This window comes from Streptomyces sp. NPDC043685 (genome assembly GCF_056436585.1).
Genome location: NZ_JBWKCH010000008.1, coordinates 397,333 through 453,705, shown reverse-complemented (window position 1 = coordinate 453,705; position 56,373 = coordinate 397,333). Strand labels below are relative to the sequence as shown.

General features: G+C 72.6%; 53 protein-coding genes and 2 riboswitches (1 of these 55 only partly in view). Of the genes, 32 read left to right on the top strand and 21 right to left on the bottom strand.

Going from position 1 to position 56,373, the window contains the following annotated elements; genetic code table 11:
- The 3 genes from qcrB to AC0665_RS27485 form a co-directional block, all read left to right on the top strand.
- Positions 1-749, top strand: partial view of a cytochrome bc1 complex cytochrome b subunit gene (gene qcrB / locus AC0665_RS27495; RefSeq protein WP_363120017.1) — the end only. The gene continues 874 nt to the left of window position 1, outside the view; 749 of the gene's 1,623 nt are visible here — the last part of the coding sequence; its start codon lies off the left edge, out of view; the stop codon is at positions 747-749.
- 134 nt (positions 750-883) lie between these two features.
- Positions 884-1,948, top strand: a complete 1,065-nt coding sequence (trpD, locus tag AC0665_RS27490) for an anthranilate phosphoribosyltransferase (protein ID WP_468411394.1) — start codon at positions 884-886, stop codon at positions 1,946-1,948.
- Positions 1,949-2,023: 75 nt separating this feature from the next.
- Positions 2,024-2,140: riboswitch (SAM riboswitch) on the top strand.
- 180 nt (positions 2,141-2,320) lie between these two features.
- Positions 2,321-3,688, top strand: a complete 1,368-nt coding sequence (locus tag AC0665_RS27485) for an aminotransferase class V-fold PLP-dependent enzyme (RefSeq protein WP_478607425.1) — start codon at positions 2,321-2,323, stop codon at positions 3,686-3,688.
- A gap of 47 nt (positions 3,689-3,735) precedes the next feature.
- Here AC0665_RS27485 and AC0665_RS27480 read toward each other — a convergent pair whose 3' ends face one another.
- Positions 3,736-4,017, bottom strand: a complete 282-nt coding sequence (locus AC0665_RS27480) for an Lrp/AsnC ligand binding domain-containing protein (RefSeq protein WP_366051275.1) — start codon at positions 4,015-4,017, stop codon at positions 3,736-3,738.
- Complete coding sequence (locus tag AC0665_RS27475) at positions 4,014-4,766, bottom strand: rhomboid family intramembrane serine protease (protein ID WP_468411390.1); 753 nt, start codon at positions 4,764-4,766, stop codon at positions 4,014-4,016. The genes AC0665_RS27480 and AC0665_RS27475 overlap by 4 nt, the downstream gene beginning before the upstream one ends.
- A gap of 159 nt (positions 4,767-4,925) precedes the next feature.
- Here AC0665_RS27475 and AC0665_RS27470 point away from each other — a divergent pair, with 159 nt between their 5' ends.
- The 5 genes from AC0665_RS27470 (at position 4,926) to AC0665_RS27450 (ending at position 10,278) form a co-directional block, all read left to right on the top strand.
- Positions 4,926-5,165 carry a hypothetical protein gene (locus tag AC0665_RS27470; RefSeq protein ID WP_114251597.1) on the top strand — a complete coding sequence of 80 codons (240 nt, stop codon included), beginning with the start codon at positions 4,926-4,928 and terminating at the stop codon, positions 5,163-5,165.
- Positions 5,166-5,202: 37 nt separating this feature from the next.
- Positions 5,203-6,552: an NYN domain-containing protein gene (locus AC0665_RS27465; RefSeq protein WP_363120022.1), complete on the top strand. Its 1,350-nt coding sequence runs from the start codon at positions 5,203-5,205 to the stop codon at positions 6,550-6,552.
- A 245-nt stretch (positions 6,553-6,797) separates the two neighbouring features.
- Positions 6,798-7,838, top strand: coding sequence for a C40 family peptidase (locus tag AC0665_RS27460; protein ID WP_468411386.1), 1,041 nt, complete (start codon positions 6,798-6,800; stop codon positions 7,836-7,838).
- A gap of 209 nt (positions 7,839-8,047) precedes the next feature.
- Positions 8,048-9,061, top strand: coding sequence for a C40 family peptidase (locus tag AC0665_RS27455; protein ID WP_363120024.1), 1,014 nt, complete (start codon positions 8,048-8,050; stop codon positions 9,059-9,061).
- A 32-nt stretch (positions 9,062-9,093) separates the two neighbouring features.
- The gene (locus AC0665_RS27450; protein ID WP_478705972.1) at positions 9,094-10,278 is read left to right on the top strand and encodes a hypothetical protein; all 1,185 of its coding nucleotides are present in this window, start codon (positions 9,094-9,096) and stop codon (positions 10,276-10,278) included.
- Between the two features lie 69 nt (positions 10,279-10,347).
- On the opposite strand, the gene AC0665_RS27445 is transcribed toward AC0665_RS27450, so the two are convergent.
- Positions 10,348-11,583, bottom strand: a complete 1,236-nt coding sequence (locus tag AC0665_RS27445) for a glycosyltransferase 87 family protein (protein ID WP_478509884.1) — start codon at positions 11,581-11,583, stop codon at positions 10,348-10,350.
- Positions 11,584-11,701: 118 nt separating this feature from the next.
- On the opposite strand from AC0665_RS27445, the gene AC0665_RS27440 reads away from it, so the two are divergent.
- Complete coding sequence (locus AC0665_RS27440) at positions 11,702-12,844, top strand: glycosyltransferase family 4 protein (protein ID WP_478705971.1); 1,143 nt, start codon at positions 11,702-11,704, stop codon at positions 12,842-12,844.
- 140 nt (positions 12,845-12,984) lie between these two features.
- Positions 12,985-14,607 carry a GMC oxidoreductase gene (locus AC0665_RS27435; protein ID WP_478705976.1) on the top strand — a complete coding sequence of 541 codons (1,623 nt, stop codon included), beginning with the start codon at positions 12,985-12,987 and terminating at the stop codon, positions 14,605-14,607.
- A 42-nt stretch (positions 14,608-14,649) separates the two neighbouring features.
- Here AC0665_RS27435 and AC0665_RS27430 read toward each other — a convergent pair whose 3' ends face one another.
- Positions 14,650-16,446: an AMP-dependent synthetase/ligase gene (locus AC0665_RS27430; RefSeq protein WP_478705970.1), complete on the bottom strand. Its 1,797-nt coding sequence runs from the start codon at positions 16,444-16,446 to the stop codon at positions 14,650-14,652.
- A 296-nt stretch (positions 16,447-16,742) separates the two neighbouring features.
- On the opposite strand from AC0665_RS27430, the gene AC0665_RS27425 reads away from it, so the two are divergent.
- From AC0665_RS27425 to AC0665_RS27400, 6 genes are all read left to right on the top strand, one after another.
- A complete protein-coding gene (locus AC0665_RS27425; protein ID WP_468411375.1) occupies positions 16,743-17,540 on the top strand; it encodes a metallophosphoesterase family protein in 798 nt (265 codons plus the stop codon).
- 108 nt (positions 17,541-17,648) lie between these two features.
- Positions 17,649-18,086 (top strand): SRPBCC family protein, encoded by a 438-nt coding sequence (locus AC0665_RS27420; protein WP_468411373.1) that lies wholly within the window; start codon positions 17,649-17,651, stop codon positions 18,084-18,086.
- A gap of 123 nt (positions 18,087-18,209) precedes the next feature.
- Positions 18,210-19,376 carry an ArsA family ATPase gene (locus AC0665_RS27415; protein WP_478607411.1) on the top strand — a complete coding sequence of 389 codons (1,167 nt, stop codon included), beginning with the start codon at positions 18,210-18,212 and terminating at the stop codon, positions 19,374-19,376.
- A gap of 98 nt (positions 19,377-19,474) precedes the next feature.
- Complete coding sequence (locus AC0665_RS27410; protein ID WP_478607409.1) at positions 19,475-19,975, top strand: DUF5304 domain-containing protein; 501 nt, start codon at positions 19,475-19,477, stop codon at positions 19,973-19,975.
- Positions 19,976-20,108: 133 nt separating this feature from the next.
- Entirely contained in the window at positions 20,109-21,062 is a 954-nt protein-coding gene (locus AC0665_RS27405; protein WP_468411368.1) for an ROK family glucokinase, read from the top strand.
- Positions 21,063-21,173: 111 nt separating this feature from the next.
- Complete coding sequence (locus AC0665_RS27400) at positions 21,174-21,920, top strand: endonuclease/exonuclease/phosphatase family protein (RefSeq protein WP_478705969.1); 747 nt, start codon at positions 21,174-21,176, stop codon at positions 21,918-21,920.
- Here the strand turns inward: AC0665_RS27400 and AC0665_RS27395 are convergent.
- Together AC0665_RS27395 and AC0665_RS27390 are read right to left on the bottom strand one after the other, a co-directional pair.
- Positions 21,917-22,564: a hypothetical protein gene (locus tag AC0665_RS27395; protein WP_478509888.1), complete on the bottom strand. Its 648-nt coding sequence runs from the start codon at positions 22,562-22,564 to the stop codon at positions 21,917-21,919. The two genes, AC0665_RS27400 and AC0665_RS27395, sit on opposite strands and share 4 nt — an antisense overlap.
- Complete coding sequence (locus AC0665_RS27390) at positions 22,557-23,354, bottom strand: alpha/beta hydrolase (protein WP_478509889.1); 798 nt, start codon at positions 23,352-23,354, stop codon at positions 22,557-22,559. The genes AC0665_RS27395 and AC0665_RS27390 overlap by 8 nt, the downstream gene beginning before the upstream one ends.
- A 203-nt stretch (positions 23,355-23,557) precedes the next feature.
- Between AC0665_RS27390 and AC0665_RS27385 the strand changes: the two genes are divergently transcribed.
- From AC0665_RS27385 to AC0665_RS27370, 4 genes are read left to right on the top strand one after another with little or no spacing between them, the layout of a single operon-like run.
- On the top strand, positions 23,558-24,337 hold the full coding sequence (locus AC0665_RS27385; RefSeq protein ID WP_363120228.1) for a lysophospholipid acyltransferase family protein: 780 nt from the start codon (positions 23,558-23,560) through the stop codon (positions 24,335-24,337).
- Positions 24,338-24,365: 28 nt separating this feature from the next.
- A complete protein-coding gene (macS, locus tag AC0665_RS27380) occupies positions 24,366-25,592 on the top strand; it encodes a MacS family sensor histidine kinase (RefSeq protein ID WP_468637342.1) in 1,227 nt (408 codons plus the stop codon).
- Complete coding sequence (locus AC0665_RS27375) at positions 25,589-26,278, top strand: response regulator (RefSeq protein WP_468411359.1); 690 nt, start codon at positions 25,589-25,591, stop codon at positions 26,276-26,278. The genes macS and AC0665_RS27375 overlap by 4 nt, the downstream gene beginning before the upstream one ends.
- 53 nt (positions 26,279-26,331) lie before the next feature.
- Positions 26,332-27,360 (top strand): 6-phosphofructokinase, encoded by a 1,029-nt coding sequence (locus tag AC0665_RS27370; protein WP_468637345.1) that lies wholly within the window; start codon positions 26,332-26,334, stop codon positions 27,358-27,360.
- A 49-nt stretch (positions 27,361-27,409) separates the two neighbouring features.
- Here the strand turns inward: AC0665_RS27370 and AC0665_RS27365 are convergent, their stop codons facing one another.
- Together AC0665_RS27365 and AC0665_RS27360 are read right to left on the bottom strand one after the other, a co-directional pair.
- Positions 27,410-29,275, bottom strand: a complete 1,866-nt coding sequence (locus tag AC0665_RS27365; RefSeq protein WP_478705968.1) for an anthranilate synthase family protein — start codon at positions 29,273-29,275, stop codon at positions 27,410-27,412.
- A gap of 95 nt (positions 29,276-29,370) precedes the next feature.
- On the bottom strand, positions 29,371-29,427 hold the full coding sequence (locus tag AC0665_RS27360) for a trp operon leader peptide (protein ID WP_078602827.1): 57 nt from the start codon (positions 29,425-29,427) through the stop codon (positions 29,371-29,373).
- A 96-nt stretch (positions 29,428-29,523) separates the two neighbouring features.
- Here AC0665_RS27360 and AC0665_RS27355 point away from each other — a divergent pair, with 96 nt between their 5' ends.
- Positions 29,524-30,876 (top strand): class II 3-deoxy-7-phosphoheptulonate synthase, encoded by a 1,353-nt coding sequence (locus tag AC0665_RS27355; RefSeq protein ID WP_478705967.1) that lies wholly within the window; start codon positions 29,524-29,526, stop codon positions 30,874-30,876.
- A 148-nt stretch (positions 30,877-31,024) separates the two neighbouring features.
- Positions 31,025-31,258 carry a (2Fe-2S)-binding protein gene (locus AC0665_RS27350; RefSeq protein WP_234750469.1) on the top strand — a complete coding sequence of 78 codons (234 nt, stop codon included), beginning with the start codon at positions 31,025-31,027 and terminating at the stop codon, positions 31,256-31,258.
- A 231-nt stretch (positions 31,259-31,489) separates the two neighbouring features.
- Here the strand turns inward: AC0665_RS27350 and bfr are convergent, their stop codons facing one another.
- On the bottom strand, positions 31,490-31,966 hold the full coding sequence (gene bfr, locus AC0665_RS27345) for a bacterioferritin (RefSeq protein ID WP_363120044.1): 477 nt from the start codon (positions 31,964-31,966) through the stop codon (positions 31,490-31,492).
- A 175-nt stretch (positions 31,967-32,141) separates the two neighbouring features.
- On the opposite strand from bfr, the gene AC0665_RS27340 reads away from it, so the two are divergent.
- Positions 32,142-32,792, top strand: coding sequence for a sulfite oxidase-like oxidoreductase (locus AC0665_RS27340; protein WP_363120045.1), 651 nt, complete (start codon positions 32,142-32,144; stop codon positions 32,790-32,792).
- A gap of 4 nt (positions 32,793-32,796) precedes the next feature.
- Here the strand turns inward: AC0665_RS27340 and AC0665_RS27335 are convergent, their stop codons facing one another.
- The 5 genes from AC0665_RS27335 to thiO form a co-directional block, all read right to left on the bottom strand.
- On the bottom strand, positions 32,797-33,675 hold the full coding sequence (locus AC0665_RS27335; protein WP_478607399.1) for a deoxyribonuclease IV: 879 nt from the start codon (positions 33,673-33,675) through the stop codon (positions 32,797-32,799).
- A 59-nt stretch (positions 33,676-33,734) separates the two neighbouring features.
- Positions 33,735-35,663 (bottom strand): Stk1 family PASTA domain-containing Ser/Thr kinase, encoded by a 1,929-nt coding sequence (pknB, locus tag AC0665_RS27330; protein ID WP_478705966.1) that lies wholly within the window; start codon positions 35,661-35,663, stop codon positions 33,735-33,737.
- Positions 35,664-35,750: 87 nt separating this feature from the next.
- Positions 35,751-36,548, bottom strand: a complete 798-nt coding sequence (locus AC0665_RS27325; protein ID WP_478607393.1) for a thiazole synthase — start codon at positions 36,546-36,548, stop codon at positions 35,751-35,753.
- Positions 36,549-36,550: 2 nt separating this feature from the next.
- Complete coding sequence (gene thiS / locus AC0665_RS27320; RefSeq protein WP_468411346.1) at positions 36,551-36,751, bottom strand: sulfur carrier protein ThiS; 201 nt, start codon at positions 36,749-36,751, stop codon at positions 36,551-36,553.
- Positions 36,748-37,920: a glycine oxidase ThiO gene (thiO, locus tag AC0665_RS27315; RefSeq protein WP_468411344.1), complete on the bottom strand. Its 1,173-nt coding sequence runs from the start codon at positions 37,918-37,920 to the stop codon at positions 36,748-36,750. The genes thiS and thiO overlap by 4 nt, the downstream gene beginning before the upstream one ends.
- A riboswitch (TPP riboswitch) is annotated at positions 37,918-38,029 on the bottom strand. (Overlaps the previous gene by 3 nt.)
- A 52-nt stretch (positions 38,030-38,081) precedes the next feature.
- On the opposite strand from thiO, the gene AC0665_RS27310 reads away from it, so the two are divergent.
- The 6 genes from AC0665_RS27310 to AC0665_RS27285 all read left to right on the top strand — a co-directional run bounded on the left by AC0665_RS27310 (position 38,082) and on the right by AC0665_RS27285 (position 43,125).
- Positions 38,082-38,432, top strand: coding sequence for an avidin-fold protein (locus AC0665_RS27310; RefSeq protein WP_478607391.1), 351 nt, complete (start codon positions 38,082-38,084; stop codon positions 38,430-38,432).
- Between the two features lie 32 nt (positions 38,433-38,464).
- Positions 38,465-39,706 (top strand): NAD(P)/FAD-dependent oxidoreductase, encoded by a 1,242-nt coding sequence (locus AC0665_RS27305; protein WP_478705965.1) that lies wholly within the window; start codon positions 38,465-38,467, stop codon positions 39,704-39,706.
- A 111-nt stretch (positions 39,707-39,817) separates the two neighbouring features.
- Positions 39,818-40,183 (top strand): Rv2175c family DNA-binding protein, encoded by a 366-nt coding sequence (locus AC0665_RS27300; RefSeq protein ID WP_086855209.1) that lies wholly within the window; start codon positions 39,818-39,820, stop codon positions 40,181-40,183.
- A 280-nt stretch (positions 40,184-40,463) separates the two neighbouring features.
- Positions 40,464-41,126, top strand: coding sequence for a thiamine phosphate synthase (thiE, locus tag AC0665_RS27295; protein ID WP_478705964.1), 663 nt, complete (start codon positions 40,464-40,466; stop codon positions 41,124-41,126).
- A 95-nt stretch (positions 41,127-41,221) separates the two neighbouring features.
- A complete protein-coding gene (gene metF / locus AC0665_RS27290; RefSeq protein ID WP_366051258.1) occupies positions 41,222-42,145 on the top strand; it encodes a methylenetetrahydrofolate reductase [NAD(P)H] in 924 nt (307 codons plus the stop codon).
- 56 nt (positions 42,146-42,201) lie between these two features.
- Complete coding sequence (locus AC0665_RS27285) at positions 42,202-43,125, top strand: SCO2102 family sporulation regulator (RefSeq protein WP_478705963.1); 924 nt, start codon at positions 42,202-42,204, stop codon at positions 43,123-43,125.
- Between the two features lie 28 nt (positions 43,126-43,153).
- Here the strand turns inward: AC0665_RS27285 and AC0665_RS27280 are convergent, their stop codons facing one another.
- From AC0665_RS27280 to AC0665_RS27265, 4 genes are all read right to left on the bottom strand, one after another.
- Positions 43,154-44,662: a phytoene desaturase family protein gene (locus tag AC0665_RS27280; RefSeq protein ID WP_478705962.1), complete on the bottom strand. Its 1,509-nt coding sequence runs from the start codon at positions 44,660-44,662 to the stop codon at positions 43,154-43,156.
- Positions 44,663-45,125: 463 nt separating this feature from the next.
- Complete coding sequence (locus tag AC0665_RS27275; RefSeq protein ID WP_363120057.1) at positions 45,126-45,755, bottom strand: TetR/AcrR family transcriptional regulator; 630 nt, start codon at positions 45,753-45,755, stop codon at positions 45,126-45,128.
- 47 nt (positions 45,756-45,802) lie between these two features.
- Positions 45,803-47,887: a YhgE/Pip family protein gene (locus AC0665_RS27270; protein ID WP_468411332.1), complete on the bottom strand. Its 2,085-nt coding sequence runs from the start codon at positions 47,885-47,887 to the stop codon at positions 45,803-45,805.
- Complete coding sequence (locus AC0665_RS27265; protein WP_478705961.1) at positions 47,859-48,671, bottom strand: ATP-binding cassette domain-containing protein; 813 nt, start codon at positions 48,669-48,671, stop codon at positions 47,859-47,861. Before AC0665_RS27265 ends, AC0665_RS27270 begins: the two co-directional genes overlap by 29 nt.
- A gap of 167 nt (positions 48,672-48,838) precedes the next feature.
- Here AC0665_RS27265 and AC0665_RS27260 point away from each other — a divergent pair, with 167 nt between their 5' ends.
- The 3 genes from AC0665_RS27260 to AC0665_RS27250 all read left to right on the top strand — a co-directional run bounded on the left by AC0665_RS27260 (position 48,839) and on the right by AC0665_RS27250 (position 51,081).
- A complete protein-coding gene (locus tag AC0665_RS27260) occupies positions 48,839-49,399 on the top strand; it encodes an SAV_6107 family HEPN domain-containing protein (protein WP_363120060.1) in 561 nt (186 codons plus the stop codon).
- A gap of 198 nt (positions 49,400-49,597) precedes the next feature.
- Entirely contained in the window at positions 49,598-50,404 is an 807-nt protein-coding gene (locus AC0665_RS27255) for a methyltransferase (RefSeq protein WP_468637374.1), read from the top strand.
- 278 nt (positions 50,405-50,682) lie between these two features.
- Positions 50,683-51,081, top strand: coding sequence for a DUF3040 domain-containing protein (locus AC0665_RS27250; protein ID WP_363120062.1), 399 nt, complete (start codon positions 50,683-50,685; stop codon positions 51,079-51,081).
- A 229-nt stretch (positions 51,082-51,310) separates the two neighbouring features.
- Here the strand turns inward: AC0665_RS27250 and AC0665_RS27245 are convergent, their stop codons facing one another.
- From AC0665_RS27245 to AC0665_RS27235, 3 genes are read right to left on the bottom strand one after another with little or no spacing between them, the layout of a single operon-like run.
- Positions 51,311-53,704 (bottom strand): transglutaminase TgpA family protein, encoded by a 2,394-nt coding sequence (locus tag AC0665_RS27245; RefSeq protein ID WP_478705960.1) that lies wholly within the window; start codon positions 53,702-53,704, stop codon positions 51,311-51,313.
- The gene (locus tag AC0665_RS27240; RefSeq protein ID WP_468411323.1) at positions 53,704-55,065 is read right to left on the bottom strand and encodes a DUF58 domain-containing protein; all 1,362 of its coding nucleotides are present in this window, start codon (positions 55,063-55,065) and stop codon (positions 53,704-53,706) included. Before AC0665_RS27240 ends, AC0665_RS27245 begins: the two co-directional genes overlap by 1 nt.
- Entirely contained in the window at positions 55,065-56,105 is a 1,041-nt protein-coding gene (locus tag AC0665_RS27235) for an AAA family ATPase (RefSeq protein ID WP_478509900.1), read from the bottom strand. Before AC0665_RS27235 ends, AC0665_RS27240 begins: the two co-directional genes overlap by 1 nt.
- Between the last annotated feature and the right edge of the window lie 268 nt (positions 56,106-56,373).

Here is a 56,373-nt window from a genome sequence, read left to right as displayed (position 1 = left end):
CCTACCGTCCCGACCAGGTGTCGACCGGTGCCCAGCCCGACTGGTACATGGGCTTCGCCGAGGGTCTGGTCCGCGCCATGCCGGGCTGGGAGATCAACCTCTGGGGCCACACGCTCGTCCTGGGCGTGTTCATCCCGCTGGTCCTCTTCGGCCTGTTCCTCGCGATCATCGCCCTGTACCCGTTCATCGAGTCGTGGGTCACCGGGGACAAGCGCGAGCACCACATCCTGGACCGCCCGCGCAACGCCCCGACGCGTACCGCCGTCGGTGTCGCGTGGGTCACCGGCTACATCATCATGCTGATCGGCGGTGGCAACGACATCGTCGCCACGCACTTCCACCTGTCGATCAACGCGGTCACCTGGTTCGTCCGGATCGGCTTCTTCCTCGGACCGGTCATCGCCTTCGTCGTCACCAAGCGGATCTGCCTCGGCCTCCAGCGCCGGGACAAGGAGAAGGTGCTGCACGGCCGCGAGTCGGGCATCATCAAGCGCCTGCCGCACGGTGAGTTCATCGAGGTGCACGAGCCGCTCAGCCAGGAGCAGATGTACACGCTCACCGCGCACGAGCAGTACAAGCCGGCCGAGATCGGCCCGACGGTCGACGAGAACGGTGTCGAGCGCAAGGTGAAGGGCTCCGAGAAGCTGCGCGCCAAGCTCAGCGACGCCTACTACGGCGAGGGCGCTCAGATCCCGAAGCCCACCGTCGAGGAGTACCGGGAGATCACGAGCGGCCACGGCCACCACTGATCACTGCTTCGCCACGCCACTGAAGGGCCCCGTCCGGTGTTCGGACGGGGCCCTTCGCGTGCCCGGGCCTGGATAGGGTGGACCCGTTGAGACTCTCGTCCCGCAGTGCGGGACGCCTGACCCTGGAGCGGCTTATGAGCGCTGTGACCCCCGCTGGAGGCGACACCGCGGCGGGCCGCTCCTGGCCCCTGCTGCTGAACGGCCTGCTGGACGGCAGGCACCTGAGCGCGGACGACACCGCCTGGGCGATGGACCGGATCATGCGCGGCGAGGCGACCGAGGCGCAGATCGCCGGGTTCGTCGTCGCCCTGCGCGCCAAGGGCGAGACCGTCGAGGAGATCAACGGCCTGGTCCGCACGATGTACGAGCACGCCAACGTGATCGAGGTGCCCGGGGCGACGGTCGACATCGTCGGCACCGGCGGTGACGGCGCGAAGACGGTCAACATCTCCACGATGTCCTCGATCGTCGTCGCGGGCACCGGCGCGAAGGTCGTCAAGCACGGCAACCGGGCCGCGTCCTCGGCGTCCGGGGCCTCCGACGTGCTGGAGAAGCTCGGGGTCAACCTGGAACTGCCGCTGCACCGGGTCGCGGAGGTCGCCGAGGAGGCCGGCATCACGTTCTGCTTCGCGGTGAAGTTCCACCCGGCGCTGCGGCACGCGGGCGCGGCACGCGGCCAGTTGGGCATCCGCACGGTGTTCAACGCCCTCGGCCCGCTGACCAACCCGGCCCGGGTCCGCGCCCAGGCCGTCGGTGTGGCGGATCCCCGCATGGCGCCGATCGTCGCGGGCGTCTTCGCCGAGCGCGGCAACTCGTCCCTGGTCTTCCGGGGTGACGACGGCCTCGACGAGCTCACCACCACGGCCACGTCCCGGGTGTGGATCGTGCGCGGGGGCAAGGTGACCGAGGAGGCCTTCGACCCGCGTGACGTGGGCCTCGACCTGGTCCCCGTGGAGGCCCTGCGCGGCGCGGACGCCTCCTACAACGCGGAGGTCGCGCGGCGGCTGCTGGACGGGGAGACCGGGCCGGTGCGGGACGCGGTGGTGCTGAACTCGGCGGCGGCGCTGGTGGCCCTGGAGCCCACACAGGCCCCGCTGGCCGAGCAGATCCGCGCCGGGATGGTGAAGGCGGCCGAGTCGATCGACTCGGGCGCGGCGAAGCGCACCCTGGAGCGCTGGGTGGCCGCGAGCAACAAGTAGCGGATTTCCGTACGGCGTCCCGCGATCCGGACTCGGGTTGCGGGACGCCGATCTCTTCGCGTACGTTCCTGAGCAGGTCATGAGTGACAGTCATGAGGCCCCGGCCGACTGTCCGGCAACCCTCCGTCCGTGGCGGGGTGCCCCGGGTGAAGACCAGGCCGCAGGCAGCGAGGTCTGCGGCAAGCGCGGACCCCTCGCACGCTTTTGAGAAGTGTGGGACCAGGGGTCCTGGTCGTCGAGGAGTTCTCCCGTGAATCAGCGAATGCGATAGGGCCGCAGAGCCCCGCCTCCGCATCCCTCTTTCCTTCATCCCCCGCTGGTAGCCGTACCGGCTCGCGGGCGGATTCCACCTGCCTTCACGGGAGTTCACCCATGTCCGTCTCCACCGTTGCCGCCGCCCCGTCCGTCTGTGCCCCGCTGCCCGTTCTGGGCCGGGACGTCACCGTGCCGCTCGTGACCGGCGGCGAGGTCACCTACGCCGCCCTCGACTACGCCGCCAGCGCCCCGGCGCTCCAGCGGGTCTGGGACGACGTCGCCGCCTACGCGCCGTACTACGGCAGCGTGCACCGCGGCGCGGGGTACCTCTCGCAGCTGTCGACCGACCTGTTCGAGAACGCCCGCCGGACCGTCGCGGAGTTCCTGGACTGCCGGGAAGACGACCAGGTGGTCTTCACCCGCTCCACCACCGACTCGCTCAACCTCCTCGCCGCCGCGCTCCCCGCCGACTGCCAGGTCTTCGTCTTCGAGACCGAGCACCACGCCTCCCTGCTGCCCTGGCGCGACGCCCGCGTCACCTTCCTCGACGCGCCGCGCAGCCCCGGTGCGGCCGTCGAGAGCCTGGAACGCGCCCTGGCTGGCCGGGACCCCCACGGGCCGGCCCTGGTCTGCGTCACCGGCGCCTCCAACGTCACCGGCGAGCTGTGGCCGGTGCGGGAACTCGCCGCGGCCGCGCACGCCCACGGTGCGCGGATCGTGCTGGACGCCGCCCAGCTGGCCCCCCACCACCCGGTGTCCGTCGCCGGCCTGGACGTCGACTGGGTCGCCTTCTCCGGGCACAAGCTGTACGCGCCCTTCGGCTCGGGCGTGCTGGCCGGGCGGTCCGACTGGCTGCGCACGGCCGAGCCGTACCTCGCGGGCGGCGGCGCCAGCCGCAAGGTCACCCGGCGCGAGGACGGGGGAGTGGACGTGGAGTGGCACGACAGCGCCGCCCGCCACGAGGCCGGTTCGCCCAACGTCATCGGCGCCTACGCCCTCGCCTCGGCCTGCAAGGCGCTGACCGAGGCCGGCTTCGACACCCTGGTGGCCCGTGAGCAGCACCTGGTCCGCGCGGTCCGGGAGGGTCTCGCCGACGTGCCCCAGGTGCGGTTCCTGTCCCTCTTCGGGGACGACGCGCCGCGGGTCGGGGTGCTCTCCTTCGTCGTCGAGGGCTGGAACAGCTCCCACTTCGCCGCCGCCCTGTCCGCGGAGTACGGCATCGGCGTGCGCGACGGGCTGTTCTGCGCCCACCCGCTGGTGCGCACGCTGCTCGGCGGCGACCCGCAGTCGCAGGGGGAGTGCGGGTCGCCGGAGGCCGCGCCCGGGGAGAAGTCGCTGAACGCCATCCGGGTCAGCTTCGGCGCGGGCACGCCGGACGAGCACGTGGAGCGGTTCGTGCGGGCGGTCAGGGAGCTGGTGGCGGACGGGGCGAAGTGGACCTACCGCACCGAGGACGGCCGCTGCGTGCCGGACACCTCCGCCTGAGCCGGCAGACGGCCGCCCTGGACGATCAACCGCGGCAGGGCGGCCTCTCAGTTGTCCAGGCCGATCGAGAACGCCGCTTCCAGGTCGTGCTGGGAGTACGTGCGGAACGCCACGTGCGTGTCCGTCCCCTCCACCCCGCTGATCTTGCTGATCCGGCCCGGGATGACCTCCGCCAGGTCCTCGTGCTCCTTGACCCGGACCATCGCGATCAGGTCGTAGGTGCCCGTGACGGAGAAGACCTCGCTGACGCTGTCCAGCGCCGCGATCGACTCGGCGATCTCGGGGATCCGGTCCACGCTGGTCTTGATGAGGACGATCGCGGTGATCACGGCTGGTTCTCTCCCTCGGGGGCCGGAGCAGGGGCGGCCTTCACTCTAGTGGGGCCGGTCGGGCGGCCGTAGCGGACCGACGCGTAGCCGAAGCCCAGACCGAATCCGATCAGGTGGGCGAGGTAGGCCACCCCCGGCCCGTCCGAGGCCCGCCCCGCCGCCAGCCACTGCAGCGCCGCCCAGAACGGCAGCACGACCCAGGCCGGGAAGCGCACCGGCAGGAAGAAGAGGAACGGCAGGAGACTGGTGACCCGGGCGCGCGGGAACAGGTACAGGAACGCACCGAGGACCGCCGAGATCGCCCCGGAGGCGCCGACCAGGGACTGCTCGGAGTCCGCGTTGGCCACGGCGTAGCCCAGCAGGGCCAGGTAGCCGCAGCCGACGTAGAACAGGGTGAACTGCACGCGGCCCATCCGTTCCTCGGTCATGGCGCCGAAGACGTAGAGGAAGAGCATGTTGCCGAGCAGGTGCACCCAGCTGCCGTGGACGAAGAGCGCCGTCGCGGGGGTGAGGGCCGATCCCGTGGACCCTTCGAACAGTTCCGCGGGGATCACCCCCCACCGCCGGAAGTAGGCCCGCTGCACGGCGAGCAGCTCGTCGCCGGCGCCGTACGCCGGGTTCAGGCCCGAGGCGGGTCCGGCCAGGAAGGACAGACAGCACAGGGCGATCAGGGTGTACGTGACCGGCGCCGACGACCGCGCGACCGATCTGCCGGCCCGGACGAGCGGCGCACTCCACTTGCGGATCATGAATACAGAGCATGACGTAACCGGACGCAACCACCCAGACCGCCTCGCCGCCGTGGACGCGCAGGCGGCGAGGACCCGCCAGGCCGTAGGGTTACGGACCACACGCACCGGGGATGCCGGTCGCGTCACGGACACTAGAAGGAAAGAGAACAGGTCACGATGACGGTTCCCCTGCCGACCGCCGGGACGCGGTGGCGCTGCACCCTCTGCGGCAACCTCACGAGGTTCGACGTGACCCGCTCGTCGAAGGTCGTCGAGTACGTCCACCTCGACCTGGCCGGAGAGCCGAAGGTCGAGGAGCGCGAGGTGCTCAGTGAGACCATCGAGTCGGTGCGCTGCCGCTGGTGCAACGCGGTGGACCAGGTGGAACTCGTGGACAGGCCGGGTGCCGGCTCCTGACAGGGACCGGCCCCGCACAGGCATAGGGGTGTGACGGATGGTGGAGACCACGGGCGGGGGGCCGGGTGACGGCGCCGCCGAGGTGCTCGACCGTCCCCTGCCCGACGGCGTGCGCCGCAGGGTCGTGCAGATCGTCTCCGACGGCTTCGGTTCGCTGACGGTCGGCGAGCTGCCCGCGCAGCTCAGGCAGTACGCCAGGTTCGCCCCGAACCGCAGGGCCAAGTTCGCCGGCAACGCGATGGCCGCGGCGCTGGAGACCGATCCGCTGTTCCGGCAGCGCATCGGGGAGAAGCTGAGAGAGGCCCAGCCGGAGCTGACCGGCGCTCTCGACTCAGGCTCCCCGCCCCCGGCCGCGGACCCGCTCGACGTGGCGGCCGCGGCCTACGTACTGCGACCCCTCGACTGGGTGAAACTGGTGACCGCCGCCGGTGAGGAGGCCCAGCGGGCCGACGCCGAGCGCGCCGACGAGGAGAGCCGGGCCGAGCTGGAGCGGCTGCGCGACGAGCTCGACCGAGCCCGTGACCACACCCGGGCCGAGACCGAGCGGCTGCGCGCGGAGCTGGATTCGGCCAAGAAGGAGACCGAGTCGCTGCACCGCAAGCTGCGCGCCGCCCTCAGTGACGTCAAGCGCGGCGAGGCGGCCCTGCGCAAGGCGCACGGCGAGATCGAGGCCGTCCGCGCCGAGGGGCACGCCCAGGTGTCCGCCGCCGAGAGCGAGACGCGGCGGCTGAAGTCCCGGCTGAGCGAGACCGAGGCCGCCCTGGAGGCCGCGCGCCGGGCCGCCCGCGAGGGCCGCAGCGTCGAGGACATGCGGGTACGGCTGCTGCTGGACACCCTGCTGGACGCGACCCAGGGCCTGCGCCGCGAACTGGCGCTGCCTCCGGTGTCGGTGCGGCCGGCCGAGACCGTCGACGCCGTCGAGCCGGGCCGGATGACCCCCAAGGACATCGCCGCCCGCGCCCTGTCGGAGAACGACCCGCAGGTCCTCGACCAGCTGCTGGCGCTGCCGCAGGCCCATCTGGTCGTCGACGGCTATAACGTCACCAAGACGGGCTATCCGCAGATGCCGCTGGAGAAGCAGCGCCTGCGGCTGCTCGGGCAGCTCTCCCAACTGGCCGCGCAGAGCGGCGCGGAGGTGACCTGCGTCTTCGACGGCGCCGAACTGGCCGCGCCGGTGCTGCTCGCACCACCGCGGGGGGTGCGCGTGCTGTTCTCGAAGCCGGGCGTCACCGCCGACGAGCTCATCCGCCAGCTGGTGCGGGCCGAACCACCGGGCCGCCCGGTCATCGTGGCGTCCACCGACCGCGAGGTCGCCGACGGCGTGGCCCGGGCCGGTGCCCGCCCGGTGGCCTCCGCGATGCTGCTGAAGCGGCTTTCACGGGCCTAGGGGCCGTACGCACCATGCGTAACGTCCGGGCGTGATGCCCGAATTGACGGTGCCTGTGGGCCACGGTGTGTCAAGTGAGTCTCACCGCCTGTGAGTCCCGGGGAAAAGTTGGCCTACCGTGACGCGATTTTTCATCTGAGGATTTGAACTGATCACAGGAAGGTCACTAGGGTCAGCCCCAACCTCCGCTCGGGTGATCACTCATCGGGAGAGACGGCGGAGGGGCCAGAAGGAGCTTTTCACCCGTGGCGTCCCACCGTCGTCCGAAGCAGCCGAGCCGCGCACGTGTGACCGTGCTGACCACAGCCGCCGCCGCTGCCGTCGCCTTCAGCTCGCAGGCCGCCAACGCGGCCCCCAGTGAGAAGCCGAGCAAGGACGAGGTCAAGGCCAAGGTCGACAAGCTCTACGAAGAGGCGGAGCAGGCCACCGAGAAGTACAACGGGGCCAAGGAGAAGCAGGAGAAGCTCCAGAAGGAGATCTCCACCATCCAGGACAACGTGGCCCGCGGCCAGGAGGAGCTCAACGAGCTCCGCGACAGCCTGGGCCTCGCCGCCGCGTCGCAGTACCGCACCGGCTCCATCGACCCCTCCGTCCAGCTGTTCCTCTCCGCGAACCCCGAGGACTACCTCGACAAGGCCTCCACGCTCGACCAGTTGAGCAGCCAGCAGGTCGAGGCGCTGAAGAAGGTCCAGGAGAAGCAGCGCGAACTCGCCCAGGAGCGCGCCGAGGCCTCGGAGAAGCTCAAGGACCTCGCCTCCACCCGGACCGAACTGGGCAAGAAGAAGAAGGAAGTCCAGGGCAAGCTCTCCTCCGCGCAGAAGCTGCTCAACAGCCTCACCGCCGCCGAGAAGGCCGAACTCGCCGCCGAGCAGAGCCGCGCCAGCCGCACCAGCGAGCGCGACGCCCTCGACGTGGACGTCCCGCCCGGCTCGGGCCGCGCCGCCGCCGCCTTCGCCTTCGCCCAGAGCCAGCTCGGCAAGCCCTACGTCTACGGCGCCACCGGCATGAGCTCCTTCGACTGCTCCGGTCTCACCTCCCGGGCCTACGCCTCCGCCGGCATCCAGATCCCGCGCACCTCGGAGGCCCAGTCCCAGATCGGCACCAAGATCTACTCGGTCAGCCAGCTCAAGGTCGGCGACCTGGTCTTCTTCTTCAACGACCTGCACCACGTCGGCCTCTACGCCGGCAACGGGCAGATCATCCACGCCCCGCGCACCGGCACCGTCGTCCGCTACGAGTCGATGAACACCATCGGCGGCCCGTTCATGTTCGGCGTCCGGGTCTGACGACCGGCTCCCGGAGCCTTCGAGACGAGGACCGTGTCCGCCGTTAGGGCGAATCACCACAGATCCGAGTGAGCCCACGCCCCGCCCTTGACCTGCGTCAGCGGCGGGGCGCACCGCTGCACACCCACGGATGGTCGTTGGCGGCCCCCGGCCACGGGGCTACTGTCTGCCGCGTTCTTAGTCCGCCAGCGGAAGGAGAGCGGCTTCCCGTGGGGTCCCATCGCCGCCTTGCACCGTCCGGGTCCGACCGGGGCGCCAGCGCCGCGGTCGGCCTGCTGTCCGTCGCGGCCGCCGCCCTGGGCGCCGTACCGGCCGGCGCCGCACCGTACGACGACACCCGGGCCACGGTGGACCGGCTCTACGAGCAGGCCGAGAAGGCGACCGAGGCCTACAACGAGGCCGACGAGCGCGCCGACGCGCTGCGCGAGGAGGTCGGCACCGCCCGGGACCGGATCGCCCGTGGGCAGCAGCGCGTCAACTCGATGCGCGAGTCACTCGGTTCGCTCGCCGGTGCCCAGTACCGCTCGGGCGGCATCGACCCGTCCCTCGCCCTGCTGTTCTCCGACGACCCGGAGGACTACCTCGACAAGGCCTCCCGGCTCGACCGCCTCACCGCCCATCAGGCCGGCGAGCTGAGGGAACTCCGGCACGCCATGCGCGAACTCGCCCAGGACCGCGAGGAGGCCGCCGGCAAGCTCCGCGAGCTGGAGAAGAGCCGCAAGGCCGTCGCCGCGCACAAGAAGAGCGTCGAGCGGAAGCTCGCCGCGGCGCAGCGGCTGCTCAACTCCCTCCCGGACGCCGAGCGCGACGCCTACGGCCGCGCCTCCCGCTCCGGCCGCACCGGCATGCCCGACCTCGGCGGCGCCACCGCCGCCTCGGGCCGTGGGTCCGCCGCCGTGGCCGCCGCCCGCAGCGCGCTCGGCAAGCCCTACGTCTGGGGGGCGAACGGACCCTCCGGCTTCGACTGCTCGGGCCTGATGCAGTGGTCGTACGCGCAGGCCGGGGTCTCCCTGCCGCGCACCTCGCAGGCCCAGCGGTACGCCGGCCGGCAGGTCCCGCTGTCCGAGGCGCGCCCCGGTGACCTGGTCGTCTACCGGGGCGACGCCAGCCATGTCGGGATGTACATGGGCAACGGCCAGGTCATCCACGCGCCCTACCCCGGCGCGCCCGTGCGCTACGACCCGGTCGGGATGATGCCCGTCTCGTCGGTCACCAGGGTCTGACCCGCGCGGCCCGGCGCCCGTACGATCGGGACGTGGCTGGTCGAAGGTCGGGATCCGGGGTGGTGGCGCTCGTCCTGCTGCTCGTCGCCCTGGTCGGGTGCGGCGGGCGCCCGGCGGCCGACAGCGCCACGGCCGACGTCCAGCGGCTCCTGGACCGCCGGGCCGCCGCGGTCCTCGACCGTGACCAGCGGGCCTACGAACGCACGGGCCGGGGCACGGACTTCGCCAGACTGCGCGCGGTGCCCGTGGCCGCCTGGTCGTACCGGGTGACCGGACTGCGCCGCACCGGCGACACCGCCACCGCCGAGGCCGAACTGCGCTACCGCGTCGCCGGCTACGACCCGGCGCCGGTGACCGCGGGACGCACCCTGCGGCTGAGCCGGGACGCGGCCGGGCGGTGGTCCGTGGACACCGACCGGCCCGCGAGGAAGTCCGCGCAGCAGCTGTGGGACCAGGGGACGGTGCAGCTCGTCCGGGGGCGGCACAGTCTCGTGCTCGGCGTCGGGCAGTCCGGGCGGTCGCTGCGCGACTTCGCGGACCTGGCCGACCGCGCGGTGCCCGCCGTGTCGGACGCGTGGGGCACCCGCTGGAGCCGGCGGGTCGTGGTGCTCGTGCCCACCTCGATCGAGGGGATGGCGGGGCTGCTCGGCTCGCCCGCCTCCTCCTACCGCGGGATCGCCGCCGTCACCACCGGCGAGACGGGCGCGCGGGGCCGGGCGCCGGCGGACCGGATCATCGTCAACCCGGACGCGTTCGCGCTCCTCGGCGGCCTCGGCGAGCAGGTCGTCGTCACCCACGAGACCACCCACGTCGCCACCCGTGCCCACACCACCGCCGCGACTCCCCTGTGGCTGTCCGAGGGATACGCCGACTGGGTCGGTTACCGCGCGGCCGGCCGCATCCCCGCCGAGGCCGCTCCCGAGCTGTCACGGGCGGTCGCCGACGGCCGGATCCCCACCGCGCTCCCGGACGACGATGACTTCGGCTTCACCGGCGACGCGGGCCGCCTGGCCCGCGCCTACGAGAGCGGCTGGACGGCCTGCCGCCTGATCGCCGACCGCTGGGGCGAGCCCCGGCTGCGCGCGTTCTACCGGGCCGTCGGCGCTCACGGGAAGCGGGCCGGGGCGGTGGAGGACGCGATGCGGACGGTGCTGGGGACGACGCAGGAGGCCTTCACCAGGGAGTGGCGGAAGTCCCTGGAGGACCAGCTCGGATGACCCGGCGCGGCCGGGGAGCGGCCGACGCGGTCCGGACCACCCGTACGCCCCCACGGGCCGGGCCGCCGCTCAGGAGGAAACGGGCGTCTCGTCGCTTCGGGTGGGCCGAGCGGACGCGGGTGCGGGGAGCGTGCCGGGGACCGTCGCCCGCCACAGGGCACGGGCCGCGGTCAGCGCGGCGGCCACCAGCAGGCCGTTGCGCAGGAACAGCAGGGTCAGGCCGAGGCCGTCACTGGCCACCACGCTGCCGAAGTAGTACGGGAACTCCAGCACCGTCACGAAGCTCGCCACCAGGACGAGGGCGACCGGCAGCCGCATCCGGCTCCCGGGGAAGTACAGGCACACCGCCGCAAGACCGACCAGCCACACCATGTACTGCGGGCTGATCACGCGGCTGGTGGTGGTGAACATCAGCACCGCCACGAAGGCCGCGTCGGCGAGCGTGTGCTCCTCGAAGCGCCGGGCCAGCAGCCGCCACAGCACCAGCCAGCCGAAGGCCGCCCCGGTGAGGAACAGCGCGCCCGTGCTCACCTCGCTCACATACGGTCCCAGGAACTCGATGGAGCCGTAGTTCAGCTTCACCTCGCCCTGCCAGCCGAAGTGCCGGGCGACGTGGAAGACCAGCGCGCCCAGCGACTCCACCTCGGTGCCCCGGTCCCGCTGGAAGGTCAGAAACGCGAACGCACCCGGCATGGCCAGGGCGAACACGCCCGTCACCGCCACCCCCGTCACCAGGGCCGACACCCAGGCACCGCGGCGGCGGGCGGCCAGCAGCAGCATCGCGGGCCAGACCTTGAGCAGGGCGCCGAACGCGGCCAGGGCCCCCATCGCCCTCGGGTGCCGGGCGCCCGCGAGCAGCGCGGCCATCGCCACGGCCGTGACCATCACGTCGTAGCGGGCGTACACCGTCGGACCGAGCAGGGGCACGCCGGTCACCCACACCCAGGCGCCGCGCAGCGACCGGCCCGGGCGGCGCCCCGCGTACGTCATGAGGGCCAGCACGGCCGCGTCGGTGACGCAGACCAGTACGAAGAACGCGGTCGCGTAGTCCAGGAACGGCAGCAGGCCGGGGGAGAGGATCGCCAGCGCGGCGGCGGGCGGGTACTGCCAGGTGACGTCGTGCAGAGGGAACGTTCCGCTGCTCAGGACGTCGTACCAGCCCCGGTAGATCACGTGCACGTCGCTCGTGACGTCCGGGCCGGGGAAGACGTACACCTTCAGGACGAACAGCAGCAGCACCAGCCTCGTGAGACACCAGACCACCGGCAGCCATGCCAGGGACCGCCCCGCGCCCGTCGTCTTCACGTGATCCCTGCCCGTTCGCCTGCCGTGTCGAGGGGGCCATGATGGGCCCGCCGCCTGTGAGCGTGCCATACCCGCCGCGACGCGGGGCTGTGAGGGGCGGTTCGGTAGGGTCGGCGGCGTGCGCAAGACCCTGATCGTGACCAACGACTTCCCGCCCCGCCCCGGTGGCATCCAGGCGTTCCTGCACAACATGGCGCTGCGCCTGGACCCGCAGCGGCTGGTCGTCTACGCCTCCACCTGGAAGCGGAGCCGGGAGGGGCTCGAGGCGACCCGTGCCTTCGACGCGGAGCAGCCCTTCACCGTCGTACGCGACCGCACGACCATGCTGCTGCCGACGCCGGGCGCCACCCGGCGGGCCGTCGGGCTGCTGCGGGAGCACGGCTGCACCTCCGTCTGGTTCGGGGCGGCGGCCCCGCTCGGCCTGATGGCCCCGGCGCTGCGCAAGGCGGGCGCCGAGCGGCTGGTCGCCACCACGCACGGGCACGAGGCCGGCTGGGCCCAGCTGCCCGCCGCCCGGCAGTTGCTGCGGCGGATCGGCGACGCCACGGACACGATCACCTACCTCGGCGAGTACACCCGCTCGCGCATCGCCCCCGCCCTGACGCCCGAGGCCGCCGCACGCATGGTCCAGCTGCCGCCCGGCGTGGACGAGAAGACCTTCCACCCCGCCTCGGGCGGCGAGGAGGTGCGGGCCCGGCTGGGCCTGACGGACCGCCCGGTGGTGGTCTGCGTCTCCCGGCTGGTGCGGCGCAAGGGGCAGGACACCCTGATCCGGGCCCTGCCCCGCATCCTGGCCGCCGAGCCCGACACCGTCCTGCTGATCGTCGGCGGCGGCCCCTACGAGAACGACCTGCGCAGGCTGGCGCGCGAGACGGGGGTCGCCTCCGCCGTCCGGTTCACCGGCGCCGTGCCCTGGTCGGAGCTGCCCGCCCACTACGGCGCCGGTGACGTCTTCGCGATGCCCTGCCGCACCCGCCGCGGCGGCCTGGACGTCGAGGGCCTCGGCATCGTCTACCTGGAGGCCTCCGCGACGGGGCTCCCGGTCGTCGCCGGAGACTCGGGGGGCGCCCCGGACGCGGTCCTGGACGGCGAGACGGGCTGGGTGGTGTGCGGCGGCTCCCCGGCGGAGGCGGCCGACCGCGTCATCACCCTGCTGGGAGACCCCGAGCTGCGCCGCAGGATGGGGGAGCGGGGCAGGGAGTGGGTCGAGGAGAAGTGGCGCTGGGATTCGCTCGCCGAGCGGCTTGAGGACTTGCTGTAGTGCAGTTCGCCTTCCTGGGGGCGCGGGGAACTGCGCGATCGACCACGAACGTCGCGCACCCGCCCACCAACGATCAAGCCCCGCCCCACTAGGCGGAACCCGCAAATCCGCCGATGCTGCGCAACATGACAGCAAACCTGATGCAGCGTCAGCTGACAAGACGTCAAATCCTGGGCATGGCAGCCCTGCAAACCGCCGCCGCCCTCGGCTTCACCCGCGTCGGCCTCGAAAGCGCCCGGGCCGCCCAGCCCGACGCGGTCGGCACCGCCCCGGCGATCGTCGTCGGCTCGGGCTACGGCGGCGCGGTGGCAGCCCTGCGCCTCGCCCAGGCCGGCATCCGCACCCTCGTCCTGGAGATGGGCCGCCTCTGGAACACCCCCGGCCCCGACGGCAAGGTCTTCTGCACCACCAGCGCACCCGACAGCCGCTCCATGTGGTTCCGCACCCGCACCGAGGCCCCCCTCGGCAGCTTCCTCTGGCTGGACGTCGTCAACCGCGACATCGGCCGTTACCCGGGCGTCCTGGACCGCGTGCACTTCGACCACATGTCCGTCTACGTCGGCCGCGGCGTCGGCGGCGGCTCCCTGGTCAACGGCAGCATGGCGGTCACCCCGCCCCGGCCGTACTTCGCCGAGCAGTTCCCGACGGTGGACGCCGACGAGATGTACGGCACGTACTTCCCGCGTGCTCGCGCCGCCCTGGGCGTGAACACGATCGACCCCGCCTGGTTCGAGTCGACCGAGTGGTACCGCTTCACCCGCGTCTCCCGCAAGCACGCCGAGAAGACCGGTCTGCGGACCACCTTCGTGCCGAGCGTCTACGACTTCGGCCACATGGAGCGCGAGGCGGCCGGCAGCGCCCCGAAGTCGGCGCTCGGCGGCGAGGTCATCTACGGCAACAACCACGGCAAGCGCAGCCTCGACAAGACCTACCTCGCCGCCGCGCTCGGCACCGGCAACGTCACCGTCCACACCCTGGAGAAGGTACGCGCGATCAGCCGCGCACCGGACGGGACCTACGTGCTGACCGCCGACCGCGTCGACGAGACCGGCCGGGTCGTGGAGACCAGGGAGTACGGCTGCACGTACCTCTTCCTCGGCGGCGGCAGCCTCGGCACCACCGAACTGCTGCTGCGCGCCCGGGAGACGGGCACGCTGCCCGCCCTCGACGCCAGTGTCGGCGCCGGCTGGGGCACCAACGGCAATGTGATGCTCGGCCGGGCCAACCACCTGTGGGACACGGTCGGCGCGAACCAGTCGACCATGCCGGTCATGGGCATCGACGACTGGGCGAACACCGCCAACCCGGTGTTCGCCGAGATCGCCCCGCTGCCGACGGGCCTGGAGCACTGGGTGAGCCTCTACCTGGCGATCACCAGGAACCGGGAGCGGGCCTCCTTCTCCTACGACGCCGCCTCGGACCGACTGGCCCTGGGCTGGACGGCCGCCCACAGCGCCGTCTCCGTCGCCATGGCCAAGAAGCTGTTCGACCGCGTCAACGCGGCCAACGCGACGATCTACCGGTACGACCTGTTCGGCTCGAGGAACAAGGCCTTCGCCGACGACTTCACCTACCACCCGCTGGGCGGCTGCGTGCTGGGCAAGGCGACCGACGACTACGGCCGCGTGAAGGGATACTCCCGCCTCTACGTCACGGACGGCTCGCTGGTGCCCGGGTCGCTCGGGGTGAACCCCTTCGTCACCATCACGGCGCTCGCCGAACGCACGATGGCGCGGGTCCTCGCCGAGGACACCGCGCCATAGCCGACCGGTCAGGGGCACACCACGTGGAGGCCGCCCCGGGGGTCACTTCGCGTAGATCGCCTCGATCTCGTGCGCGTAGTCCTTCGCCACCACGTTCCGCTTCAGCTTCAGCGACGGCGTCAGGTGGCCCGACTCCTCCGTGAACTGGGAGGACAGAATGCGGAACTTCCGCACCGATTCCGCCTTCGACACCGCGGCGTTGCCGTCGTCGACCGCCGCCTGGACCGCGGCCAGCAGGTCCGGGTCCTCGCACAGCGACGCCGCGGTGGACCCCGCCGGCTTGCCGTGGTCGGAGCACCAACGGCCCAGGAACTCCTCGTCGATGGTGACCAGCGCGCCCACGAACGGCCGCCCGTCGCCCACCACCATGCACTCCGCGACCAGCGCGTGCGCCCGGATGCGGTCCTCGATCACGGCCGGGGCGACGTTCTTGCCGCCCGCGGTGACGATGATCTCCTTCTTGCGGCCGGTGATCCGGAGGTAGCCGTCCTCGTCGAGCGTGCCGATGTCACCGGTGTGGAACCAGCCGTCGGCCAGCGCCTCGGCGGTCGCGCCGGGGTTGTTCCAGTACTCCTTGAACAGGTGCTCGCCGTGCAGCAGCACCTCGCCGTCGTCGGCGATCCGCACCACCGAGCCGGGCAGCGGCTGGCCGACCGTGCCGATCTTCTGCCGGTCCCAGGGGTTGAACGCCGTGGCCGCGCAGGACTCGGTCAGGCCGTAGCCCTCCAGGACCGTGAAGCCGATGCCGCGGAAGAAGTGGCCGAGGCGCTCGCCGAGCGGGGCGCCGCCGGAGATGGCGTACTCGCCCCGGCCGCCGAGGACCGCGCGGAGCTTGCTGTAGACGAGCTTGTCGAACGTCTTGTACTTGATCCGCAGGCCGAGGGACGGGCCGGAGGGGGTGTCCAGCGCCTTGCTGTAGGCGATCGCGGTGTCGGCGGCCTTGTCGAAGATCTTGCCCTTTCCGTCGGCCTGGGCCTTGGCGCGCGCCGAGTTGTAGACCTTCTCGAAGACACGCGGCACGCCCAGGATCAGCGTCGGGCGGAACGCGGCCAGCTCGTCGGTGAGGTTCTTGATGTCCGGGACGCAGCCGAGCTTGATCGGCGCCATCATGGGCGCGATCTGCACCAGCCGGCCGAAGACGTGCGCGAGCGGCAGGAAGAGCAGCACCGAGCACTCGCCCGTGCGGAAGAGCGGACGCAGCCGCTCGACGATGTTGCCGCACTCCGCGAAGAAACTGCGGTGGGTGAGCACACAGCCCTTGGGGCGGCCGGTGGTGCCGGAGGTGTAGACGATGGTCGCCGGGTCGTCGGCCTTGGCGAACGAGCCGCGCTCCTCGACCGTCTCGTCGGTGACGTCCTGGCCGAGCCGGCCCAGCTCGTCGACGCCGCCGCCGTCGATCTGCCACAGGTGCTTGAGCTCCGGCAGCCGGTCGCGCACCGACTCGATCGCGGCCGCGTGCGCCTCCGACTCCACCACACAGGCGGTCGCGCCCGAGTCGCCGAGGATCCACTGCACCTGCTCCGGCGAGCTGGTCTCGTACACCGGCACGGTCACCGCGCCCGCGCTCCAGATCGCGAAGTCCAGCAGCGTCCACTCGTAGCGGGTGCGGGACATCAGACCCACCCGGTCGCCCGGCTGGATCCCGGCGGCGATCAGCCCCTTCGCGGCCGAGTGCACCTCGGCGAGGAACGCGGTGGCGGTGACGTCCTGCCAGCTGCCGCCGACCTTGCGGGCGATGACGGCGACGTCCGGGTGCTGCGCGGCGTTTCTGCGGACGATGTCGGTCAGATTTCCGTCCGCAGGGACCTCGTACAAAGCCGGAAGGCTGAACTCGCGCAAGACTGCTGCTCCTCATAGGGCGCCGGCGCCACGACGGTGTGTGCTGCGACGGTGCGGTCCAAGGCTCGGGGAGGTACTCAGGCATTCACTCGTTGAAATGCAGAGCACGACTGGACTGCCCGGACGTTACCCGCCGGTATGGCTTCTCCGACAGGGGGACCCGTCGAGATGTTCGCTGCGTCACACAGTTGGGTATTCCTTTGCGCACAGTAGTCCACGCGCTAACTGACTGGCCAGTAACCGCAGGTAGGGCCGCCACTGTTCACGTGTGCCGCACACGCTTACGCTTGATCGTCATGGCACCCACACCAGTCGGAAACCACCGGACGCGCGTACACGTGGTCAGCGACGTGCACGGCAACGCCCGCGACCTGGCCAGGGCCGGGGAGGGCGCCGACGCGCTGGTGTGCCTGGGCGACCTCGTCCTCTTCCTGGACTACGCAGACCACTCGCGCGGCATCTTCCCCGACCTGTTCGGTGCGGAGAACGCCGACCGCATCGTCGCGCTGCGCACCGCCCGCCGCTTCGAGGAGGCCCGGGTGTTCGGGGCCGAGCTGTGGGCCGGCCTCCAGGGTGACCGCGCCACGGTGATCGAGGAGGCGGTGCGCAAGCAGTACGCCGAGCTGTTCGCCGCCTTCCCCTCTCCTACGTACGCCACCTACGGCAACGTCGACATGCCGCCGCTGTGGCGGGAGTACGCGGGCCCCGGCACGACCGTCCTGGACGGCGAGCGCGTGGAGATCGGCGGCCGGGTCTTCGGTTTCGTCGGCGGCGGCCTGCGCACCCCGATGCGAACGCCCTACGAGATCAGCGACGAGGAGTACGCGGCGAAGATCGAGGCCGTCGGCGAGGTCGACGTGCTCTGCACGCACATCCCGCCCGAGGTCCCCGAGCTGGTCTACGACACCGTGGCCCGCCGCTTCGAGCGCGGCAGCCGCGCCCTGCTGGACGCCATCCGCCGCACCAGGCCCCGCTACTCCCTCTTCGGGCACGTGCACCAGCCGCTGGTGAAGAGGATGCGCATCGGGGCGACCGAGTGCGTGAACGTGGGGCACTTCGCGTCAACCGGAACGCCCTGGGCACTGGAGTGGTGAGGACGTCCCAGGTCGGGTGAGATCCGGGGGTCCCGTGCGCGGTAGCCTTCACGCTGCACGCACCTGCGCACGACCTCATACCGGCCCGCATCTGGAGGAGCCACGGCGATGGCGGAACACACCAGCTCGAGCATCACCATCGAGGCGGCCCCGGCCGACGTCATGGCGGTCATCGCCGATTTCGCCCGCTACCCGGACTGGACCGGTGAGGTGAAGGAGGCCGAAGTCCTCAAGACGGACGCCCAGGGCCGCGCCGAGCAGGTCCGCCTCGTCATGGACGCGGGCGCGATCAAGGACGACCAGGTCCTCGGCTACACCTGGACCGGCGAGAACGAGGTGTCCTGGACGCTGGTGAAGTCCCAGATGCTGCGGTCCCTGGACGGCTCGTACATCCTCAAGCCCGCCGGGGCGGGGAGTACGGAGGTCACGTACCTGCTGACCGTGGACGTCAAGATCCCGATGCTCGGGATGATCAAGCGGAAGGCCGAGAAGGTCATCATCGACCGGGCGCTGGCGGGGCTGAAGAAGCGCGTGGAATCGGCCTGACCCCGCCGCGGGGCTCGCGGTGAGGCACGTCCCGGGCGCGGACGCGTGGATGGTCGCGCCCACGCGGCGGAGCGGCAGCGCGGCCCCGCGCCCCTGAGGGCGTCTCGGTTACCGTTCCTTCCCATGCGCACCCTCCTGATCACGGGCCCCGGCGGCAGCGGTCGTACCACCCTCGCGGCCGCGACCGCCCTGGCCGCGGCGGCCGAGGGCACCCGCACCCTCGTCCTCGGCACCGACCGCACGGACACCCTCGGTGCCGCCCTGGGGGTGCGGACCGGCCCGGCCCCCGTCCAGGCGGCCCCGAACCTCACCGCCTGGCGCCCCGACGCCGCCCAGGACTTCCGCAGGGACCTCACCGCCCTCCAGGACCGCGCCTCCTCCGCCCTCGACCTCCTCGGCGCCTCCCGCCTCGACCCCGAGGAGCTCACGCCCCTGCCCGGCGCGGAGGAACTCGCCCTCCTGCGCGCCCTGCGCGACGCCGCGCTGTCCGAGCGGTACGACACGCTCGTCGTCGACCTCCCCCCGGCCCCGCAGGCCCTCGCCCTGCTCGCCCTGCCCGAGGAACTCCGCCGCTACCTGCGTCGGCTGCTCCCGCCCGGACGCCAGGCCGCCCGGGCCCTGCGCCCCGTCCTCGGCCGTCTCGCCGGCGTCCCCATGCCCGCCGACTGGCTCTACGAGACGGCGGCCCGCTGGGACCTGGAACTGGCCGCCGCCGAGGCGGTCGTCGCCGACCCCGGCACCGCCGTCCGCCTGGTCGCCGAGCCCGGCCCGGCCGGTGCCGAGGCACTGCGCACCACCGGCCTCGGCCTCGCCCTGCGCGGCCTGCGCACCGACGTCCTGATCGCCAACCGGGTGCTGCCCGAGGCCTCCCCGGACACCTGGCTCGCCGGGCCGGTCGCCCAGCAGCGCAAGACGCTGGAGGAGTGGCGGGAGTCGTACGACGTCCGCACCGTGGCCCACCTCGGACACGACCCGCGCGGCACCGACGACCTCACCGCCCTCGCCGTGCCAGGGGCGCGGCAGACGGCCACCGGTGCCGACTGGCCGGTGACCGACCGGCTCGCCGAGGACGGCGTGCTGGTCTGGCGGATCCCGCTGCCCGGCGCCATACGCGAGGAACTCGACCTCGTCCGGCGCGGCGACGAACTCCTCGTCACGGCGGGACGATTCCGCCGGATCGTCCCGCTGCCCTCCGCGCTGCGCCGCTGCACCGTCGACGGGGCCGCCCTGCGCGACGGCGAACTGCGCATCCGCTTCGCGCCCGACCCCCAGCAGTGGCCGCGGCCGTGACACGGCGGGGGGGCGGGGAAGAGGGCCGGACCGACCCGTGAACGTGCCCCGTCCGTTCGGGTAACGTCGTAGGGACGAACCGCAGTCAGGAGTCCGTCATGAGCGAAGAGCTCCCCCCGCCCGGCGCCGCCCGCGACGAGGCCGCGGACGAGGTGCGGACGAGCGACGCCGACGCCTGGGCGACCGCGTGCGCCGAGGACCTGGAGTCGGAGAAGGCCCGCCGCCGCACCCGGTACGGCACGCCCCCGGGCTCCGCGGCCGAGGAACTGAAGAAGCTCGTCGACGCCGTCGCGGACAAGCTGTCGGGGGCGGGGTCCCCGCTGCTCGGCGCGGTCGCGGGACCCGCCGCCCAGCAGGTCGTCCGGCAGGTCGTGCAGCAGGCCAAGGACGCCGTCGAACCCGTCATCGAACGCAATCCGGACGTCTTCGACCACCTGGCGGCGGCCGGGAACGAATTGCTCGCCGCCTACCGCTCCGCCGTCCAGGCCCAGGAGCGGCGCTGGACCAGCCGCGACGACCAGGACGACCCCCGTGACCAGGGCGAACGCCGGGACGGCGGCGACGACGCCGGTCCCGGGGAGCGCATCGACCTGGACTGAGCCCCCGGTTCCGCCCGGGCGGCGGCTCGTGAGCGGCCCCCGGGGGTGCCCGGTGTGCGGACGACGGCGAACCCGACGGCAGGGCCTCGGGTACCGTTGGCCGTAGCGGGGCTCGACCGAAACTGAGGGATTCATGGGACTCACCATCGGCGTCGACATCGGCGGCACGAAGATCGCGGCCGGCGTGGTCGATGAGGAAGGCAACATCCTCTCGACCCACAAGGTGCCGACCCCGGGCACGGCTGAGGGCATCGTGGACGCCATCGCCTCGGCGGTGGACGGCGCACGCGTCGGTCACGACATCGTCGGCGTGGGCATCGGTGCCGCCGGTTACGTGAACCGGCAGCGCTCCGAGGTCTACTTCGCGCCCAACATCCACTGGCGCAACGAGCCGCTCAAGGACAAGGTCGAGGCCCGCGTGGGCCTCCCCGTGGTCGTGGAGAACGACGCGAACGCCGCGGCGTGGGGCGAGTACAAGTTCGGTGCCGGCAAGGGCCACCGCAACGTCATCTGCATCACGCTGGGCACCGGCCTCGGCGGCGGCATCATCATCGGCAACAAGCTGCGCCGCGGGCACTTCGGCGTGGCCGCCGAGTTCGGCCACATCCGCATGGTGCCCGACGGCCTGCTGTGCGGCTGCGGCTCGCAGGGCTGCTGGGAGCAGTACGCCTCGGGCCGGGCGCTCGTGAGGTACGCCAAGCAGCGCGCCAACGCCACCCCGGAGAACGCCGAGATCCTGCTCGGCCTCGGCAACGGCACGCCCGACGGCATCGAGGGCAAGCACATCTCCATGGCCGCCCGCCAGGGCGACCGGGTGGCCGTCGACTCCTACCGCGAACTGGCCCGCTGGGTCGGCGCGGGCCTCGCCGACCTGGCCTCCCTCTTCGACCCGTCGGCGTTCATCGTCGGCGGCGGTCTCTCCGACGAGGGCGAACTGGTCCTGGGCCCGATCCGCAAGTCGTACAAGCGCTGGCTGGTCGGCGGCAACTGGCGCCCGGTCGCCGAGGTCCGCGCGGCGGAACTGGGCAACAAGGCGGGCCTCGTCGGCGCGGCGGACCTCGCGAGGGAACCCGACCCGGTCATCTAGACGCCATCAGGGGACGCGCTTCAGGGGCGCGGGGATGTGCGCGAGGGGCCACGCGGCACCGGCACTCGCGCACATCCCCGCGCCCCGCCGCGCCGGGCGTAGATTGATCACATGCCGCTGCTCCCCAACTCCCGTACGGAACCCGACGGTTCCGCGGTCATCAGGGTCCTCAGCTACAACATCCGCTCCCTGCGCGACGACACCGACGCCCTGGCCCGTGTCATCAAGGCCTGCGCACCCGACCTCGTCCTCATCCAGGAAGCCCCCCGCTTCTTCCGCTGGCGCAAGAAGCTCGCCCGTCTGGCCCTGGCCTGCGACCTGGTGACCGTCACCGGCGGCGCCACCACCACGGGACCGGCGATCCTCAGCTCGCTCCGGGTGGGTGTCGAACGCACGGAGGACGTCCTGCTGCCGCCCACTCCCGGCCTGCACCGCCGAGGCTTCGCCACCGCGGTCGTCCGCGTCGCCGGCGCCCGCCTCGGTGTACTGAGCTGCCATCTGTCCCTGCAGAAGGACGAGCGCCACGAGCAGTCCGGCATGCTCCTGGACCGGCTCTCAGGCCTGGGCGTGGAGCACGCGATCGCCGGCGGCGACCTCAACGAACGCCCCGACGGGCCGGCCTTCCGCCGGCTGGCCGGTGCCCTGACCGACTGCCGGGCCGCGGCCCCCTGGGGCGGCGAGCACACCTGGACGCCCACCGACCCCCACCAGCGCATCGACGCGATCTTCACGACGAAGGGCATCGAGGTACTGGGCTGCGGTGTGCCCCGCGGGCACCCGGGCGTGTCCGACGCGGACCTGAGGGCGGCCACGGACCACCTCCCGGTCCTGGCCGCCCTCAAAGTCCCGGCGAACTAGACGACCGCGCCCCGCCCGGGGTCGTCGTCCTCCTCGTCGTCCGTGCGCATGCGCGTCACGAGCGTCGCGAACCCGCCGAGGAAGCCGCCGATGCTCAGGGTGGCCAGCCACCACGTCATGTCCCAGCCGAGCAGCACGGCCAGCAGGAGCAGCACCGGCCCGCCGAGGACACCGAGCCAGGCGAACTTGGTGGTGGGGTCGGCGGTGGGCAGCGGAGGCGGCTCCGGAGGCACGAAGTGGCCCTCGTCGTCCTCGTCGAAGTCGTCCTCGGCGGGCTCGGTCACGGAGTAGTCGCGCGGGCCGACGCCGGGAGCGAAGGAGACGGACCCGCCCAGGGGCTTGACGGGCTTCGCGGGCGGCGCGGACTGCTCCGCGGGCTCTTCGGCCTCCTCCGGCTCGGCCGGCTTCACGGTGTCCCCGGACTTCACGGCCGTATCACCCCGCGCGCCGTCCATCACGCCGTCGTTGGTCCCCGTCGCCGGCAGCGCCAGGTCCTCGATCGGTTTGAAGGGCTTGGCGCCCGGCGGGTCCGGTGGTTCCTCGCCGTATCCGGCGACGATCGCCGCCCAGGCGGCCTCCTCGTCGAGCGGGACGCCCTTCTCGTCCGGCTCCCGGCCCTCGCGGTCGGAGTCGTGCTCAGCCACCTGCGGTCGTCCCTTCCTTGCCGAGACCGGGCTCCTTGCCGAGACCGGACGCGATGCGGCCGATGAACGCGAGGCTCTCCTCGTGGATCCGGTCCGCGTCATGGTCCAACGTGGCGACGTGGTAGCTCTGTTCCAGGAGGACCTCTTTCACATCCGTCGACGAGATGCGGCTGAGGATCCGGGCGGAGTCGACGGGCGGCACGACATGGTCCTGCGGGCTGCGCATGAGCAGCACCGGCTGGGTGACCTGCGGCAGCTCGCGGTCGGTGGCCTGGAAGAACTGCCGCAGCGAATGCGCCGCGTGCAGCGGCACCCGGTCGTAGCCGAGCTCCTTGCCGTCCGGCTTGGCGATGTCGCTGGCGATGCCCTTCGTCGCCGGGACCAGGTGGCGGACCACCGGGAGGGCGTGTGCGGCCAGGCCGTGCACCTTGTTGGCGGGGTTGACGACCAGGACACCGCGCACGGCGTCGCCGTGCTTCGCGGCCAGCCGCAGGGCCAGCGCGCCGCCCATCGACAGACCGGCCACGAAGACCGTCTCGTGGCGCTCGCACAGCAGGCGCAGCTCGCGGTCCACCTCCGCGTACCAGTCCTGCCAGCCGGTGATCCGCAGGTCCTCCCAGCGCGTGCCGTGCCCGGGCAGCAGCGGCAGGGAGACGGTCAGGCCGTGCTCGGCGAGGTGCTCCGCCCAGGGGCGCAGCGACTGCGGTGATCCGGTGAAGCCGTGGCAGAGGAGGACGGCGACCTCCCCGCCCTCGTGGTGGAACGGCTCGGCTCCGGCAAGGACCGGCACCTTCGGCCTCCTGGTCGTGAGAAGGGACTGGCACGATCACGGACTGTCACGGAACGTCATGAAAAGGGGCGCACGCCGTTCGCGGGACCTTCACCGTACGCGACCGCACTGACACCGACCAGGGCCGTCGGCGCCTTTGACGGCGCTCCGGGTTAAGGTCTGATCGTCACACCACAGGAGGCACTCGGTTGTTGTACGGCGCGATGAAGGTCACCATCGGGGGTCCGCTGAAGCTCGCCTTCAGGCCCTGGGTGGAGGGCCTGGAGAACGTACCCGCCGAGGGTGCCGCGATTCTGGCGAGCAATCACCTGTCGTTCTCCGACTCGTTCTTCCTGCCCGCCGTCCTCGACCGCAAGGTCACCTTCATCGCGAAGGCGGAGTACTTCACCACGCCCGGCGTGAAGGGCCGGCTGACGGCCGCCTTCTTCAAGGGCGTCGGGCAGCTCCCGGTGGACCGCTCCGGTGCGCGCGGCGCGGGTGAGGCCGCCATCAAGAGCGGCATAGAGGTCCTGGAGCGCGGCGAGCTGTTCGGGATCTACCCGGAGGGCACGCGCTCGCCCGACGGGCGTCTCTACCGGGGCAAGCCGGGGGGCCTGGCGCGCGTGGCGCTGGCGACCGGCGCGCCCGTCCTGCCCGTCGCCATGATCGACACGGAGAAGATCCAGCCGCCCGGGAAGGTCGTGCCCAAGCTGATGCGGCCCGGCATCCGGATCGGCAAGCCCCTGGACTTCAGCCGCTACCAGGGCATGGAGCACGACCGGTTCGTGCTGCGCGCGGTGACCGACGAGGTCATGTACGAGATCATGAAGCTCTCCGGCCAGGAGTACGTCGACATGTACGCGACGGCCATGAAGCGGCAGCTCACCGACGCGGCGAAGGCGGAGAAGGAAGCCGAAAAGGCGGCCAGGGCCGCTCTCGCGCGTGCGGAGAAGGAACAGGCGGAGAAGGAAAAGCAGGCGGAGCAGCGGCGGACCGAGCCCTAGCCGGGGCGTCGGCCGGGGGGCGGGGGAGATGGCCAAGCGCGAGCGTGTCATGAGGATGTCGGTCGAGCAGCCGCTGTGGCGTGCGCTCACCGCCTACCGGGTGCTCACGATGCTGTACGCGGTCGGCCTGTTCGCCACGGCTTACGACGAGTTCCCGCGCCCCTGGATCGCCGTCGCCTACTACGCCGTGCTGGCCGGATGGACCCTGGCCACACTGCCCCGGGTCGCGAGCGCCGCCCGCTGCACCAAGCGGTTCCTCGCCGCCGACCTCACCGTCGCCGTCGTCGGCATCCTGCTCACGCCCGTCGCCGACGCGCACGAGCGGGTCCAGGCGGGCGGCCCGACGCTGCCGTCGATATGGACCGCCGGTGCCGTCCTGGCCTTCGCCATCAAGGGCGGCTGGCGCTGGGCGGCCCTCGCCTCCGGCCTGGTGGCCGTGGCCAACCTCGTCGAGCGCGGCAGCCCGGCCCGTGACACCGTCCACAACGTCATCCTGGTCTGCATCGCCTCCGTCGCCATCGGCTACGTCGTCGAGGTGGCCCGCGCCTCCGAGCGCACCCTCGCCCGCGCTCTGGAGATCGAGGCCGCCACCCGCGAGCGCGAGCGGCTCGCCCGGGACATCCACGACAGCGTGCTCCAGGTGCTGGCCATGGTGCAGCGCCGCGGCGCGGTGATCGGGGGCGAGGCGGCCGAGCTGGGCCGGATGGCCGGCGAGCAGGAGGTCGCGCTGCGCACGCTGGTCTCCGGCGGACTGGTGCCCGTCTCCAGGGTCTCTGAGGACGCCGCCGACGGCGCGCTCGTCCGGGCCGTCGACGAGGAACCGGAGCCGAGCGGCCCCGTCGACCTGCGCGCCCTGCTCGCGCCGTACGCGGGGGCCCGGGTCAGTCTCGCCGAGCCCGGCGCGCCCGTGCCGCTGGCACCCGCCGCCGCACGGGAGGTGGCCGCCGCGGTCGGGGCCGCCCTGGACAACGTCCGCCGGCACGCCGGTCAGGACGCGCGCGCGTGGATCCTGGTCGAGGACGAGCCGGGCGAGGTGATCGTCACCGTGCGGGACGACGGACCCGGCATCCCGGAGGGCCGGCTCGTCCAGGCCGAGGGCGAGGGGCGGCTCGGCGTCGCCCTGTCGATCCGCGGCCGGCTGCGCGACCTCGGCGGCAGCGCGGAGCTGATCTCGGTGCCCGGCCAGGGCACGGAGGTCGAGCTGAAGGTACCGAAGGACGTGAAGGAACCACGGGGGAAGGCGGAGCAGCGATGACGGAGACCACCGAGGAACGGCGGGACCCGATCCGGGTCATGGTCGTCGACGACCACCCCATGTGGCGCGACGCCGTCGCCCGGGACCTGGCCGAGTCCGGCTTCGAGGTGGTCGCCACCGCCGGCGACGGCGACCAGGCCGTACGCCGCGCCAAGGCCGCCACGCCCGACGTCCTGGTGCTCGACCTGAACCTGCCCGCCAAGCCCGGCGTGCAGGTCTGCAAGGAGGTCGTCGCCGCCAACCCCGCGCTGCGGGTCCTGGTGCTGTCCGCCAGCGGCGAGCACGCCGACGTCCTGGAGGCCGTGAAGTCCGGCGCGACCGGCTACCTGCTGAAGTCCGCCTCCACCGAGGAACTGCGGGACGCGGTCCGCCGCACCGCCGTCGGCGACCCGGTCTTCACCCCCGGCCTCGCCGGACTGGTCCTCGGCGAGTACCGCCGCCTGGCCTCCGAACCCGCCCCGGCCCCCGACACCGGCGAACCCAAGGCGCCCCGGCTCACCGACCGCGAGACCGAGGTGCTGCGCCTGGTCGCCAAGGGTCTGAGCTACAAGCAGATCGCCGAACGCCTGGTCATCTCCCACCGCACGGTGCAGAACCACGTCCAGAACACCCTCGGCAAGCTCCAGCTGCACAACCGCGTGGAACTCGTGCGGTACGCGATCGAGCGCGGCCTCGACGACGAGTGAGGCGCACGTCACACTGACCCTTCGTCAGGCACCTGCGGCGAAGGGACTGTTCCATGCGCGTCGGAGTACTGACCGGTGGCGGCGACTGCCCCGGCCTCAACGCCGTCATCCGGGCCGTCGTCCGCAAGGGCGTGCAGGAGTACGGCTATGACTTCACCGGCTTCCGGGACGGCTGGCGAGGGCCCCTGGAAGGCGACACCGTCCGTCTCGACATCCCCGCCGTGCGCGGCATCCTGCCCCGCGGCGGCACCATCCTCGGCTCCTCGCGGACCAACCCGCTGAAGGTGGAGCACGGCATCCGCCGGATCAAGGAGAACCTCGCCGGGCTGGAGGTGGAGGCGCTCATCGCCATCGGCGGCGAGGACACCCTGGGCGTGGCCGCCCGCCTGTCCGACGAGCACGGCGTGCCCTGCGTGGGCGTCCCGAAGACCATCGACAACGACCTGTCCGCCACGGACTACACCTTCGGCTTCGACACCGCCGTCGGCATCGCGACCGAGGCCATCGACCGGCTGCACACCACCGCCGAGTCCCACATGCGGGTCCTGGTCGTGGAGGTGATGGGCCGGCACGCCGGCTGGATCGCCCTCCACTCGGGCCTGGCCGGCGGCGCCAACGTCATCCTCATCCCCGAGCAGCGCTTCGACGTCGAGCAGGTGTGCTCCTGGGTGACCTCGCGCTTCCGGGCGTCGTACGCGCCGATCGTGGTCGTCGCCGAGGGGGCGATGCCGAAGGACGGCGACATGGTGCTCAAGGACCAGTCGCTGGACTCCTTCGGGCACGTGCGGCTGTCCGGGGTCGGCGAGTGGCTCGCCAAGGAGATCGAGAAGCGCACCGGCAAGGAGGCCCGTACGACGGTCCTCGGGCATGTGCAGCGCGGCGGCACCCCGAGCGCCTTCGACCGCTGGCTCGCCACCCGCTTCGGGCTGCACGCCATCGACTGCGTCCGCGATCGCGACTTCGGCCGGATGGTCGCCCTGCGCGGCACGGACATCGTCCGCGTGCCCATCGGGGACGCCACGGCCCGGCTGAAGACGGTCGACCCGACGCTCTACGAGGAGGTCGGAGTGTTCTTCGGCTGACCGCCCGCCCCGTACGCCGGTCGGGGCCGGCGGCCCCGACCGGCCCCCGCTACGCCGAGGGCGCGCTCGTCCCGCGCAGCTGCCCCACCAGGTCCCGCACGATCCGCGCCCCGTTCAGCGTCAGCACCGACTCCGGATGGAACTGCACCCCGGCGAAGCCCGCCCCGCGCAGCGCGTGCACCTCGCCGTTCGCGGCGCGGGAGACCTCGACACCCTGGGCCGCCAGCCCGGCCGCGGCCGCGTCGTCGCAGCGCGCCACGAAGCTGTTGTAGAAACCGACGGTCTCCCGCCGCCCGAACAGCTCGATCCGCGTCTGCGCCCCCTGGAAGGGCACGTCCTTGCGCACGATGTCCAGCCCCAGCTCGGCCGCGATCAGCTCGTGTCCCAGGCAGACGCCCAGCACGCCGTGGTGGTCGCCCCTGAGCACCTCGGCGGTCAGCAGACGCAGGAACCGCATCTTCGGATCCCTCACGTCGGACGGGTCTCCGGGCCCGGGCCCCAGCACCACCGGCCCCTGGTGCCCGAGCACCGTCTCCCGCAGCCCCGGTGCGTCGTAGCGCCGCACGCTCACCTCCAGGCCGCCGGCGCGCAGCACGTGCGCGAGCATCGCCGTGAAGGTGTCCTCCCCGTCGACGACCAGGGCGTGCCCGGCCGGCTCCTGCGAGCGCTCCTGCATCCGCAGCCAGAACGGCGCGAGCGAGGCCCTGCGTCCGTCCAGCGCGGCCCGCACCCGCGGGTCGTCCGCCAGCCGCGGCCCCACGGCCTGCGCGCGCGGGCGGGAGGGAGCCACGCCGAGGGCCGCCAGCACACCCGCCGCCTTGGCGTGGGTCTCCGCGACCTCGCCCGCCGGGTCGGAGCCACGCACCAGCGTCGCGCCGACCGGTACCCGCAGCCGCCCCTGCGCGTCGATGTCGGCGGTGCGGATGAGGATGGGGGAGTCGAGGGTCTGGCCCCCGCCCGCGTCCCGGCCGATCAGGGCCAGCGCCCCGGCGTAGTACCCGCGTCCGCCGCTCTCGTGCCGCTCGATCACCCGGCAGGCGTTCTGCACGGGCGAGCCGGTGACGGTCGCGGCGAACATGGTCTCCCTCAGCACCTCCCGCACGTCCAGGGAGGACCTGCCGCGCAGCTCGTACTCGGTGTGCGCGAGGTGCGCCATCTCCTTCAGCCGGGGCCCGATCACGACCCCGCCCATGTCGCCGACGGTGCACATCATCTTGAGCTCCTCGTCGACGACCATCGACAGCTCCTCGATCTCCTTGCCGTCGGCGAGGAAGTCCAGCAGATGCTCGGGCGTCGGCCCCTCGGCGGGATAGCGGTACGTCCCGCTGATCGGGTTCATGACGACCGTGCCGCCGGACATCCGCACGTGCACCTCGGGGCTCGCCCCGACCAGCGTGCGCTCGCCGGTGTGCACGACGAACGTCCAGTACGCCCCCCGCTCGCCCTGGAGCAGCCGCCGGAACAGCGCCAGCGCGTCGGCCCGCCCGAACCCGGGGATCGCGCCCCGGTACGTCCGCCGGATCACGAAGTTCGCGCCCTCACCGCGCCCGATCTCCTCCTCCAGCACGCGTCCGACGATCTCCGCGTACTCCTCGTCGCCGACGTCGAAGCCACCGCCCTCGACCCGCACGTCGTGCGCCGGCAGCTGGTCGAGGGCGTCGCCGAGCGGGACGCCGTAGGACTCCTCGGGCGTGAGGGCGAGCAGGGGCGTGCCGTCGTCGGTGACGTCGAAGCCCCGCTCGCGGATCTGCCGGAAGGGCACCAGCGCGAGGCCCTCGCCGGGCAGATCGGCGAGGCGGTCGTACGCCGCGACCGGGCCGATCAGGACCTCGATGAGCTCGTGGTCATGGCCCGGGGTGCGGCGGCGCAGCAGGGCGAAGGGACGGGTGTCGTCCAGCAAGCCGAGCAGGTTCATGGGTCCGTACTCCATCTCGGTGAGAGGAACGGACCCCGGGAAACACCGAAGGCCGCCCCTCGGGCGGCCTTCGCGAAGTCGTGAGTACGCGCACGTCAGCGGGCCGCCGGATGAGCGGTCCACCACCAGGTCTGGATCGAATGCGCGAACATGGCGGGCACCCTACCCCATGTCCGAGGGGTGTACGGCATGTCTCACTTGCTGGGCACGGGCCAGAACGGCCGACCCGACCCCGTAGTGTTGAGCTCGTGACCGTGAACGCTAAGACCAGCGCGAGTGCTGGCAACACCTGGCGAGACCTGCCCGCGGCGCAGCAGCCCGAGTACCCCGACACCGAGGCTCTGCGTGCAGTGATCGCGGACCTCGAGTCGTATCCGCCGCTCGTCTTCGCGGGCGAGTGCGACCAGCTGCGCGCCCGGATGGCGGCCGTCGCCAAGGGAGAGGCGTTCCTCCTCCAGGGCGGCGACTGCGCGGAGGCCTTCGACGCGGTGTCCGCCGACCACATCCGCAACAAGCTGAAGACGTTGCTCCAGATGGGCGCCGTGCTCACGTACGCCGCGTCCGTGCCGGTCGTGAAGGTCGGCCGGATCGCCGGTCAGTACTCCAAGCCGCGCTCCAAGCCGACCGAGACCCGCGACGGCGTGACCCTGCCGACCTACCGCGGCGACTCCGTCAACGGCTTCGACTTCACCGAAGAGGCCCGGATCCCGGACCCCGAGCGGCTGAAGCGGATGTACCACGCCTCCGCCTCCACGCTGAACCTGGTGCGCGCCTTCACCACCGGCGGCTACGCCGACCTGCGCCAGGTGCACGCCTGGAACCAGGACTTCGTGAAGTCGTCCCCGTCGGGGCAGCGCTACGAGCAGCTGGCCCGCGAGATCGACCAGGCGCTCAACTTCATGCACGCCTGCGGGGCCGACCCGGAGGAGTTCAAGACGGTCGAGTTCTACGCCTCGCACGAGGCGCTGCTGCTCGACTACGAGTCCGCCCTGACCCGGGTCGACTCGCGCACCGGCCAGCTGTACGACGTCTCCGCCCACATGGTGTGGATCGGTGAGCGCACCCGGCAGCTGGACCACGCGCACATCGAGTTCGCCTCGAAGATCCGCAACCCCATCGGCATCAAGCTGGGCCCGACGACCACCGCCGAGGACGCGCTGGAGTACATCGAGCGCCTCGACCCGGAGCGCGAGCCCGGCCGGCTGACCTTCATCGTGCGCATGGGCGCCGACAAGGTCCGCGACAAGCTCCCCGAGCTGGTCGAGAAGGTCACGGCCTCCGGCGCGACCGTCGCCTGGGTGACCGACCCGATGCACGGCAACACCTTCGAGGCGGCCTCCGGGCACAAGACCCGCCGCTTCGACGACGTGCTCGACGAGGTCAAGGGCTTCTTCGAGGTCCACAAGGCCCTCGGCACCCACCCGGGCGGCATCCACGTGGAGCTCACCGGCGACGACGTCACCGAGTGCGTGGGCGGCGGCGACGAGATCTTCGTCGACGACCTGCACCAGCGCTACGAGACGGCCTGCGACCCGCGGCTCAACCGCAGCCAGTCGCTGGACCTGGCGTTCCTCGTGGCCGAGATGTACAGGGACCAGTAGCGGGTCCGCCTGTTACCGGGGCACGGACTGGGGCGCGGATCACACGATCCGCGCCCCGCTCCACTTTTGTGCTCCGAAGCCGACGGGTAAGGTTAGGTTAGCCTCACCGATCAACGGGGACGGCGCCAGAGAACGACCCCCGTCGGAGGTGAACCGCGTGTACGTGTGCAGTTGCTTCGGGATCACCGAGCAGCAGGTCAAGCAGCACGCGGACGGCGGTGCCTGCACCCCCCGCCAGATCGCCTCCGCCTGCAAGGCGGGCACGGACTGCGGCTCCTGTGTGCGCCGCATCCAGGCGATCCTGGGCCGGGGCTCCTGCCCGCGCCGCGATCTGGCCGACCGGGGCGAGCCGGTCCTCGCGGAACTGGACGACGCCGCCTGACGGCAGGCCTTGGGCCTGTCGTTTGGATCAGGTCGGCCGAGAGTGACTGCGCCTTTCGGCCGACCCGAGCGGGGCGTGGTGCGTGCAGATGCAAGGCGGAGGAGGGCGTCAACGCGATGGGGGTCCCTCCCGCGCGAGCGCAGCCGAGCGTGGGGGAGTTGACAACCGACGACAACGTGGCAGATGCGCGTGCCACGCCCCGCGACGCCGGCATGATCCAAACGACAGGCCCTAGCTCGGCTGCTCGATCTGCTGCGCGATGTACAGCGCCTCGCCGAGCTGGTCGATCAGTTCCAGCTGCGTGTCCAGATAGTCGATGTGGTGCTCCTCGTCCTCCAGGATCGACTCGAAGAGGTTCGCGGACGTGATGTCGCCCTTGCTGCGCATCACCTCGATGCCGCGCCTCAGGCGGTCGATCGCCTCGACCTCGACCTGCCGGTCCGCCTGGAACATCTCGGTGACCGTCTGGCCGACCCGGACGTGGAAGAGCCGCTGGTAGTTGGGCAGGCCGTCCAGCATGAGGATGCGTTCGGTGATCTTGTCCGCGTGCTTCATCTCGTCGATGGACTCTTCACGCGTGTACTTGGCGAGCTTGGTCCAGCCCTTGTTGTCCTGGATCCGGTAATGCAGCCAGTACTGATTGATCGCCGTCAGCTCGCCGGTCAACTGCTCGTTCAGAAATTCGAGGACCTCGGGGTCGCCCTGCATCGCAGAGGCTCCTTCCACGCGGGGGAACTGGCAGGTTGCGCCGCATGATTCCACTGGTGCAGAAGATCGTCCAGTAAGTCTCCACTTAGTAAGTAAGGGCATGCTTAGTCGAGTTTGTCCCGTTGTGGAGTGGCCCCGGTCGGGGGCACCGCCCGAGGTCTGTCAGGATGGAGTCATGGGTCAGCCGCTGGAACACGAATCGGGAGAAGGGCGCGATCCAGCAGAAGCGACGCAGCCCGAGCTGCCCCCGGGACAGCGGCTGCAACGCGGCTGGCCGGTCACACACTACGGGCCCGTCCCCAAGTTCCGGCCCGAGCGCTGGGAGTTCCGGGTCTTCGGCGCCACCGCCGACGGCGGCAAGCACTGCTGGACCCACGAGGAGTTCACGGCCCTGCCCCACACCACTGTCGTGGCCGATCTGCACTGCGTCACCAAGTTCAGCATGCTCGGCGCCGAGTGGGGCGGCATCCCCGCGCGTACGATCCTCGACCTCGCCCCGCCCGCCGACGACGTCACCCATGTGATGGTGTGGGCCGAGTACGGATTCAGCTCCAACCTCCGGCTGTCCGACTTCGCCGACGAGCAGGTCCTGTTCGCCACCCACAAGGGCGGCGAGCTGCTCACCGCCGAGCACGGCTTCCCGCTGCGCCTGATCGTGCCCCACCTGTACGCCTGGAAGGGCCCGAAGTGGGTGCGCGGCGTGGAGTACATGACCGCCGACCGGCGGGGCTTCTGGGAGGAGCGCGGCTACCACAACATCGGCGACCCCTGGCGGGAGCAGCGCTACTCCTACCAGGAGGAGCCCGGGGACGGCCCCGACCTCTGACGCCTCAGACGTCGCGCAGCTTCTTCAGCCGCTCCACGTCCCCGGCGTGCCCCTGCTTGCCGCCCGGCGTCTCGATGATCAGCGGCACCCCCTCGGTGGCGGGGTGCGTCATCAGCGCCCGGAACGGGTCCTCGCCGATGTGGCCGATGCCGATGTTCTCGTGCCGGTCCTTGTGCGCGCCCACCACGTCCTTGGAGTCGTTGGCGTGGATCAGCTTCAGCCGGCCCTCGCCGACCGTGTCCACCAGCAGGTCCAGCGTCCGGTGCATCCCGTCCGGGCCGGTCAGGTCGTGCCCGGCGGCGTAGATGTGGCAGGTGTCCAGGCACACGCCGAGCATCGGGTGGGCGTCCAGCGCCTCGAAGTACGGGCCGAAGTCCCACGTCCGTGAGCACAGCGAGGCGCCCTGGCCGGCCGTCGACTCCAGCAGCAGGAACGGGTCGTCGTCGTGGGTCAGCTCGTCCAGCAGCGGCAGCAGATGCTCCCGCACCTGCTTCAGCGCCACCGACCGCTCCCGGCCACCGGTCGCGCTGCCGGTGTGCACGACCACGCCCAGCGCCCCGATCTCCCGCGCGCGCCGCAGCGAGTGCCGCAGCGACTCCACCGACCGCTCCACGGTCGCCTCGGTGTGCGAGCCGAAGTTGATCAGGTAGGGGGCGTGCACATAGGCCGGGATCGACTCGGCCGCGCACGCCGCCCGGAACGCCTCGTCCTGCTTCGGGTTGCCGGTCGGCGTGGCCCAGCCGCGCGGGTTGGCGACGAAGACCTGCACGGCCTCCGCCTTCAGGTCACGGGCGTAGGACAGGCCGACGGAGTGGAGCCCGCCGGCCACGGGGACATGGCCGCCCACGGGGTTGCGGGACGGGCCGGACAGCTGATGGTTCACCCGTTCAGGGTGTCATGCGTCCGGCCCCGCCCCGGCCACGGGCTCCCCGCCCGCGGCCCTCACCTGATCGTGATGGTGATCGTCGAGCCCTTGGGCGCGGTCTCGCCGCCCTCGACGGACTGGCTCTTGACCTCGTCGCCGAACAGGCCGAGCAGGCCGCGGTCCTCGTCGACCTCGAACCCGGCGCCCTCCAGCGCCCGCCTGGCGTCGTCGACGCTGTCGCCCACCACGTCCGGGACCTCGATCATCTCGGGGCCCTTGGACAGCGTCAGCGTCACGGTGTCGCCCTCGGCCGCCGGGCCGCCGGACTTCGGCGTCTGCCGGACGACCTGGCCCTTGTCGTACTCGGAGGAGGTGACCCGCTCGGTGGCGATCCTCACCTTCAGGCCGGCGTCCTCCAGCTCGGCCCGGGCGTCGGCCTCGTCGTCACCGGTGACGTCGGGGATGTCGATGCGGGCGCCCTTGCTGACGACCAGCGCGACACCCGTGCCCGCGCGCACCTTCGTGCCGTCCGCCGGGCGCGCGGAGATCACCGAGCCCCGCGGCACATCCTCGCTGAACTCCCGGGTGACCATGCCCGGCTCCAGCCCGTCCTCCTTCAGCAGGCTCCGCGCCTTGTCCAGCCTCCGGCCCGCCAGGTCGGGCACCCGCACGGTCTCGGGGCCGTCGGAGATGGTGAACGACACGGAGTCGTGCAGGCGGATACGGGCGCCCGGCTCGGGGTCCGTGCCGATGATCGTGCCGCGCTTGACGGTGTCGCTGTGGGCGTGGGTGACCTTGCCGACATCGAGCCCGGCCTCGTCCAGCCGGTCCTTGGCCTGCGCCTCGGTCTTCGCCAGCAGCGGGGGGACCTTGGTGAACTGGCCGGAGTTGATGTACCAGATCCCGGCGCCGAGGCCGAGCACGAGCAGCACGGCGACGGCGATCGCCGCCGGGCCCCTCCGGGAACCCGAGCGGCGCCGGGACGGCGGGGGCGGCGACGGTGACGCCAGGCGGGTGGTGCGGTTGAGGGCGGGCCCGGAGGTCTCGTCGGCCGGCAGGGGGCGCGCCGTGGTCAGCGCGCGCGGGATCACGGTCGTGCGGTCCTCGCCGTTGTCGTGGGCCACCGCCAGGGCCTGCGGCGGCACCGCGTCCAACTGGTCCTCGCTCAGCCGGTCGCGCCCGTCACGGACCTGCGCGAGCAGCGCCACCGCGTCGTGCGGGCGGATCGCCGGGGTGCGGGCCGTCGCCGAGGCCACCATCTCGTCCAGCTCGTAGGCCAGACCGGGCACGGCGGCCGAGGGCGGGGGCACGTCCTCGTGCAGGTGCTTGTAGAGGATCACGGCGGGGGAGTCCCCGTCGTGCGGCTTGTCGCCGGTCAGCATCTCGTACAGCATCACGCCGCACGCGTACACGTCGACGCGGGGGTCGGCGGTGCCGTCCTCTATCTGCTCGGGGGCGAGGTAGGAGACCGTGCCGAGGACGGTGCCGGTGGTGTTCGTCACCGTGTCCACGGCCCGCACCAGGCCGAAGTCGGCGACCTTGACCCGGCCGTCGTCCCCTATCAGGACGTTCTCCGGCTTCATGTCGCGGTGCACGAACCCGGCGCGGTGCGCGGCGCCCAGCGCGGCGAGCACCGGCTCCAGGATGTCCAGAGCGGCCCGCGGCTGCAGGGCCCCGCGCTCACGCAGCACGTCCCGCAGGGTGCAGCCCGCCACGTACTCCATCGCCAGGTACACGTACGAGCCGTCGGTGCCCTGGTCGAAGACCTGCACCACGTTCGGGTGGGCCAGCCGGGCCACGGACTTCGCCTCGCGGATGAACCGCTCGACGAACGAGGCGTCGACCGCGAGCGAGGGGTGCATCACCTTGAGCGCGAGGATCCGGTCGAGCCGGGTGTCCACGGCCCGGTAGACCGTGGCCATCCCGCCGACCGCGATCCGCGCGTCGATGCGATACCGGCCGTCGAGCACCTGCCCGACCAAAGGGTCCTGAAGGGTCGTGTCCACGCAGGCGAGTGTACGAGCCGGGACCGACGGCTCTCCCGTCCCGCCCGTTTTCCGGGCGGGACTGCAGCCGACCTGTGACGTGTGCCCCTACTGGAAAGCGGGACGCTCCGGGTCCAACGCGGCCATGCCCTCCACGGGCGACGACGCCTCGGCGAAATGCCGCCGGGGGATCCGCCCGGCCCGGTACGCCAGCCGCCCCGCCTCCACCGCGTGCCGCATGGCGTCGGCCATCAGCACGGGTTCCTGTGCCCGCGTCACCGCCGAGGCCAGCATCACGCCCGCGCACCCCAGCTCCATCGCCAGCGCCGCGTCCGAGGCGGTCCCCGCGCCCGCGTCCAGGATCACCGGCACGCGCGCGTGCTCCACGATCAGCTGGAAGTTGTGCGGGTTGCGGATCCCGAGCCCGGAGCCGATAGGGGAGCCGAGCGGCATGATCGCCGCGCAGCCCACGTCCTCCAGCTTCCGCGCGAGCACCGGGTCGTCGTTGGTGTACGGCAGCACCGTGAACCCGTCGTCGACCAGGGTCTCGGCCGCGTCCAGCAGCTCGATCGGATCCGGCAGCAGGGTGCGCTCGTCGGCGATGACCTCCAGCTTGATCAGGTCGGTGCCGAGGGCCTCGCGCGCCAGGCGGGCCGTGAGGACGGCCTCCCCGGCCGTGAAGCAGCCCGCCGTGTTGGGCAGCACCCGGATGCCGAGCCGGTCCAGCACGGACAGCACCGAGCCGTGCACCGAGGCGTTCACCCGGCGCATCGCGACCGTGGTCAGCTCCGTCCCGGACGCCACCAGCGACCGCTCCAGCACATCGAGGCTGGGCGCCCCGCCCGTGCCCATGATCAGGCGGGAGGTGAAGGACGTGCCTGCGAGGACGAACGGATCGTCGGCCATGGTCAGCCTCCTTGGACGGCGGTGAGGACTTCCACGCGGTCTCCCTCGGCCAGGGGCGTGGAGGGCCACTGCGCGCGCGGGACGACCATCTCGTTGAGGGCGGCGGCCACGCCCGAGGGCGAGGCGGTGAGCGACCTCACGACGGTGTCGAGAGCCGTGCCGGGCCGGACGTCCCGGGGCTCGCCGTTGACGGAGATGTTCATGCGGGCTGCTCCGTGAGTGCGGTGGCGGGACTGAAGCGCTTCGGCGTGAAGGGCCGGGCCTCCTCGGGGAGTTCACCCGTCGCCAGGACGTGCGCCAGGGCGTCGCCGGTCACGGGCGTGAGCAGGACGCCGTTGCGGTAGTGCCCGGTGGCCAGCAGCAGGCCCTCCAGGCCGGTCGGGCCGAGCAGGGGCGCGTTGTCGGGGGAAGCGGGACGCAGCCCGGCCCGGGTCTCGGTGAGCGGCAGCTCGGTGATGCCCGGCACCAGTTCGTGCGCGTCCCGCAGCAGCTCGTACACGCCGCCCGCGGTCACGGTGGTGTCCCAGCCCATTTCCTCGCTGGTGGCCCCGATGACGAGTTCGCCGCTCGTGCGCGGCACCAGGTAGACGTGGCTGCCGCGCACCACCGCGCGCACGGTCCGGCTCAGGAACGGCCCGTGCCGGTGCGGCATGGTCAGCCGCAGGACCTGTCCCTTCACCGGGCGCACCGGCGGCAGCACGTCCTGCGGGACGCCGGCGAGCCGCCCGCTCAGGCTGCCCCCGGCGAGCACCACCTGCCCGGCGGCCGCCTCGGTCCCGTCGGCCAGGACGACACCCGTGGCCCGCTCCCGTACGACGGTCAGCCGCTCCGCCCACGTCCGGTGGAAGACCACGCCCGTGCGCTCGCAGGCCGCCACCAGGGCCCCGGCCAGCCGCCGCGGATCGATCTGGTGATCGCCGTCGACCCGCAGCCCGCCGCGCACACCCGGCGCGAGCATCGGCTCCAGACGCCGGCACTCGCGCCCCGACAGCCACTGCGACTCCAGGCCCGACTGCTGTTGCAGGACGTGCAGTTCACGCAGGTGGGCCCGGTCGTCGGCGTCCAGGGCCACGGCGAGCGTGCCGCAGCGGCGGTAGCCGAGGTCCCGGCCGGTCAGCTCGGTGAGCTCGGCGGCGAAATCCGGGTAGCGCCGGGCGGAGGCGAGGTTCAGGCCGAGCAGGGTCTGCTCGCCGTAGTGCAGTTCCGTGACGGCGGCCAGCATGCCGGCCGCCACCTGTGCGGCTCCGCCGCCCGGCTCGGGGTCCACGACGGCGGTGGCGAGACCGCGTTGCGCGGCCCGCCAGGCCGTCACCAGGCCGATGATCCCGCCCCCGATGACCAGGACGTCTGACGATGTGGACGTAGGCGACATGGGCGTCCAGCCCCTCCCTTCGCCGGCATGACCCGGATCAGGTTCGTACGGTCGGAGGCCGCCAGCCTCCCTCTCAGCCCGGTGCGTCCGGGCTCCCGCGAGTGCTTTACGTTGGCCACCCTAGCCCGATGCCGCAGCCCGCAGTAAGGGAGCCTCCGCCCATGGCCCGATCCCTCGACGGTCTCGTCCTGGCCCCGGTCGCCGACCAGGCACCGGGTCAGGTGGGCAGCCGCACCCGGTTCACGTACCACGAGCGGGCGGGCGAGATCTGGGCCGAGTACACGGGCGGCGACGTCGTACGAGGGCATCTCGTGGGTACCCGGGAAGGTGACCGGCTGGACTTCCGGTACGTCCAGCTGGGCCGGGACGGCACCACCTCCTCGGGGCACTGCGTCTCGACGGTCGTGGACCTGCCCGACGGGCGGGTGCGGCTGGAGGAGACCTGGGAGTGGGAGTCCCGGCGGGGCAAGGGCACGAGCGTTGTGGAGCAGGTCACGGCGCATGAGCACTGACTGACCATCCGTCAGGTGTCTATGGTGATCAGGTGAGCGAGCAGACGCAGGAACCAGGGTCGTCCGCGCCACGGCGCGTGGTCGTGGCGGGCGCGGGCATGGCCGGGGTGCAGACCGCCGTCGCGCTGCGCGAGCAGGGCTTCACCGGCGACGTGATCCTCATCGGCGCCGAGCCCCACCAGCCCTACGACCGGCCCCCGTTGTCGAAGGCCGTCCTACTCGGCAAGTCCGAGGGCTCCGCCTTCGACGTCGACTTCGAGGCCCTCGGCATCGAACTGCGGCTCGGCTGCGAGGTGCTGGGCCTGCGCGCGGCCGACCACGAACTGGACACCGAGGACGGGCCGGTGCCCTACGACGTCCTGGTCGTGGCGACCGGCGCCGAACCGGTCCGGCTGCCCGGCACGGAGGGCGTGCCGGGCGTGCATCTGCTGCGCACCCTGGACGACGCCGAGCGGCTGCGGCCGGTGCTGGCCCGCCGGCACGACATCGTGGTGGTCGGCGCGGGCTGGATCGGCGCGGAGTTCGCCACGGCCGCGCTCGAGGCGGGCTGCGCGGTGACCGTCGTGGAGGCCGCCGGACGCCCGCTCACCGGGGCGCTGCCCGCCGAGGTCGCGGCCCCCATGACCGGCTGGTACGCCGACGCGGGCGCGGTTCTGCGGACGCACGCGCGCGTGGAGCGCGTCGAGCCCGGCGCGGTGTTCCTCGACGACGGCTCGCGGCTGCCGGCGGGCGCGGTCGTCGTCGGCATCGGCGCCCGCCCCGCGACGGCCTGGCTGGCCGGCTCCGGCGTGGAGCTCGGCGCCCACGCCGAGATCGTGGCCGACGAGCACCTGCGCACGTCCGTGCCGGACGTGTACGCGGTCGGTGACTGCGCCTCCTTCCCCTCCGGGCGCTACGGCGAGCGCCTGCTGATCCACCACTGGGACAACGCCCTCCAGGGGCCGCGCACGGTCGCCGTGAACATCGTGGGCCGGGCCTCGGGGGAGCCACCGGCTGTCTACGACCCGGTGCCGTACTTCTGGTCCGAGCAGTTCGGGCGGTTCGTCCAGTACGCCGGGCACCACGCGGCCGCGGACACCACCCTGTGGCGGGGCGACCCCTCCGGACCGGCCTGGACGGTGTGCTGGCTGCGCGGTGAGCGGCTGGTCGCGCTGCTGGCGGTCGGCCGGCCCCGGGACCTCGCCCAGGGCCGCCGCCTGATCGAGGCGGGCACACCGATGAACCCGGGGCTGCTGGCGGATCCGGCCAGGCCCCTGAAGGCGGCGACGGCTTAAGGCCCGGGGCCGTCGCGAGGGGGGCCGGGCGGCGCTGCCGGGCCCGGCGCGTCCGCCCAGGTGGACGGGGCCGACTTCCGACTGTCGGTGGCGAATGGCAGGCTTGTTTCCGTGACCGAGATTGACGCAAAGATCGATGCTCTCGTCCCCGCCTGGCTCACCCTCCCCGACATCGCCGAACAGCTCGGCGTCGAGGTGACGCGTGTGCGGCAGCTGGTCAAGGACGGCCAGCTCATCGCCGTACGCCGGGGTGAGAACCGCGCGCTGCACGTCCCCGCCGCCTTCATCGACGGGGACAAGGTCGTCAAGGGCCTGTCCGGGACCTTGACGCTCCTGCGGGACGACGGCTTCACGGACGAAGAGATGCTGGAGTGGCTCTTCACCCCGGACCCCAGCCTGCCCGGCACGCCCGCGCAGGCACTCAGCGAGAATCGCGGCACGGAGGTGAAGCGCCGCGCCCAGGCGCTCGCGGTCTGACCCGGCCGCGACGGGACAACCGCCCGGCGCCGCGCCTGCGGAGCCGGGCCTGAACAACCGCCCCACCTGAGGGCCGTGGCCGTGGGGCCACGGCCCGGGAGCGCCCGGGGCGGTGGCGGCCCGGGGCAGGCGTAAGGTGCCCGAGGCGTTCGCGCGGACCCGCGCCGGACGGCACGGGCCGTGTCCGCGCCGCCGGACCCGCGCGGGCGCACCCGCACGCCGCCGACGGGCGTACGGACCCATCGGGTCCGCCACGCCACCGACACCCTGGGGGACACGCATGACCGGCACCGCCGCCGCCACCGCACGGGCCCAGCTCGCCGACGCCCGGCTCTACCTGTGCACCGACGCGCGCAAGCGGCAGGGCGACCTCGGGGAGTTCCTCGACGCCGTGCTGAGCGGCGGGGTCGACATCGTGCAGTTGCGCGACAAGGGCATGGAGGCGGGCGAGGAGCTGGAGCACCTGGCCGTCTTCGCCGATGCCAGCGCCCGGCACGGCAAGCTGCTCGCGGTCAACGACCGCGCGGACGTCGCCCACGCCGCCGGCGCCGACGTCCTGCACCTCGGCCAGGGCGACCTCCCGGTCCCCGCGGCCCGCGCCCTCCTCGGCGACGACGTCCTGATCGGCCGCTCCACCCACGCCGAGCCGGAGGCCGCCGCGGCCGCCGTCCAGCAGGGCGTCGACTACTTCTGCACCGGCCCGTGCTGGCCCACCCCCACCAAGCCCGGCCGCCACGCCCCGGGCCTGGACCTCGTCCGGAACACCGCCGCCCTGGGTACCGACCGCCCCTGGTTCGCCATCGGCGGCATCGACCTCGGCAATCTCGACCAGGTGCTGGAGGCGGGCGCCCGGCGTGTCGTCGTCGTACGGGCGATCACCGAGGCCGGTGACCCGGGGGCCGCGGCGGCGGAGTTCGCCGCGCGGCTGCGGGCGGCGCAGTGACGACCGTCTGTCCAAGGGATGGACAACAAGTGGACAATCCAGACAAATCGCGGCCCTCGGTTGGGGGACCGACCGCCCCTGGCTAACCTGCCGGTATGGCCCTCGGCACCGCATCCATCAGATCGGACCACGCGCGCACCGTCCGCGACATGCTCGCGGCCGGCAAAACGACGTACTCCTTCGAGTTCTACGCCCCCAAGACCCCGAAGGGCGAGCGGAACCTGTGGAACGCGCTGCGCCGGGTCGAGGCGGTGGCACCCGACTTCGTCTCCGTGACGTACGGCGCGGGCGGTTCCACCCGCGCGGGCACGGTCAAGGCGACCGAGGCGATCGCCTCCGACACCACCCTCACCCCGATCGCCCACCTCACCGCGGTCGACCACTCGGTGGCCGACCTGCGCAACATCATCGGCCAGTACGCCGACGCCGGGATCCGCAACATGCTCGCCCTGCGCGGCGACCCGCCCGGCGACCCGATGGGCGAGTGGGTGCCGCACCCCCGGGGCCTCGCCTACGCCGCCGAACTCGTCGAGCTGATCAAGGCGTCCGGCGACTTCTGCGTCGGCGTCGCCGCCTTCCCGGCGATGCACCCGCGCTCCGCCGACTGGGACACCGACGTCCGCCACTTCGTCGACAAGTGCCGGGCGGGCGCGGACTACGCCATCACGCAGATGTTCTTCCAGCCCGAGGACTACCTGCGCCTGCGTGACCGGGTCTCCGCCGCCGGCTGCGACACCCCGATCATTCCCGAGGTCATGCCGATCGCGAGCGTGAAGACGCTGGAGCGGATCGGGTCCCTCACCAACGCCGCGTTCCCTTCCGCCCTGAAAGAGCGGATCCTCACAGCACAAGACGATCCGGCCGCTGTACGCTCCATTGGGATCGAATTCGCCACGGAGTTCTGTGCGCGGCTGCTCGCCGAGGGCGTGCCCGGCCTGCACTTCATCACGCTCAACAACTCCACCGCGACACTGGAGATCTACGAGAACCTGGGCCTGCACCACTCATCGCAGGCCTAGACCGTTCGCACCGGTATACGACACACTGCGTAACGGCCACTGGGAGAGGGGCGTACATGGGCTGGGCGGTCCTCTACATCGCGTTCGGCATCGTCGCGCTGTGGCTGCTGGGCGAGGTGCTGCTGCAGTACAAGGCGCGGTTGCGCTGGCGGCTGCTGGCCTTCGCCGGGTTCCTCGGTGTCGTCGTCGGTGTCCTGATCCCGTCGGTCGTCGTGATCGGACTGGGCGCCGCCGCCTTCGCGGTCGGGCAGACCTACGTCACCCTGTCGTTCCGCAGCGGCTTCGCGTCCGGCTGGGCGATGAACGCGCCCGCGCTCGGCGGCAGCAGCAAGCGCCGCCGCAGTGAGCGCGGCCGTCAGGAGCCGACCCTGGAGGTCTCAGGCCTGGAGGCCGAGGGCGGCTACGACGACGAGGCCGGCGCCTACCGCCCCGACCCCGCCGCCCACGCCCAGGACGACGACTACGACCGGGACGACGTCTTCACCCCCGCCCGCCCCCTCCACCAGCCGACGTCCGCGGAGACCACCGCCGTCTACGAGCCGCAGCCCGTGCCCGAGGACACCGGCTCCTACGGCGTCTACGGCCACGGTTACCAGGACGCCGGGCAGCAGGCCCACGACCCGTACGCCGACCAGTCCTACGCCTACGACTCCTCCGGCTACGGACAGCAGGGCTACGACGCCACCGGCCAGCAGCAGTACGCCGCCTACTCCGACCCGTACATCGGCTCGTCCCACTACGGCCAGCCCTCCTACGACACCTCGTACGGCGACCAGCAGTACTACGGTCAGCAGGCCTACGGGCAGGACCAGTACGCCGGCAGCCACACCGGCGAGACCCCGCCCGGCGGGGTGTGGGTGCCGCAGCAGCGCAACACCGACGAGTACGGGCAGGAGCTGCCGCCCGAGCAGCACTACCCCTACCAGGGCGGCGGTCAGCAGCCGCAGGGGAACGGCTTCGACGAGCAGTACCGTTTCTGAGGCCCGGACCCCGCCGGGGAGGGTGTGCTCACTGCGAGCCGCGGAACTCCGGGCCCTCCACGATCAGTCCGGCGACCAGGGCACCCGACATGCCCGCGTGCGGCAGTCCGCCGCCGGGGTGGGCCCAGCCGCCCACCGTGAACAGGCCGGGCACCCGCGTGCCGTTGGACGGGTGCAGCAGCCGTCCGCCGGCCGCCGCCAGGGCCGGCGCGGGGACCGCCCCGCCCTCCGCTCCCGTCGCGTCCGCGATGTCGGCCGGAGTGCGCACCTCGTGCCAGAGCAGCCGGTCGCGCAGGCCGGGCACGGCGCGTTCGGCGACGGTGAGCAGCCGGTCGGCGAGGTCGGTGAGATCGGCTAGGTCGGCCTGGGGCCGGTCGACCCGCGCGGGCACCACCGTCGTGAGGGTGACCGCCTCGTGGTCCGCCGGGGCCAGGCCCGGGTCGTCGGGCCGTAGCACCGTCACCGTGGGACGCGCCGAGGCGGCCGCCGTGCCGAACAGGCCGTCCAGCTCGGCCTCACGATCCGGGGTGTGCACCACCGTGCGGTGCGCCGTGCCCTCGGGGCGGGCGCCGCGCAGGGCCAGCAGCAGTGTCAGCCGGGCGGCCGCCGGGGGCTGTGCGGGAACCTCGCCCTCGCCCCGGAGGGCCGTTTCCGGCGTCAGCCGCTCCAGGACGCCCGGCGCGACGCCGGCGACCACGAAGTCCGCCTCCACGACCGACCCGTCGGAGAGCTCCACCCCCGACGCCCGGCCGTCCTTCTCCAGCACGCCGGTGACGTCGGCGCCGAAGTGGAACTCGACCCTGCGGGCCAGGCACCGCTCGTAGACCGCCCGCGCCAGCTCGCGCAGGCCACCGCGCACGTACCAGGTGCCGAAGGCATGCTCCATGTACGGCAGTACGGCCGCGCTCGCCGGGGCGATCCGGGGATCCAGGCCGTACGCGAGGGCGTGGCTCTCCAGAAGCGCCGCGAGGCGGGGGTCGCGCAGCTCCCAGGCGCCGACCTCGGCGAGGGTGCCGGCCCGGCGGGTGCGCAGCAGCCGCTTGTGGGGCACCGACGGGTAGGGCTCGCGCTCGGCCAGCACCTGCCAGTTCGGCCAGAGCGGCTCCTCGAGCAGCGGCCGGCGGGTCCGGTCCCAGGCCTCGCGGGCCCGCACCAGGAAGTCGCCCCAGCGCTTCCCGGCACCCGCCCCCAGCCCCTCGTCCAGGGCGGCCACCACACCCGCGCGCGAGGCGTTCGGCAGCGACACCTCGGTGCCGTCCGCGAACAGGTGCCGGGACGACGGGTCGACCTGGACCAGCTCGACGCAGGACTCCAGGGGCTCCTTGCCGGTCTTGACGAACAGGTCGCGGTACACGGCCGGCAGCGGGAGCAGGGCGGGGCCCGTGTCGAAGGAGAACCCGTCGCGCTCGAAGCGGCGCAGCGCTCCGCCGTAGGTGTCCGTCCGTTCGTACACCGCCACCCGGTGGCCCGCGACGGCCAGCCGGGCGGCGGCCGTCAGCGCGCCCATCCCGGCGCCGATCACCGCAATCCGTGCCATGCCAGGGACTTTATCGGCACCCGCCGGCACGCCTCGCCGGCCACCTCCGAGTACGGGCGCGGGGGTGATCGTGACCACACGGCGAAGCGGCGTTCCGGGGAGGTGTGCGCAGCACTGAGTACACGTACTCAGGCGAGGAGTTGAGTACGCGCGCGGATGGGGGAGGACCTGCGAGGACGAGAGAGTGGGGGCACGGAGAGGGGCACGGCTCCGGCACCGGCGACACGGGGCGCCGGAACGGGGCCGGCCCGCGATCCGCTCCTTCCGCCGGCGGTGTCGGCGGGAGCGAGGCACGGGGGAGAACCGGGGGACGACCGAACGGGGGTCGTGGGGGGAGCACGGGGGAGTACGGGGGAGCACGGAAGGCGCCGGTTCGAGGTGGCCCGCGGGGGACGCGGCCACACCGGACCGGCGCCTTCACGTGTGCCGGCGCCTGCACCCGTGCCGGCCTTTCAGCCGGCCTTCAGCGGCAGCCGCTCACCCGTCCCTGGAGCAGCCGGGACAGTGCCGCGTGGACATCGTCCAGGGAACGCTCCGCCTGGAAGGACTTCCAGTCGAGAGCGGCCACCAGGACCATGCCGACCAGCGCGGACGCCGTCAGCGAGATGTCGATGTCCTCGCTGAACTCGCCGCCCGCCACACCGTCGCGCAGCACGTCCTCCACGACCGCGACGGCCTGCTGCCGGACCACCATCAGCGTCGACTGCCAGGTCCTGTTGGTGCGCCACAGCTCGGCCACGTACAGCTGCGTGAAGGCCGGATAGCGGTCGATGAAGACCAGCCCCGCGCGGATCATGGCGTCCAGGGCGTCGACCTTGGTGCCGCCCTCCCGGGCGGTCCGGTCGGCCGCTTCCCGCAGGGAGGCGGTCAGCAGACCCACTCCGTGCCGCAGCAACTCCTCGAAGAGGACGGACTTGCTCGCGAAGTTGTAGTAGACGGTGCCCTTCGCGACCCCGGCACGCTCGGCGATCTCGTCCACGGTGGTGGCGGAGAACCCCTGCTCCGCGATGAGCGTGACGGCCGCTTCGTAGAGTTTCTGCCGGGTGGCCTCGCGGCGCGTGCTGCCGCCCGACGCGGCACTGCTGCTTTCCATGGTCCTGATTGTCACAGGAACCTTTCCGGGGGAAGTCACGGCGGCGCTCACAGGCTCAGCTCCGGGTGCAGCCGGTCCAGCGTCCACACCTGGCGCCGGCGGGCCGCCACGGCGGTCAGCGCCAGGGCGCCCGCGGTGAACGCCGTCAGCACGACGCACGCCTGCCACACCGGATCGAGTCCACCGCCGGTGATGAGCCGCCGGAGTGCCTCGACGACATAGCTCATCGGGAGGAAGGGGTGGAGCGCGTTGAAGAACCCGGGGCTGGTCTGCACGGGGTACGTACCGCCCGCGGAGGTCAGCTGGAGCATCAGCAGCGCGAGGACGAGGATCCGGCCCGCCGCCCCGAAGCGCGCGTTCAGCCACTGCACGATCGCCGCGAAGCACGCCGTCACCAGGAACAGGAAACTCACCGTCCCGGCCGCCCGGGTCATCTCCAGACCGACCGCCCAGTGCAGCACCGACATCAGCGCCACCGTCTGGAGCACCCCGATCGCCACCACCGGCAGCCAGCCCGCCAGCGCGATCCGCCAGGCCGGGGCGCCGGCCGCGAGGGCACGCCGGTTCATCGGCGTGATCAGCATGTACGCCACCATCGCGCCCACCCACAGGGACAGCGGGATGAAGTACGGGGCGAAGCCGGTGCCGTAATTGGGTGCCTTGTGCAGGTCGTGGGAGGCGAGCCGCACGGGGTCGGCCATGACCTCGGTGCGCCGGTCGCGGTCCCGCTCGTCGTAGTCGGGGATCTTCTCCGCCCCGTCGTGCAGGCCTCCGGCGAGCTTGCCGGAGCCGCCGACGAGCTTGTAGAGGCCGCCGTTGAGGTCGTCCGCGCCCGTCTTCAGCTTGCCGACGCCCTTGTCCAGGTCGACGGCGCCGGTCTTGGCCGTGCCGATCCCCTTGTGCAGCTTCTTCGCCCCGGCGGCGACCCGGGCCGCGCCGTCGTTCAGCTTGTTGATCTTCTTGACGGCGTCGGCCAGGTCCTCGGAGAGGTGCGGCGCGCGGTTCGCGAGGGCCTGGGACTGCTTCTGGAGGGTGGCGAGGTTCTTGTCGAGCTTGTCCAGGTCGCCGTCCTGGTCCGCGATCAGCGTGTTGAGGTCGTCCGCGATGGTGCTCACCTCGGCGGCGGCGTCCTTGGCCTTCTTCAGGTCGGAGCAGGCCGCGTCGGGCAGGACCGGGTCGTCGCAGCGCCGGGCGTAGACGTCGGTCAGCGTGCCGGACGCCGCGCGGGCGCCCTTGGCGGCGGTCGGGGCCGTCTTCACCAGGGTGTCGAGGTGCTTGCGGATCGCCCCGGAGGAGTCGGCCACCAGCTGGGCGGTGTCACCGATGGTCTTCTCGTTGCCCTTGAGGAACGGGCCGACCTTGCCGGCGGTGCCGTTGACCCGGTCGGCGAGCTTCTGCGTGCCCTGCGCGACCCGCCTCGAACCGTCCTCCAGGTCACCGGCGCCGGTGTTCAGCTTCTTCAGGCCCGTGGACAGCTTGCCGCTGCCGGCCTTGGCGTCCCTCAGGCCGTCGGCCAGGTCCTTGGAGCCCTTCTCGGCCTTGCCGATGCCGCCCTTGAGCTGGTCGGCTCCCTTCGCCGCCTTCACGGTCTTGCCGTGGATGTCGGAGAACGACACGAAGATCTTGTCCAGGAAGGAGCGTGACGTCTTCGTGGACGCCGCCTGGCGCACCTCGCTGAAGACCGTCCGCGAGATCTGCCCGACGATGTAGTTGTTCGCGTCGTTGGTGCGCACCTGGAGGGCGCCGGTCTCCGGGGTGTTCCCGGAACTGGAGGCGATCCGCTCGCTGAAGTCGGCGGGCATGGTGAGCGACAGGTAGTAGCTGCCGTCCTCGACGCCCCTGCGGGCCTCGGCGGCGCTCACCTCCTGCCAGTCGAAGGTCTTGCTGTCGCGCAGGCCCTTGGTGATGTCGTCGCCCGCGGTGATCTTCCTGCCGTCGGCGGTGGCTCCCTTGTCGTCGTTCACCAGCGCCACCGGGATCCGGTCCAGACGGCCGTACGGGTCCCAGAACGACCACAGGTACAGCGCGCCGTACAGCAGCGGCAGCACCAGCAGCGCGACGAGCGCGGCCCGCGGCAGTTTGCCCCGCCCGAAGCGGCGCAGCTCAAGCGCGGCGAGTCTCGGCGAGCGCATCGGCCCTCTCCTCTCCCTGGTCCGTCTGTCCGGCCTCCACCTCATCGGCCTGGTCGGGCTCGGCCTGGGCGGCCGGTTCCTCGTCGCTCCGCGCGGTGGAGACCTTGACGGCACCCTCGGGCGCCTCGCTGCACACCGCCACGACCGTCGTCCCGGCGTCGGCCAGGGACCTGAGCAGCGCCCAGACCGCCTGCCGCTCCCCGTCCGAGAGCTTCAGGTCGGTGTCGTCGACGCCCAGCAGCCGCGGCTCGCCGACCAGGGCGAGCGCGACCGAAAGCCGCAGCGCCTCCAGGCGCTCCAGGTCCCGGACGGCCGTACGCGGCCCCTTGGGCAGGGCCTCCACGTCGAGCCCGGCGGCTTCGAGCGCGGCGTCGACGCGCCGTGCGGCCTCGGCCGCCCGCTCGCCGCGGGGCCGCAGGAGGCCGCGCAGCGAGGCGCCGAACCGGCGCTGGAGCAGCGCGCGTTCCCGCAGGTGCTCGCCGACGGTCAGGGCCGGGTCGAGGTCGGTCACCCCGGGGACGTGCGCCAGCGCGCTGACGCCCCGCACCGCCGCCATCTGCTTCGGCAACCGCGCGTCCCCGACGGCGGCCGTCCCCTCCGCAACCTTCATCCGGCCCGTCAGCGCGAGCAGCAGGCACGTGCGGCCGGACCCGGACGGGCCCTCCACCGCGACGAGCGAACCCGGGCCGGCGTCCATGGAGATCCCGCGGACCGCCCACCCCCGTGGCCCCTTGATCCCGAGGCCCTCGGCGACGATCCGCACTCCTCCCGCCTGTTCCCCCACGAGTCTCCCCTGATTTGAACTGACTGGTCAGTGCAAAAACTACTCCGAACCTGCGATCGAGGCAAAACAGCAGGTCAGAACGGATTGTCAGTGCCATACCTCACGATGGGTCACATACGGCACTTCGTGACCGGACGTGCCGTCACACAGACGACAGGAGGTTCGTCATGGCCAGCTACCACGCAGCAGCCGCCCGTCGGCGCCGCGCCACCGGCCCTGCCCCCTCACTGACCGGCCCGGCGAGCGACGTGCACCCCGTGCTGCGCCGGGCCACGGCCCCGCCCGCCGCCCTCGACCTTCTCGCCCAGGCACGCGCCAGCCTCGACGAGGCCACCGCCCTGGAGACACCGAACGAGCGCTACGCCACCGCCCACCTCGCCGCCCTGCGCACCGCGGCCGCGGTGCTCGCCGCCCGGGGTCGCCCCGAGACCTCCCCCCGGGCCCGGGCCAAGATCCGCAGCGCCTGGGAAGTGCTCCCCGAGATCGCTCCGGAACTGGCCGACTGGAGCGCCCTGTTCGCCTCCGGCGCCCGGCGCCGCGCCCGCGCCGAGGCGGGCATCCAGGGCGCGGCCACCGGCCGGGACGCCGACGACCTCATACGGGACGTGGCGATGTTCCTGCGCCTCGTCGAGCGGATGCTGGTCCTCCAGCCGGTCCTGCCGCAGCCCCGCCCGGACCAGGACCGGCCGGAGCGCGGCCCGGGGAGGGGGATGCCGGACGCGGGGTGAGGGGGAGCGGGGTTCCGGCGGTCGAGGGCGTGGGGCGTCTGACCTCGGGCCGTCTCGGGACCGGGTCATCCGGACGCCGCCGCCGAGGCAATAGGGTGGGGGACGCCTGAAGTCTTCCCTCCCCGTGGCCGGGCCGGGGGAGACGCCCCGTTCGCGCCGCCGTGCAAGAGGCGGTGCCGCGCCGAGGAGTCAACTGCCGTGTCGGACCCGATGCGCCCCCGCGCCGCACTCCGTACCGCCGTGGTCTGGGAGGTCCTCCAGGACGCCCTGGACCGCCGGGTCAAGGCCACGGGTCGGGAGTCGCTGGACGTCCTCGACACCGGAGGCGGCAGCGGCAACTTCGCGGTGCCCGTCGCCCGCCTCGGCCACCGGGTCACCGTCGTCGACCCCAGCCCGAACGCGCTGTTCGCCCTGGAGCGCCGCGCCGCCGAGGCCGGTGTCGCCGACCGCGTCAAGGGCGTGCAGGGCGATGCCCACGGCCTGTTCGACGTCGCCGAGCGCGGTGGCTACGACGTGGTGCTGTGCCACGGCGTCCTGGAGTACGTGGACGACCCGGCCGAGGGTGTCCGCAACGTGGTGGCGGCCCTGCGCCCGGAGGGTGTCCTCAGCCTGCTCGCGGCCGGCCTCGGCGGTGCCGTGCTGGCCCGTGCCCTCGCCGGGCACTTCAAGGAGGCCCGGCAGGCGCTCGGCGACCCGAACGGACGATGGGGCACGGGTGACCCCGTGCCGCGCCGCTTCACCGCCGAGCAGCTCACCGGACTGGTCGAGGGCGCGGGCCTGCGCGTCGGGGCGGTGCACGGGGTGCGCGTCTTCGCCGACCTCGTGCCCGGGGTCCTCGTGGACACCGAGCCCGGGGCCCTTGACGCGCTGCTGAAGCTGGAGGAGGCCGCGGCCGAGCTTCCGGCCTTCCACTCGGTGGCCACGCAGCTGCATGTGCTCGGTGAGACCGGTGGGGCCGCCGAGAAGCGTGGGGCCGGCGAGACCGATGGGGTCGTCGAGAGCTGAGCCGCTTCCCGGGGCACCGCCACTGATCAGCGCCTTGGCTGCGCATGGAGTACGCCACAGGCCCCCCGAATGGGGGCGACGCGCCGTATGATCGAGGGAGACCGTCCGGCATGACGGGTCGGCCGCCGGGGAATGGAAGCCTCAGCGAGCCGGGCCGCCCATGGCGGGTTCCGGTTGGTCAATTGGCGCAGAGGGGCGGGTTTCACGGGGGCGATTCCCTGCCTATCCTGAAGAGACCCCCCGGGTCGCCCCGGCGACTGCACGATGAGGAGGACTCCGTGCCGCTCTCTGAGCACGAGCAGCGCATGCTCGAGCAGATGGAGCGAGCGCTGTACGCCGAAGATCCCAAGTTCGCGACAGCGCTTGAGGGAAGCGGGCTGCGCACGTACACCCGGCGACGGGTCTACCAGGCGGTCGCGGGCTTCCTCGTAGGTATCGCGCTCCTCATGGCCGGAATGGTCGCCAAGCAGGTCTGGCTCAGTGTCGTGGGCTTCCTCGTCATGCTGGGCTGTGCGGTGCTGGCCGTGACCGGCTGGCGCAAGGCCCCCAAGCCGGGTGAACAGGCGGCCGGCGTCGCCGGACACCAGGCCCGTCGTCAGGGCCGGCAGCGTCGCTCCGTGATGGACCGCATCGAGCAGCGCTGGCAGAAGCGCCGCGACGAGCAGGGCGGCCATTAGCCCTCCGGGCAGCCTCTCCACCTACGTGAACACGTACGTCAGGGGGTGACCACCGACTCGGTGGTCACCCCCTGACGCATGCGTACCCGGCTCACGGGGTCATGCGCGCGGGGCGTCTTCCGGCGCGGCCTGGTTCGCCCCGGCCGGCCCCGCCGGCGGCGGACTTCCGGAGAACAGCGCGGGGCCGCCGGTGCGCTCGCCCCGACGGCCCCGGCTGCTTCCGAAGCCCTCAGCCCCGCTGCCCCGACGCCCTGCGCCAGGTGGGCCGCAGTGCCATGGCGCGTTTCCGGACCCTCGTCCACCAGGCCGACGCCGCCCACACCACCCGCACGGTGGAGCGGGGAGCCAGCAGCGCCCGGAGCCTGGCCGGTCGTCCGGCGGCCGCGCCGAGCCCGGCCGCCACCCGGTGGACGTCGTCCGTGAGGCCCGCGACGGGGCGGGGGTGGGGTGCGTACAGGACCTGCTCCACCGCGTTCGCCACCCGGTGCACCGAGGCCGCGGCCGTGGCGTCGAGGTCGCCCAGCCGGACGATGCGGGCGGCCGCCGTGCGCGGGGTCCGGGACTCGTCCGGCGTGATGCCGTAGTCCCACGCCGTGTCGGTCAGCTCCTGCCAGACGGCCAGGGTGTACAGGGCCGCGTCCTGCTCGCCGCGGCCGTGTGCCCCCAGCCGCGCTGTGCGCGTCCGCAGCCGCCACAGCATCGGTGCCAGGGGGAGTGCCAGGACGGCGAGACCGGCGAGCGCCCACACCAGGTACGCGTACCACTTGGGTCCCTCGTCGTCCGTGGGCAGCGCCGCCTGGGGCGACGCGCTGCCGCAGTCGCCGTCCAGCTTCTTCTGCTCCTGCGTGCAGCTCTCGCTCGCCGAGGGCGCGGCGGACGGAGCGGTGGAGGCCGACTGGGAGGGGCGGGCCGGGTTCGGCACCGAGTCGTCCGGGCGGTCCGGCACGGTGTAGGCGGGGATCGAGCCGCGGGTCGGCGTGGGCTCGAAACGCGTCCAGCCCACGCCCTCGAAGTACAGCTCGGGCCAGGCGTGCGCGTCCCGCAGCCCCACCGACACCGAGCCGTCCGCCTGCGGGGTACCCGGCGCGAAGCCCACCGCCACCCGGGCCGGTATGCCCAGGGAGCGGGCCATCGCCGCCATCGAGAAGGAGAAGTGCACGCAGAAGCCCTGCTTGTCCTTCAGGAAGCGGGCGATCGCCTGCGAGCCGCTGCCGACCTGCACCTGCGTGTCGTACTGGAAGCCGCCCGTCACGGAGAACCAGTCCTGGAGCTTGACCGCCTGGTCGTACGGGTCCGAGGCGCCCGCGGTGACCTGGCGGGCGGTGCGGCCCACCACCGACGGCAGCGAGTCCGGCAGCTCGGTGAAGTCGCGCTCGATGTCCGTGGGCGGCGGTCCCGCCGAGGCCAGCTGCTCCGCCGTCGGCCGCACGTCCAGGCTCGTGACCCGGTAGGTCAGGCCGCGCGTGTTCTGCCCGTGGTCGCCGACCAGCGTCATGCCCACCGGCTCGTACCGCCAGTTGCCGCTGATGCGCACGCCGCTCGGCGGGTAGGGCATGGGCAGCCAGTCCTGGGCGTACCAGTCGGCCGCGGCGATCGTGGTGTCGACCTCCGCGCGCTTCACGTCCGGGCTGAGGCCTGTCGGGCTGGGGAAGGTGCCGTCGGGGACGGCGGTGATGGAGCGCCGGGAGGGCTTCCAGGTGGTGCCGTCGAAGTCGTCCAGGGACACGATCCGCAGATACAGGTCCGAGACGTCCGCCGAGTTGGTCCGCACGGACAGCACCTGCTGGTCCTCGTCCGCGTTCAGGCTGTCCCGCAACGACACCAGGGGGTTCACGGCGGAGATCGTGCCCCCGCCGCCCGCGCCGCCGCCCGCTCCCGCGCCCACGGAGTCCAGCAGGCCGCCGTTCATCGCGGGCAGGCCGAGCGGCACCACCAGGGCGATGCCCAGCGCCACCACGCCGATGCGCCGGCCGGTGCGGACCGGGGCGAGGGCACCGCTCGGCTCCCCGGCGGCGGTGGACGGGGCACCGCCGAAGACCCGGCCCCACTGCGAGAGCCGGTCCCGGCCCTCGGCCAGCAGCAGCATCAGATAGCCGGCCGCCGCCACCAGGAACCACAGCCAGTCCGTGTCCCCGTCGGAAAGCCCCGCGGCCACGGAGTACAGGGCGAGCAGGGGCAGCCCGGCCGGGGCGGCGCTGCGGAAGGTCACCGCGAGGGTGTCCACCAGCAGCCCGATGATCAGGACTCCGCCCACGAGCATCAGCCGGATGCCGTCGGACTCCAGGGGCGCCGGGATCGCGTACCGCGCGATGTCGTCCCCGCCCTGCTGGAGCAGGAGCGCGAAGCGGTCGAAGGCCCGGGGGCCCGGGATCAGCCCGGCCAGCGCCTGGCCACGGGCGAAGACGAAGGTCAGCAGCATCACGGTGACCACGGCCTGGGCCGCCACCGTCAGCGGCCGGGCCAACGGCACCCTGCGGGCGAGGGCGCCCACACCCGACTGGAGGGCCAGCAGGAAGGCCGCCTGCACGATCCAGGTGGCCGGCCTGACCAGGGGAAGCAGGGCGCACGCGGCCATCAGCGTGGCCGCCCACGCCCCCAGCGTCAGTCGTACCCGCCCGCTCATCACGGCCCCTCCCCGCCGCTCGCGGCGGCCAAGCCCCTGCGCTCCCGGTCGGCCTGCCTCCACAGCTCGTCCACCGAGGCGCCCCGCGGCACGGGCAGGGCCGTCCAGCCCGCCTCGCGCAGCATGCGCAGCCGGTCGCCGCTCCTGTCCAACGGGCCGGGCACGTCGCTCGGTTCCCGCACCCAGCTGTCGCTGTCCAGCACGAAGGCGACCGCACCCGGGCTGCGCTGCCGCATCCGGCCGAGCACGGCCGCCTGCTCCTCGTCCAGATCGCCGAGGAAGGCCACCAGCAGCCCCTCGTTGCCACCGCGCAGCACGTCGTAGGCCCGGGACAGGCCCGCGCCGTCGGAGTGGTCGATCACCGCGAGCGTGTCCATCATCAGCCCGGCCGCGTCCGCCGACTCCTGGCTCGCGCCCGCGAAGCCGTCCCCGCCCTCACCGGGCACCGCGTTGCCCGTGTCCGTCAGCAGCCGTACCGAGTAACCCCGTTCCAGCATGTGCACCAGCACGGACGCGGCGCCCGAGACGGCCCACTCGAAGGCCGAGTCCGGGCCGGCGCCCTCGTAGGCGATGCCCCGGGTGTCCAGCAGCACCGTGCAGCGGGCGCGCTGGGGCTGCTCCTCGCGGCGCACCATCAGCTCGCCGTAGCGGGCGGTGGAGCGCCAGTGCACTCGGCGCAGGTCGTCGCCGTAGCGGTAGCCGCGCGGGATCACGTCGTCCTCGCCGGCCAGCGCGAGCGAGCGCTGCCGCCCGTCGCCGTACCCCTTCGCCTCGCCGCTCAGGCGCACCGGCGCCAGCGGCTCCACGCGCGGGATCACGGTCAGGGTGTCGTGCGTCGAGAAGGACCGGGTCAGCTCGCACATGCCGAACGGGTCGCTCAGGCGCAGCTGGAGCGGGCCGAGCGGGTAGCGGCCGCGCAGGTCGGAGCGCACCCGGTAGGACACCTCGCGCCGGCCGCCCGCCTCCACCCGGTCCAGCACGAACCGGGGCCGGGGGCCGAGCACGTACGGCACCCGGTCCTGGAGCATCAGCAGACCCGTGGGCAGCCGCGAGACGTTGTCCATCCGCAGGTGCACCCGGGCCTCGCTGCCGGCGGGCACGCGCGCGGGGGAGAGCCGGCGGCTGCCCGCGACCCGGTAGCGCGTGCGGTACAGCACCGCCGCGCACACCAGCGGCAGCACCGCCAGCAGCAGACCCACGCGCAGCAGGTCGCTCTGTCCGAGCACGTACGAGCAGATCGCGGCCGCGACTCCGGCGGCCAGGAAGGAGCGTCCGCGGGTGGTCAGACCGGCCAGGGCGGTGCGGACGCCGCCCTTCTCGCCCCGGTCGGCTTCCGCGTACCCCGCCCCCGCGGTGGTCATCACAGCCTCCGCGGCGGCTGCTGGGGATACGCCGGCGCCGTACGGCCCAGGCCGCCGAAGCCGCTGTGCTGCTGCGGCGCCGCCGGTACGGGCGTGCGCTGAAGGATCTCCTCGACGACCTGCTCGGCGGTGCGCCGGTTGAGCTGGGCCTGGGCGGTGGGCAGCAGACGGTGGGCCAGGACGGCGACGGCGAGGGCCTGCACGTCGTCCGGCAGCGCGTACTCCCGGCCGCTGAGGGCCGCGGACGCCTTGGCCGCGCGCAGCAGGTGCAGCGTCGCGCGCGGGGAGGCGCCGAGTCTGAGGTCCGGGTGCGTGCGCGTGGCGCCGACCAGGTCGACCGCGTAGCGCCGTACCGGCTCCGCGACGTGCACACCGCGCACCGCCTCGATCAGCTTCAGGATCTCGTGCGCGTGGGCCACGGGCTGGAGATCCTCAAGCGGCGAGACGCCGCCGTGGACGTCCAGCATCTGCAGCTCGGCCTCCGCGCTGGGGTACCCCACCGACACGCGGGCCATGAAGCGGTCGCGCTGGGCCTCCGGCAGCGGGTAGGTGCCCTCCATCTCGACCGGGTTCTGCGTCGCCACCACCATGAAGGGGCTGGGCAGCTCGTAGGTCTTGCCGTCGATGGTGACCTGGCGCTCCTCCATGGACTCCAGGAGCGCGGACTGCGTCTTGGGCGAGGCGCGGTTGATCTCGTCGCCGATCACCACCTGCGCGAAGATCGCGCCCGGCTTGAACTCGAAGTCGCGGCGCTGCTGGTCCCAGATGGACACACCGGTGATGTCCGACGGCAGCAGGTCGGGCGTGAACTGGATGCGCCGCACCGAGCAGTCGATGGACCGCGCCAGTGCCTTGGCCAGCATCGTCTTGCCGACTCCGGGGACGTCCTCGATCAGCAGGTGTCCCTCGGCCAGCAGCACGGTCAGCGACAGCCGTACGACCTCGGGCTTGCCCTCGATCACGCCTTCCACCGACTCCCGCACGCGTTCCACCACGGCGGTCAGATCAGTGAGGCTCGCTCGATCGTCATAGGTCGTCACCCGGCCCTCCTCGGCCTTTCCCGCGCTCCAGGGGAGCTCGGGATACCCCATTTTCCCGGGCCGACGCCGCATGACGCGGGCCGGCCCACCCCAACCACGGACACCACGCGGGAATGGTTCCGCGCGACGTCACTCCCGCATTCTTGCTGCCGTTACCGATTCGTGTCACTCGACTGTGGACAACTGGCCGCGATATGTCGGTCTTACGATCATTCGAACACGTGACTGACAGGCTTTCGACAGCTGCAGCGGGTGGTCTCACGGGGCG

Coding starts and splice junctions, on each gene's coding strand:
- AC0665_RS27415 (WP_478607411.1), top strand. CDS start 18,210: ATGCGCACCCTCCTGATCACGGGCCCCGGCGGCAGCGGTCGTACCACC.
- thiS (WP_468411346.1), bottom strand. CDS start 36,751: ATGAACATCTCCGTCAACGGCGAGCCCCGGGACGTCCGGCCCGGCACG.
- AC0665_RS27425 (WP_468411375.1), top strand. CDS start 16,743: ATGGCACCCACACCAGTCGGAAACCACCGGACGCGCGTACACGTGGTC.
- AC0665_RS27400 (WP_478705969.1), top strand. CDS start 21,174: ATGCCGCTGCTCCCCAACTCCCGTACGGAACCCGACGGTTCCGCGGTC.
- macS (WP_468637342.1), top strand. CDS start 24,366: ATGGCCAAGCGCGAGCGTGTCATGAGGATGTCGGTCGAGCAGCCGCTG.
- AC0665_RS27325 (WP_478607393.1), bottom strand. CDS start 36,548: ATGGCCGACGATCCGTTCGTCCTCGCAGGCACGTCCTTCACCTCCCGC.
- AC0665_RS27405 (WP_468411368.1), top strand. CDS start 20,109: ATGGGACTCACCATCGGCGTCGACATCGGCGGCACGAAGATCGCGGCC.
- AC0665_RS27310 (WP_478607391.1), top strand. CDS start 38,082: ATGGCCCGATCCCTCGACGGTCTCGTCCTGGCCCCGGTCGCCGACCAG.
- metF (WP_366051258.1), top strand. CDS start 41,222: ATGGCCCTCGGCACCGCATCCATCAGATCGGACCACGCGCGCACCGTC.
- AC0665_RS27285 (WP_478705963.1), top strand. CDS start 42,202: ATGGGCTGGGCGGTCCTCTACATCGCGTTCGGCATCGTCGCGCTGTGG.
- AC0665_RS27365 (WP_478705968.1), bottom strand. CDS start 29,275: ATGAACCTGCTCGGCTTGCTGGACGACACCCGTCCCTTCGCCCTGCTG.
- AC0665_RS27435 (WP_478705976.1), top strand. CDS start 12,985: ATGCAGCGTCAGCTGACAAGACGTCAAATCCTGGGCATGGCAGCCCTG.
- trpD (WP_468411394.1), top strand. CDS start 884: ATGAGCGCTGTGACCCCCGCTGGAGGCGACACCGCGGCGGGCCGCTCC.
- bfr (WP_363120044.1), bottom strand. CDS start 31,966: ATGCAGGGCGACCCCGAGGTCCTCGAATTTCTGAACGAGCAGTTGACC.
- AC0665_RS27420 (WP_468411373.1), top strand. CDS start 17,649: ATGGCGGAACACACCAGCTCGAGCATCACCATCGAGGCGGCCCCGGCC.
- AC0665_RS27245 (WP_478705960.1), bottom strand. CDS start 53,704: ATGAGCGGGCGGGTACGACTGACGCTGGGGGCGTGGGCGGCCACGCTG.
- AC0665_RS27370 (WP_468637345.1), top strand. CDS start 26,332: ATGCGCGTCGGAGTACTGACCGGTGGCGGCGACTGCCCCGGCCTCAAC.
- AC0665_RS27280 (WP_478705962.1), bottom strand. CDS start 44,662: ATGGCACGGATTGCGGTGATCGGCGCCGGGATGGGCGCGCTGACGGCC.
- AC0665_RS27465 (WP_363120022.1), top strand. CDS start 5,203: ATGGTGGAGACCACGGGCGGGGGGCCGGGTGACGGCGCCGCCGAGGTG.
- AC0665_RS27485 (WP_478607425.1), top strand. CDS start 2,321: ATGTCCGTCTCCACCGTTGCCGCCGCCCCGTCCGTCTGTGCCCCGCTG.
- AC0665_RS27475 (WP_468411390.1), bottom strand. CDS start 4,766: ATGATCCGCAAGTGGAGTGCGCCGCTCGTCCGGGCCGGCAGATCGGTC.
- AC0665_RS27410 (WP_478607409.1), top strand. CDS start 19,475: ATGAGCGAAGAGCTCCCCCCGCCCGGCGCCGCCCGCGACGAGGCCGCG.
- AC0665_RS27270 (WP_468411332.1), bottom strand. CDS start 47,887: ATGCGCTCGCCGAGACTCGCCGCGCTTGAGCTGCGCCGCTTCGGGCGG.
- AC0665_RS27340 (WP_363120045.1), top strand. CDS start 32,142: ATGGGTCAGCCGCTGGAACACGAATCGGGAGAAGGGCGCGATCCAGCA.
- AC0665_RS27375 (WP_468411359.1), top strand. CDS start 25,589: ATGACGGAGACCACCGAGGAACGGCGGGACCCGATCCGGGTCATGGTC.
- AC0665_RS27240 (WP_468411323.1), bottom strand. CDS start 55,065: ATGACCACCGCGGGGGCGGGGTACGCGGAAGCCGACCGGGGCGAGAAG.
- thiO (WP_468411344.1), bottom strand. CDS start 37,920: ATGTCGCCTACGTCCACATCGTCAGACGTCCTGGTCATCGGGGGCGGG.
- AC0665_RS27385 (WP_363120228.1), top strand. CDS start 23,558: ATGAAGGTCACCATCGGGGGTCCGCTGAAGCTCGCCTTCAGGCCCTGG.
- thiE (WP_478705964.1), top strand. CDS start 40,464: ATGACCGGCACCGCCGCCGCCACCGCACGGGCCCAGCTCGCCGACGCC.
- AC0665_RS27260 (WP_363120060.1), top strand. CDS start 48,839: ATGGCCAGCTACCACGCAGCAGCCGCCCGTCGGCGCCGCGCCACCGGC.
- AC0665_RS27470 (WP_114251597.1), top strand. CDS start 4,926: ATGACGGTTCCCCTGCCGACCGCCGGGACGCGGTGGCGCTGCACCCTC.
- AC0665_RS27275 (WP_363120057.1), bottom strand. CDS start 45,755: ATGGAAAGCAGCAGTGCCGCGTCGGGCGGCAGCACGCGCCGCGAGGCC.